The sequence below is a fragment of the Pseudomonas sp. AF03-9 genome, assembly GCF_020515815.1.
Classification (GTDB): Bacteria; Pseudomonadota; Gammaproteobacteria; order Pseudomonadales; family Pseudomonadaceae; genus Aquipseudomonas.
Genome location: NZ_JAHPJF010000020.1, coordinates 56,491 through 107,094 on the forward strand (window position 1 = coordinate 56,491; position 50,604 = coordinate 107,094).

Genomic DNA, 50,604 nt, shown 5'->3' on the forward strand with positions numbered 1-50,604 from the left:
CTTTATTGGCGGCGCTTCTCTGACGCCATTTGCGCAGGTTTCAACTATTCTCAAAGCTGACTCGTACGGTCATCAAGCTGGCTGCCAAGGCAACTACGACGACTGGGACGTCTGACTAGACTGGCCCATCACTCAAAAAAACAATAAGAAAGTGCGCCAAGGAGGTCATCACCGTGAGCTTAGCCCCGGTTCTATCGCCGCAAAATGTCCAAGGCCAGGTCAGCGCTGCCGAATGGCAGACCCGTGTCGACCTGGCAGCCTGCTATCGCCTGGTGGCGTTGCACGGTTGGGATGACCTGATCTTTACCCACATCTCGGCCAAGGTGCCGGGCACCGATGACTTCCTGATCAACCCGTATGGGCTGATGTTCCACGAGATCACTGCGTCGAGCCTGGTCAAGGTCGACCAGGCCGGCAACAAGCTGATGGACAGCCCCTACGAGATCAACCCGGCGGGCTACACCATCCACAGCGCGATCCACGAAGTCCGCCACGACGTCACCTGCGTGCTGCACACCCACACCGCGTCCGGTGTCGCAGTGGCGGCGCAGAAGCAGGGCGTGCTGCCGATCAGCCAGCAATCGATCTTCGTGCTGTCGAGCCTGGCCTACCACGCCTACGAAGGCGTGGCGCTGAACCATGAAGAGAAGGCCCGCCTGCAGGCCGACCTCGGTGATAACAATTTCCTGATGTTGCACAACCACGGCCTGCTCACCTGCGCCGCCAGCATTGCCGACACCTTCCTGATGATGTTCACCTTCCAGCGGGCCTGCGACATCCAGGTGCTGGCGCAGAACGGCGGGGCCGAGTTGATCCCTATCGGCCCGCAGATTCTTGCCGGGGCCAAGGCGATGGTGGCGGCCGTGACCAAGAGTGCACAAGGCATGGGGGGCGCGCTGGCCTGGCCGGCGTTGCTGCGTAAGTTGGACAGCCTCGACCCTGGGTATAAAACCTGATGCCACTCGCCGAGATCCCGCTCACTGCCTGGCACAAGCGCGGCCAGAGCTTCGTCTTCCGTGGCCATACCATCCGTTATTGGGTGGCGGGGCAGGGCGAACCGCTGCTGCTGATCCACGGCTTCCCCACCGCCAGCTGGGACTGGCACTACCTGTGGCAACCCCTGGCCCAGCGCAACCTGGTGATCGCCTGCGACATGCTCGGCTTTGGCGAATCGGACAAACCCCTCGACCATGAGTACTGCCTCTTGGAGCAGGCGGATTTGCAGCAAGCCTTGCTGGAGCATTTGGGTGTGGACCAGCCGGTGCACGTGCTGGCCCATGACTACGGCGACAGCGTCGCCCAGGAACTGCTCGCGCGGCATTACGAAGCGCGTTTCCAGATGGCCAGTTGCGTGTTTCTCAACGGCGGCTTGTTCCCCGAAACCCACCGGCTGGCGCTGGTGCAGAAACTCCTGCTCAGCCCCCTGGGCTGGATGATCGGTCGCGCCTTTGGGCGCAGCGCGTTGTCCGACAGCTTCGGCCAGATTTTCGGTCCGCATACACGTCCCAGCGAAAGTGCCCTGGATGATTTCTGGCAGTTGATCAGCTGCAACGATGGCACGCGGGTGCTGCATAAACTGATCGTCTACGTGCCCCAGCGCCGTCGCCTGCGCGAGCGATGGCTGGAAGCGATGCAGCGTGATGAGGTGCCCCTGCGGGTGATCGACGGCGAGGTTGATCCGATTTCCGGTGCCCATATGGTGGCGCGTTATCAGCAGTTGATACCCCATGCGGATACGGTGCTGCTGGCCAATATCGGCCACTACCCGCAGATCGAGGCGCCGGTGCAGGTGCTCAAGCATTACCTGGCGTTTCGTGAGCGGATCGCCGGCCCGATGTCCTATCTGGCTTATTCCTGACGGCACACAGTTCAACATCTGTGGGAGCGGGCTTGCTCGCGAAAGTGGTGGATCGACGAAATAGGTGTCGACTGAAACACCGCCTTCGCGAGCAAGCCCGCTCCCACACAAGCTGACGTCCACGGCGCACCGGCCATCATCCCCCAGCCTTATCGCGCACCATTCAGCCCTGGCCGACTTTATTGTGACCAGAGGCCGGGTGCCTGACACTCATGCCATTCCCATTGTCGCCAGCGGAGTTCGGTATGAGTGAGTCAGTGCAGTTCCAGGATAAGGTCGTGATCGTCACCGGAGCCGGCGGCGGGTTGGGCCGGGCCCATGCGCTGCTGTTCGCCCGCCACGGGGCCAAGGTGCTGGTCAACGACCTGGGCGGCTCAACCCAGGGCGAAGGTGCCAACGCCTCGGCGGCCGACCGCGTGGTCGCCGAAATCCGCGCCGCTGGCGGTATTGCCGAAGCCAACCACGACTCTGTCACCGACGGTGACAAGATCGTGCAGCACGCACTGGAGGTGTTTGGCCGCATCGATGTGGTGGTCAACAACGCCGGCATCCTGCGCGACAAGACCTTCCACAAAATGGACGACAGCGACTGGGACCTGGTTTACCGGGTGCATGTCGAAGGCGCCTACAAAGTCACCCGCGCTGCCTGGCCGCACATGCGTGAGCAAGGGTATGGACGGGTGATCTTCACCGCGTCCACCTCGGGCATCTACGGCAACTTCGGCCAGTCCAACTACGGCATGGCCAAGCTCGGCCTGTATGGCCTGACCCGCACCCTGGCGCTGGAAGGGCGCAAGAACAACATCCTGGTCAACGCCATCGCGCCCACCGGCGGCACACGCATGACCGAAGGCCTGATTCCGCCGCAGGTGTTCGAGCGGCTCAAGCCGGAGTTGGTCAGCCCGCTGGTGGTGTACCTGGGCAGTGCCGCGTGCGAGGAAACGGCCGGCCTGTTTGAAGTGGGCGGCGGTTGGATCGGCAAGACCCGCTGGGAGCGCAGCCTTGGCGTGGGGTTCGATCCTGAAGCCGGTTTTTCCCCGGATGACGTCGCCGCGCACTGGCAGCAGATCTGCGACTTCGAGGGCGCCGCCCACCCCAAGGACAATATCGAGGCGCTGAAGGAGATGATGGCCAACTTGCAGAAGTACAGCCTCTGATCATTGCTCCAACAGCAGTGAATCGTGCGGGGCGCCAAGGGCGCCCCGTTTTATTGCGCGCATAAAAAAGGCCGCTGCATAGGCAGCGGCCGAAGTAAGACGTTGGATCAAGGAGCTACAAATCCACGTCAGTGAACACCGGTAACAGATTGATAAAAGGCATCAATCCCATTGAATCTGGCTTTTCTCCCGGTAGCGGAAGCGGGCGTTTTGCCCTGCAAGCCCGGTAAGAATAGTCGGTTGTAACAGAATGAGTAATAGCGCTTCAGGACAAGGACTGTTACCGATACCGCAACAGTTGCCGGGGTGCTATCCATTGGCCTGATAAGCCGCCATCCATTCGATCCATACCTGCCTCCAAACCCGCTGCCTGGGCGGCCGCTAATCCTTTCGAGCGACAACACGAATCCCTCCTTGGTGCGCTTATCGCTCCTGTTGCGCGGCAGTAGGGTGGGGCCTTCTGTCACTCACCGGGGAAGACGCATGACAAAAACAACAATGCGCGCCATCTTCACGCCACAGGCGCTGGCCGCTGCGGTTGCACTGGGTTGCTGTGCGCAGGCGCAGGCTGTTTCGTTCAACATTGGCGAGATCGAAGGGCAATTCGACTCCTCGCTGTCGGTCGGCGCGAGCTGGGGCATGCGCGATGCCGATAAGAAACTGGTCGGCACCGTCAATGGCGGCACCGGGCAGGCGTCTACCGGGGATGACGGACGGCTGAACTTCAAGAAGGGCGAAACCTTTTCCAAGATCTTCAAGGGCCTGCACGACCTGGAACTCAAGTACGGTGACAGCGGCATGTTTGTGCGCGGCAAGTACTGGTACGACTTCGAGTTGCAGGACGAAGACCGCGAATTCAAACAGATCAGCAACCACCACCGCGATGAAGGCGCGCGCTCGTCCGGCTACGAGTTGCTCGATGCCTTCGTCTATCACAACTATTCGATTGGCGATCAGCCGGGCAACGTGCGCCTGGGCAAGCAGGTGGTCAGCTGGGGCGAAAGCACCTTCATCGGCAACTCCATCAACAGCATCAACCCCATCGACGTTTCCGCCTTCCGTCGCCCTGGCGCGGAGATCAAGGAAGGGCTGATCCCGGTGAACATGCTGTTCGCTTCCCAGAGCTTGACCAACCAGCTGACGGTGGAAGGCTTCTACCAGTTGAACTGGCAGAACACCGTGCTGGATAACTGCGGTACGTTTTTTGGTGGCGACGTTGCGGCCCATGGCTGTAATGGCAACTACACCGTGGGCAACCCGGCGATTGCGCCGTTGCAGCCAGTGGCCGCAGCCTTCGGGCAGGGTTTTGAAGTGACGCGCGAGGGCGTGATTGTGCAGCGCGCACGGGACCGCGATGCGCGTGACGGCGGCCAGTTCGGTGCGGCCCTGCGCTGGCTGGGGGATGACACCGAGTACGGGCTGTATTTCATGAACTATCACAGCCGTACCCCGACCGTCGGCACCATCACCAACAACACCACGCTGGCCCGGCTCGGCGCCATCGCTGGCGCCGCCAACGGTATCGCGCCCGGCACTGGCTCGGGCCTGGTCCAGAGCCTGATGCTCGGCCGTGGTCAGTACTACCTCGACTACCCCGAGGACATTCGTCTGTTCGGCGCCAGTTTCTCCACCACCTTGCCGACCGGCACGGCGTGGACCGGCGAAATCAGCTACCGCCCGAATGCCCCGGTGCAACTCAACACCACCGACCTGACCCTGGCCCTGATCAACCCGGTGGCCGGCCAGGCGGCCTCACCGATCCGCAGCAACTTCGGCGACGACAACAAAGGCTACCGCCGCAAGGAAATCACCCAGATCCAAAGCACCATGACCCAGTTCTTCGACCAGGTGCTGGGCGCCGAACGCCTGACCCTGGTGGGCGAGGCGGCCTTCGTGCACGTCGCCGGGCTGGAAGACAAATCCAAGCTGCGTTACGGCCGTGACTCGGTCTACGGCGCCTACGGTTTCCAGGGCGACACCGACGGTTTTGTCACGGCCAATTCCTGGGGCTACCGCGCCCGGGCGATCCTTGACTACAACAACGCGCTGTTCGGGGTGAACCTCAAGCCCAACCTGTCTTGGTCCCACGACGTCGCCGGCTATGGCCCCAACGGCCTGTTCAACAAAGGCGCCAAGGCCATCAGCGTCGGCGTGGATGCGGACTACCGCAGCACCTACACCGCCAGCCTGAGCTACACCGACTTTTTTGGTGGCGACTACAACACCCTCACCGACCGTGACTTCCTCGCCCTCAGCTTTGGCGTGAACTTCTGATCTGGCTTAAAGAAGGACAAGAATCCATGCGTAAGACACTTGCTGTATTGGCTCTGAGTTTGCTGGCTGCCAATGTCATGGCTGCCGTATCGCCGCAGGAAGCCGACAAACTCGGCACCAGCCTGACCCCGATCGGCGCCGAAAAAGCCGGCAACGCCGACGGCTCGATCCCGGCCTGGACCGGCGGCATCCCGAAAAACGCCGGCGCGGTGGACAGCAAAGGCTTTCTCGCCGACCCGTTCGCCAGTGAAAAACCGCTGTTCGTGATCACCGCCGCCACCGTCGACAAGTACAAGGACAAACTCTCCGAAGGCCAGGTGGCGATGTTCAAGCGCTACCCCGAGACCTACAAGATCCCGGTGTACCCGAGCCACCGCACGGTCAACCTGCCGCCGGAGATCTACGAGTCGATCAAGCGCAGCGCGCTCAACGTCAAGCCAATCAACGACGGCAACGGCCTGGAGAACTTCACCGGCAACCGCTACTACGCGTTCCCGATCCCCAAGAACGGCGTGGAAGTGCTGTGGAACCACATCACCCGCTACCACGGTGGCAACCTGCGCCGCATCATCACCCAGGCCACACCGCAGACCAATGGCAGCTACACGCCGATCCGCTTCGAAGAAGAGGTGGCGGTGCCGCAACTGATCCCCGACATGGACCCGGCCAAGGCCGCCAACGTGCTGACCTTCTTCAAGCAGTCGGTGACCGCGCCGGCACGCCTGGCGGGCAACGTGCTGCTGGTGCACGAAACCCTCGACCAGGTGAAAGAGCCGCGCCTGGCGTGGATCTACAACGCCGGCCAACGCCGCGTACGCCGCGCCCCGCAAGTGGCGTATGATGGGCCGGGCACCGCGTCCGACGGCCTGCGCACCTCCGACAACTTCGACATGTTCTCCGGTGCACCCGACCGCTACGACTGGAAACTGGTGGGCAAGAAAGAGATGTACATCCCCTATAACAGCTACAAGCTGGACCAGCCGACACTCAAGTACGACGACATCATCAAGGCCGGCCACATCAACCAGGACCTGACCCGCTACGAACTGCACCGGGTGTGGGAAGTGGTCGGCACGGTCAAGCCCAGCGAGCGGCACATCTACGCCAAGCGCCACATGTACATCGACGAAGACAGCTGGCAGGTGGCGCTGGTGGATCACTATGACGGTCGTGGCCAACTGTGGCGGGTCGCCGAAGGGCATGCGCAGTTCTACTACAACCACCAGACCCCGGCCTACACCGTGGAAACCCTGTACGACATCATCGCCGGGCGCTACATCGCCCTGGGCATGAAGAACGAGGAGAAGAGCAGCTTCGTGTTCGGCTTCAACGCCAAGGCCGCGGACTACACCCCGGCTGCGCTGCGAGCCGAAGGCGTACGCTGATTTCAGAGGTGAAATGCAATCCAACTGTGGGAGCGGGCTTGCTCGCGAATGCAGTGTGTCAGTCAAAGATGCTTCGACTGATCCACCGCCTTCGCGAGCAAGCCCGCTCCCACACAAGCCCTGCTACCACATTCGTTTGTGTACACCTTGGGTTTTATGGCCGCCAATCACGCCGCTGAATCTTTCTTCAACAACCGCCAACCACAGGACTAGGGTACGCATCAGGTTGCATAACAATAAAAAAGCAGGATGCAGCAATGACCGCCATGACACGCTGCCTGGACCGTCCTGGATTCATGCCCCGGCTGTCCGCCCACCATCTGCTGCGCCCGCGCCTGGCCGAGCCTTTGCTGGCGGCGCAGGCACGGGTCAGGTTGCTCTGCGCCCCCGGTGGCAGTGGCAAGAGCGCCTTGCTCGCCGAGTGCGCGTTGCAGGCACCGGCCGCTTGCCAGGTGTATTGGCTGCCGCTCAATGGCATCACCCTCAGCCCGCTGGAGTTGTGCCAGCGCCTGGCCCTGAACCTGGGCCTGCCGTTTACCGATGAAGCCACCTTGCTGCTCGACCTTGGTCGCTGGCAGGCCCCGGCTTGGCTGTTTCTCGACGATTTCTGCCGCCAGCCTGCGCCCGCACTGGACGCACTGCTCGACCGCCTGCTCAGCGCCGCCAGCCCGGCGTTGACCTGGTGGCTGGGCGCTCGCCGCCGGCCCATCTGCAACTGGCCGCGCCTGTTGCTCGATGACGAACTGCTGGAATGCAGCGGCAGCGAACTGGCCTTCAGCGCTGCAGACATCCAGGCGCTGGCGCCGGGGCACGAGGTCGACCGCATCCTGCAGTTCAGCGGCGGCTGGTGCGCGGGCGTGCGGATCGCCCTGCTCGGCGACGGGCACCCGGACAAAACCCTGCTCGACTACCTGCAACACGAACTGTTCAGCAGCTTGCCGGCGGAACTGGCCGAGGCCTGGCGCGTGCTTGCCCATCTGCCGCGTTTCAACCCCGGCTTGTGCGAGCACCTGTTCGGCGCCGGCGACGGTGATCAGTACCTGCGCGACTTGCAGGCCCTCGGCGCCTTTATCCAGCCGTGGGAAGACGCCGCCGACTGGCTGCAGGTGTTCCCGCCGCTCGCACAACTGCTGCGCGACGAGCCCTGGCCGGCCAAGCGCTCCTGGCATCGGCGTGCCTGCCAATGGTTCACCGCCGAGGGGGATTGGCAGGCGGCGTTCGAGCAGGCGTTGCTGGCGGAGGAATATGAGATCGCGGTCAGCCTGTTGCAGCACTTCAGTTTCGAGGACCTGTTCCGCCAGCAAAACGCCGTGCTGCTGTTGCGCCTGCACGAGCAGCATGGCGATGAGCTGATGCTCGGTTCGGCGCAACTGGTGGGGTTGGTCACGGCGGCCTTGTTGTTCGCCGGGCGCTTCGAACAGGCGGCGTTGTGCATCGATCAACTGGCGCGTTTCGCGCCGCAACCCAGCGCGGCGCAACAGTGCTATCTGCTGGCGCGCTGGCAGGCGCAATGGGGCTGGTTGCTGCATTTGCGTGGCGATGCCGAGCGTTCCCGCGAACATTTTCTTGAAGCGCTGCAAGCTTTGCCCGACAGCGCTTGGACCTCGCGCCTGATGTGCTTGTCGGGGTTGACCCAGCAAGCCTTGCTGCGCGGCGAACTGGAAGTGGCGCAAGCCTTGAGCCGCGAAGCGTTGTGCCTGGCCCGTGCCCACGGGTCATTGGTGTTGGAGGCGTTGCTGGAGTTGGACCACGCTCAATTGCTGGAACAGCGCGGCGCGCCGTACCGGGCGCAGAGCCTGTTGGAAAATGTCCAGGCGATGTTGCTCAAGCAGCGTCTCAAGGCCGGGCCGCTGGTCGGGCGCATCGCCTTGCGCCGTGGGCACCTGGCCTTGCGTCAAGGCCAGGATGCGCTGGCCGCCGAGTGTTTCGATGCCGGCTTGAAGATGTGCCTGCACAGCCAGGACAAGCGCGTGCTCTATGGTTTTCTCGGCCTGGCGTTGCTGGCGGCCAACCGTGGCGATTACGCCCAGGCCTTTGTGCAACTGCGCGAGGCCGAGCGGCTGATGCAGCAGCGTCAGGTGCCGGATTCGGTGTATCGCGCGGTGTTGCTGTTGGTCAGTGGGCACTTCTGGTTGCAACAGGGCCGGGCCGAGTTGACGCTGGAAGCGGTGCGGCGGGTGCTGCGTCACTTCCGCGGGCCACAGGCCAAGCAGGCACCGCCGGCGACGTTGGAGTTGATACCGCGCCTGGAATACCTGCTGGTGCTGGCCGAAGTGAAACTGGGTTGTGCCGAGCAACCGTTGGAGCGCTTGCGCGCCTTGCTGGCGACTATCCAGCAGCGCGGCATGTTGTGCCTGGAAACCGAACTGCACCTGGTGCTCGGCGAGGTGGCCTGGCAACTCGGCGACTCGACCCTGGCGCGACGGTCGTTGCAGGCCGGGTTGGAGCTGGCCGCACGTTGCCAGGTGCAGCAGGCCATTCGTGAGCTGCGTTTGCGCTCGCCCGGGTTGTTGAGTGAGGTGGGGCTTGAAGCGCAGGTGTCGCCCGCCGGTGCGGCGGACAATCCCCTGAGCCAGCGCGAACTGGAAGTGCTGCAATTGATCGCCCTGGGTAGCTCCAACCTGGAAATCGCCGACCGTTTGTTTATCTCCCTGCACACGGTCAAGACCCATGCACGGCGCATCCACAGCAAGCTTGGCGTGGAGCGGCGCACGCAAGCGGTGGCCAAGGCGAAGACGTTGGGCCTGATGGTCTAGGCGCTGAACGCCTGGCGGTATTCGCCGGGCGTGGCGCCCATGGCCTGGCGGAAGCGATGGGTGAAGTGGCTGGCGCTGGAAAAACCGCACATCAGGGCGATCTCACCCAGGGGCAGGGCGCTGCTGCGCAGCAGTGCCTGGGCGCGGGTCAAGCGCCGCGCCAGCAGGTATTGGTGCGGCGGCAGGCCGAAGCTTTGGCGGAACATCCGCGCGAAGTGGTATTCCGACAGCGCGCACAGCCCGGCGAGTTGCCCGAGGCTGATGGGGTCTTCCAGGTGCTGATCGATGTAGTCCACCAATAGCCTGCGCTGGTACGCCGCCAGCCCGCCTTTCAAGCGCAACCCATCGCGTGCGCCGACCTGGCTGAGCAGGGTGTGGCTGAGCATTTCGTGGGCCAGGCTGCTGGTCAGCAGGCGTTCGGCCGGTTCGTGCCAGTTGAGGGCGATCAACTGGTGGAAGCGCCGGGCCTGGCTGGCATCTTCCAGGAAGGTGCTTTCGCGCAGTTGCAACGCGCGCGGTTCGCGGTCGAGCAGGGTGACGCAGCCCAGGGCAAATTGCTCCGGGCTGAAATACACGTGGGCCAGGCGGATCTCGCCGTTGATCACCCAGGCCGACTGATGCTCGGCCGGCAGGATGCACAGCTTGTCGGGCCCGCCCTTGGTGCCCGGCTGGTCGCGGCGAAACGTGCCGGTGCCGCCGCCGACGTAGCAGGACAAGGTGTGATGGCTCGGCGCCTGATAATCCTGGGAATCGTGATGGTTGCTCCACAAGGCCGCAGACAAGCCGTCACCGAGCTCGGCGCAGGCTTCGAGGCGTGCGTTGGGCGAGCGGTTAAGGGCTTGGAAGACTTGCAGGGATTGCAGATCAGGCATGGCGAGCACTCTGTGGACGCCTTGCATCCTACTCTGCGCTGATGACGCTGTGATCCCACCGCCCGACAAAAGCGCAAGAATCTGCAAGCGGTTTGCTCGGGGCGGGGGCGACACTGGGGCTCAATCGATGGAGCCTGTCATGAACCTTTTCCTGTACTTACTCACCGTGCTGATCTGGGGCACCACCTGGATCGCCCTTAAATGGCAACTGGGCGTGGTGGCGATCCCGGTGTCCATCGTCTATCGCTTCGGTCTCGCGGCGCTGGTGCTGTTTGCGTTGTTGCTGCTCAGCCGCCGGTTGCAGGTGATGAACCGGCGCGGGCATCTGATCTGCCTGGCCCAGGGCTTGTGCCTGTTCTGCGTGAACTTCATGTGCTTCCTGACGGCCAGCCAGTGGATTCCCAGCGGGCTGGTGGCCGTGGTGTTTTCCACGGCGACCTTGTGGAACGCGCTGAACGCCCGGGTGTTTTTCGGCCAGCGCGTGGCGCGCAATGTGTTGATGGGCGGCGGCCTGGGTCTGCTGGGGTTGGGCTTTCTGTTCTGGCCGGAGCTGGTCGGGCACACCGCCAGCCCGCAGACCCTGCTTGGCCTGGGCTTGGCGCTGCTCGGGACGATGTGTTTCTCGGCGGGTAACATGCTGTCGAGCCTGCAACAGAAAGCCGGGCTCAAGCCGCTGACCACCAATGCCTGGGGCATGGCCTATGGTTCGGCGATGTTGGCGACCTATTGCGCGGTGCGCGGGATTCCGTTCGAGATGGACTGGAGCGCGCGGTATATCGGCGCATTGTGGTACCTGGTGATCCCGGGCTCGGTGATCGGGTTTACCGCGTACCTGACCCTGGTCGGACGCATGGGGCCGGAGCGGGCGGCGTACTGCACGGTGCTGTTCCCGGTGGTGGCGTTGAATGTGTCGGCGTTTGCCGAGGGCTATCAATGGACCGGGGCGGCGCTGGTGGGGTTGGTGCTGGTGATGTTGGGGAATGTGTTGGTGTTCAGAAAACCCAAGCCCGTTACCCCCATCCTCAAGGCGCAGCAAATCTGATGTGGGGCTTGTGTGGGAGCGGGCTTGCTCGCGAAGGCGGTGGGTCAGTCAACGAATTTAGCGACTGACACTGCGCCTTCGCGAGCAAGCCCGCTCCCACATTTGACCGAGTTGACCGGGTTATTTGAGACCGAGGCGCTTGGCCATGCGCCCCAGGTTGGCGCGGTCCAACCCCAGCTCACGGGCCGCACTGGCCCAGTTGTGCTGGTGACGCTCCAGGCAGGCGCTGATGATCTGGCGTTGAAAGTGCTCGGTGGCCTGGCGCAGGTCGCCCGTGACCACGGGGATCACGTCGTCTGGGGCTTCGATGGCCGGCGCGCTGACGTCAGGCAAGTCCAGGTCCTGGGCGCTCAGGCTGAGAATCTTCGGCCGCTCGCGGCAGTTGCCCAGGGCTTTGAGCGCGCTGCGGCCGATCAAGTGTTCCAACTCTCGCACATTGCCCGGCCAGTTATAGGCCAGCAGCGCCGCCTGGGCATCGCTGCTCAGGCGCAGGCTGCCCAGGCCCATGCGAGAGCGGTTCTGCTCCAGGAAGAAACCCGCCAGCAGCAACACATCGCGCCCGCGCTCGCGCAGGGCCGGGACTTGCAGCGGGTACACGCTGAGGCGGTGGTAGAAGTCGGCGCGGTAGCGGCCGTTGCGCACTTCTTCGGCGAGGTCGCGGTTGGTGGCGGCGATCAGGCGCACGTCGACCTGATGTTCCTTGTCCGAGCCCAGTCGCTGCAACTGGCCGCTTTGCAGCACGCGCAGCAGTTTGGCCTGCACGCTCAGGGACAGTTCGCCGACTTCATCGAGGAACAGCGTGCCGCCGTTGGCCAGTTCGAACTTGCCGCGTCGCTCATTCAGCGCGCCGGTAAAGGCGCCGCGCACATGGCCGAACAGCTCGCTTTCCACCAGGGTTTCCGGCAGGGCGGCGCAGTTGAGGCTGATCAGCGGTTTGTCGGCACGGGCTGACGCAGCATGGATCGCCTGGGCCACCAACTCCTTGCCCACCCCGGTTTCGCCGGTGATCAGAACGGTGAGGTCGCTGCCGCCCACCAGCTTGATCTCTTCCACCAGGCGTTTGTGGGGTTTGCTCTGGCCGATCATTTCCTTGTGCTGCTGGCCGCTGGCCTCGCGATAGATTTCGGCGCGCAGGGTCAGGCGTTCGATACGTTCGGCGACGTTGACGGTCGCGGCCGCGAGGCTGGCGAAGGCTTGCAGGGCGTCGAGTTCGACCCGTTCGAAACGCTCGGTGTCGAGGGCGTCCAGGGTCAGCAGGCCCCATGGCCTGTCGTCGACAAACAGCGGGCAGCCCATGCAGTCGTGGACTTCCAGCTGCCCGTGTATGCCAGCGACGAGACCGTCGTAGGGGTCGGGCAATTCGCTGTCGCTGTCAAAGCGCGTCGGGCCGGGGCTGGCGAGCAATACGGCGAAGCGCGGGTGTTCACTGACCTTGAAGCGCCGCCCGAGGGTATCGGGGCTCAAGCCATCCACCGCCAGTGGTACCAGCCATTCACCGTCCAGGCGCAACAACGCGGCGGCATCACACGGCAGCAGGGCACGCATGGCTTGCAACAGGCGGCGGTAGCGCTCGCCTTCGGGCAGTTCACGGGACAGGTCGGCGACCAGGGGCAGCAGGGTGGTGAGCAGCGATTGTGCAGTCATAATGACTCCTTGTAGTCCTTATGACTATAAAGTGTAGGAAGTCATACTGACTACATATTATTCAACTCATTGAAATATAAGGATTTATAAGTTGGCACGAATACTGAGTAGGTAAAGGCAATCAGTAAAAAGACCCAGGAGTCTGCCATGCTTAGTGCCCAAGACCGTGCCATCGTCAAATCCACTGTGCCCCTGCTGGAAAGCGGTGGCGAAGCGCTGATCACCCATTTCTACCGCATGATGCTCTCCGAGTACCCTGAGGTGCGCCCGCTGTTCAACCAGGCTCACCAAGCCAGTGGCGACCAGCCGCGCGCCCTGGCCAACGGCGTGCTGATGTATGCGCGACACATTGACCAGTTGGACCAGCTGGGTGACCTGGTGGCGAAGATCATCAACAAGCACGTGGCCTTGCAGATCCTGCCGGAGCATTACCCGATCGTGGGGGCCTGCCTGCTGCGGGCGATTTCCGAAGTGCTGGGCAGCGAGATCGCCACCCCTGAAGTGATGAATGCCTGGGGCGCGGCCTACGGCCAACTGGCGGATATTCTGATCGGTGCCGAAAGCGCCATCTACGCTGAAAAGGCCCAGGCCCCCGGCGGTTGGCGCGGTGCGCGGGCGTTCACGCTGGTCAAGCGTGTGGAAGAAAGCGCCGAGATCACGTCCTTCTACTTTGCACCTGTGGATAACGGCCCGATCCTCGCGGCTGCGCCCGGCCAGTACATCGGTATGAAGCTGGTGCTGGACGGCGAAGAAGTGCGCCGCAACTATTCTCTGTCGGCCCTGAGCGATGCCGGCCAGTACCGCATCAGCGTCAAGCGCGAAGCCGGTGGGCGAGTGTCCAACTACCTGCATGATCAACTGCAGGTTGGCGCGACCATCGACCTGTTCCCGCCGGCGGGCGAGTTCACCTTGGTGGCCAGTGATAAACCGCTGGTGCTGATCAGCGGCGGGGTGGGTATCACACCGACCCTGCCAATGCTCGAAGCCGCGCTGGCGACCGAGCGCCCGGTGCACTTTATCCACTGCGCGCGCAATGGCGGGGTGCATGCGTTCCGCGATTGGGTGGATGCCCTGGCGGCCAAGCACCCGCAACTCAAGCGCTTCTATTGCTACGCCGAGGATGACGGGGTGAGCCCGGCGGCAGACAAGGTGGGCTTGTTGAGCCAGGCGCAACTGGCGGCGTGGTTGCCCGAGCAGCGTGATGTGGATGCGTATTTCCTCGGGCCCAAGGGCTTCATGGCGGCGGTCAAGCGTCACCTCAAGGCGTTGGGGGTTCCAGAGAAACAAAGCCGGTATGAGTTCTTCGGTCCGGCTGCGGCATTGGAGTAACACACTGTCCGAATTGTGGGAGCGGGCAAGCCTGCTCCCACATGGGGTCGCTATTGCGACTGATTAATCTCCTGTTAACCCCTTTCTGTTTAAACCTCTCTCTGTGTGTAAACTTGCGGCCATTGGCATGACCAGACAAAGGGAAACAGAGATGAGTGACGAATTGCGTTTAGGCAGGGAGCGGCGCTTTCTGGTGTTGCTGGGCATCATCTGCCTGGCGCTGATCGGTGGTGCACTTTATATGCAGGTCGTGCTGGGCGAGGCGCCGTGCCCGCTGTGCATCCTGCAACGCTATGCGCTGCTGCTGATTGCGGTCTTCGCCTTCCTCGGCGCGGCCATGCGCCGCAAAGGCGCGGTGACGCTGTTCGAAGGCCTGGTGGTGCTCAGCGCCCTCGGCGGCGTGGCAGCAGCCGGCCATCATGTGTACACCCAGTTCTTCCCCCAGGTCAGTTGCGGCATCGATGTGCTGCAACCGATCGTCGACGACCTGCCCCTGGCCAAGGTGTTCCCCCTGGGCTTCCAGGTCGACGGTTTCTGCAGCACGCCGTATCCGCCGATACTGGGCCTGTCCCTGGCGCAATGGGCGCTGGTGGCGTTCGTGCTGACGGTGATCCTGGTGCCGCTGGGTATTTACCGTAACCGCCAACGCCGCACCTGAGTGTTGACTGAAACGCCCCGGTCCTCCTTGAGGGAAGTCCGGGGCGTTTTTGTTTGTAGGGTTTTGTGAACAGAGCGTGACGCGGGACAATTCCGGGTGCGCGCAGCGTGCGACATGTTGTCACACGGAAGCTGCCGCAGGACGTTTCCGACTCGCTCATTGCCTCGTTAAATTTGCCTAAAACGCGCAAATTGTGCTGTCAGTTCGTGGTTTGGACGAGGCGGCGCAGCTCACGCCGCCCGTGCCTTTGAGTGATGTCCGAATGCCTTGTTTTCTGGGGGGTTGGGTACGTTTAACGTGCCCTTACACTGGGTAAGGGCTGTGACGCTTTGTGCAATAACACGGCAATTTTTGTGGTTTTTGTTGAGAATCGAACACGATAAGATCGCGAACCTTTGCGGTTTTGGTGAAGGATTGTTGCTGTAATCGATAAAAATTATTTCTTTATAAGACATGGTTTATACATCGCTAGCTAACTACAATCGCCCGCACTGAATGTCCGGTGCTGTTCAATATTTGAGCACTGGAGCGGTCGAGGGGCAGATGGATGGCTCTGTGCGACCCCAAGGTTCCGGCAGCCTTTCAACTATCCGCACCAAATGGAATTGGTCTGTAACAAGGCCTTTAACCACGAAATCGAATAAGAACTCACCGCAGGTCCGCGAAACGCGCCGTTAAATGGCGTGATGGGCAGGCTCTTATTCAATCGAAGAGAAATGCCAACCCTTGGCAGGGTGAAGTGTTGGCGATCAAAACCCAACTGCATTGCGCAAGCTGCTTTAGAGGTCGTGAGATGAGTAAAAACAGGTACCCCCGATTACTAGGCTTTTTGCCGCTGCTTGGCATGATGTTAATGCTGGGAGGCTGCAAGTGGACCTTGCTCGACCCGAAAGGACAGGTCGGCCTGGATGAACGAAACCTGATCATCACCGCTACCCTGCTGATGCTGCTGGTCGTGGTCCCTGTGATCATCATGACCTTCGCGTTCGCCTGGAAATATCGCGCGTCGAACACCAGCGCGACCTACGCGCCGAAGTGGTCGCACTCCACCAAGATCGAAATCGCGGTGTGGCTGGTCCCGATCCTCATCATCATTGCCCTGGGTTATGTGACCTACAAGTCCACCCACGCTCTGGACCCGTACCGTCCGCTGGAATCCGACGTCAAGCCGATCAACATCGAAGTCGTCGCGCTGGACTGGAAGTGGCTGTTCATCTACCCAGACCTGGGTATCGCCACTGTTAACCAGATCCGCTTCCCGGAACACACTCCGCTGAACTTCAAGATCACCTCCGACGCCGTGATGAACTCGTTCTTCATCCCAGCCCTGGGCGGCCAGATCTACGCGATGGCAGGCATGCAGACCAAGCTGCACCTGATCGCCAACCAGAAAGCTGAAATGGAAGGCATCTCCGCCAACTACAGCGGCGCTGGCTTCACCGGCATGAAATTCAAAGCGATCTCGACAAGCCAGGAAGAATTCGACGCCTGGGTAGCCGAAGTCAAGGCCGCACCTAAACAGCTTGATCAAGCTGAATACGACGCCCTGGCCAAACCAAGCCAGAACAACCCAGTCGCCCTGTACTCCACGTACGAGCCGAACCTGTTTCAGAAAATCGTCGACAAGTACGAAGGTATGAAGCCAGGCAAGCCGGTCAAGCACGAGAAGAAAGAAGTGGCCGCGGTTGAAGGTTCTGACACGGGCTCGCATTCAACTGCTGGGGCAGAGGAGTAAACGATGTTTGGTAAATTAAGTTGGGATGCGATCCCGTTCCACGAGCCGATTGTGATGATTACCATCGCCATGATCGCGCTGGGTGGTCTGGCACTGTTCGCGGCAATCACTTATTTCAAGAAGTGGACCTACCTGTGGACCGAGTGGCTGACTTCGGTTGACCACAAGAAAATCGGCGTCATGTACATCATCGTGGCCATGGTCATGCTGCTGCGTGGTTTTGCCGACGCCATCATGATGCGTACCCAGTTGGCCATGGCCACCGAGGGTTCGCCTGGCTACCTGCCACCTGAACACTATGACCAGATCTTCACCGCCCACGGTGTGATCATGATCATCTTCATGGCGATGCCATTCTTCACCGGCCTGATGAACCTTGCAGTGCCGCTGCAGATCGGCGCGCGTGACGTTGCCTACCCGTTCCTGAACTCCCTGAGCTTCTGGCTGCTGGTTTCCGGCGTGGTGCTGATCAACGTATCCCTGGGCGTCGGCGAATTCGCCAAGACCGGTTGGGTTGCGTATCCGCCGCTGTCGGGCATTCAGTACAGCCCTGGCGTGGGTGTGGACTACTACATCTGGGCCCTACAGTTATCAGGACTCGGGACGACGCTGACGGGGGTCAACTTCCTGGCCACCGTGCTGAAAATGCGCGCCCCTGGCATGAAACTGATGGACATGCCGATCTTCACCTGGACCTGCACCTGGGCCAACGTCCTGATCGTGGCTTCGTTCCCGATCCTGGCCGCCACCATGGCGCTGCTGTCGCTTGACCGTTACCTGGATTTCCACATTTTCACCAATGAACTTGGTGGCAATCCAATGATGTACGTGAACCTGTTCTGGGCATGGGGTCACCCTGAGGTGTACATCCTGATCCTGCCAGCGTTCGGTATCTTCTCCGAAGTGATCTCGACCTTTACCGGCAAGCGCCTGTTCGGTCACCACTCGATGGTTTACGCATCGGGCGCAATCTCTGTACTGGGCTTCATGGTTTGGCTGCACCACTTCTTCACCATGGGTTCGGGGGCCAGCGTCAACGCCTTCTTCGGCCTGGCGACGATGCTGATTTCCATCCCGACGGGGGTGAAGCTATTCAACTGGCTGTTCACCATCTACCACGGTCGTCTGCGCATGACCAGCCAGGTCCTGTGGACCCTGGGCTTCATGGTGACCTTCGCCATCGGCGGCATGACTGGCGTACTGCTGGCCATCCCGGGTGCTGACTTCGTCCTGCACAACAGCCTGTTCGTGATCGCGCACTTCCATAACGTGATCATCGGTGGTGCGGTATTCGGTTACATCGCTGGCTTCAGCTTCTACTTCCCGAAAGCGTTCGGCTTCAAGCTGCACGAAGGCTGGGGCAAGGCTGCATTCTGGTTCTGGATCTCGGGCTTCTTCGTCGCGTTCATGCCGCTCTACGCGCTGGGCTTCATGGGCATGACCCGTCGTCTGAACGCCACTACCAACCCTGAGTGGGTGCCGTACCTGTACGTCGCCATGTTCGGTGCGGTGATGATCGCTGTGGGTATCGCCTGCCAGCTGATCCAGTTGTACGTGAGTATCCGTGATCGCAAGCAGAACATGTGCGAGTCCGGCGACCCATGGAATGGCCACACCCTGGAATGGTCGACTTCGTCGCCACCACCGTTCTACAACTTCGCCGTGATCCCGACTGCGAACACCATTGATGCGTTCACCGAAGCCAAGGAAGACGGTACTGCGTACCAGAAACCGGCCAAATATGAACCGATCCACATGCCAAGCAACACCGCCACTGGCGTGGTGATGGGTGCGCTGTTGACCGTGTTCGGTTTCGCGATGATCTGGCACATCTGGTGGCTGGCAATCGTGAGCCTGGTTGGCACTATCGGTTACTTCATCGTTCACGCAGCCCGTGACGATCAAGGCTACATGGTGCCGGTCGAAGAGATCGAACGCATCGAAGCCGAGCAGCACGCTCGCCTGGTAGCCGAGAAGAAAATCCCGGCCAACCGTGTTGAAACCTCGTTGGAACAGGCTTAAACCATGTCGAACTTAGTGACCAATGCTGGACACGCCCATGTCGATGACCATGGGCACGATGACCATCACCACGACTCGGGGCCGATGACCGTTTTCGGTTTCTGGCTCTACCTGATGACCGACTGCATCTTGTTTGCGTCGATCTTCGCGGTGTACGCGGTACTGGTAAACAACACTGCCGGTGGCCCGTCGGGCCACGACATCTTCGAACTGCCCTACGTGCTCGGCGAAACCGCCTTGCTGTTGTTCAGTTCGATCACCTACGGCTTCGCCATGTTGGCCTTCTACAAGGGCAACAAGAAAGGCGTACTGAGCTGGTTGGCACTGACCTTCCTGTTCGGCCTGGGCTTCATCGGCATGGAGATCAACGAGTTCCACCTGCTGATCTCCGAAGGTTACGGCCCGCACCGTTCCGGCTTCCTGTCCGCGTTCTTCACGCTGGTAGGCACCCACGGTCTGCACGTATCCGCCGGCCTGCTGTGGATGGCGGTGATGATGTATCAGGTCAATAAACACGGCCTGACCAACACCAACAAGACTCGCCTGAGCTGCCTGAGCCTGTTCTGGCACTTCCTGGACGTGGTCTGGATCTGCGTATTCACCGTTGTCTACCTGATGGGGACTCTGTAATGGCTAATGCACACTCCCATGACAGCCACGATGCAAGCCACGGCAGCGTCAAGTCGTACGCTATCGGCTTCATCCTGTCGGTCATCCTGACCCTGATCCCGTTCGGCCTGGTGATGTACCCGACCCTGCCGAAATCGATCACCTTGATGATCGTGTTGGCATTCGCGGTAATCCAGGTTCTGGTTCACCTGGTGTACTTCCTGCACCTGGACCGTTCCGAGGCCCAGCGTGAGAACGTGATTGCGTTCGTGTTCGCAGGCCTGGTGATCGTTCTGCTGGTTGGTCTGTCGCTGTGGATCATGTTCAGCATCCACACCTACATGATGGCGAAGTGAGGTAAGACCCGATGTCGCTTAAGCACTTTATCCAAATCACCAAACCGGGGATCATTTTCGGTAACGTGCTTTCTGTGGCGGGCGGTTTCTTCCTGGCCTCCAAGGGACATGTCGATCTGGCCATCTTCCTGGCTGCGATGATCGGTACGTCCCTGGTGGTGGCTTCCGGTTGCGTGTTCAACAACTGCATCGACCGTGACATCGACATCAAGATGGAGCGCACCAAGAATCGCGTGCTGGTCCAGGGCCTCATCTCCCTGAAGCTGGCACTGATCTATGCGACCGTCCTCGGTGTTGCCGGTGTGGCGTTGTTGTACAAGGTGGCCAACCCGCTGGCGGCGCTGTTCGCCGTGATCGGTTTTGTCATCTACGTCGGCCTCTACAGCCTGTACCTCAAGCGCAAGTCGGTGCACGGCACGCTGGTGGGCAGTCTGTCGGGGGCGATGCCGCCGGTGATTGGTTATGTGGCTGTGACCAATAGCTTCGACATGGCCGCGCTGACGCTACTGGTGATGTTCAGCCTGTGGCAGATGCCGCACTCCTACGCCATTGCGATTTTCCGCTTCAATGACTACCTGGCTGCGTCGATTCCGGTTCTGCCGGTCAAGCGTGGCATCCAGGTGGCCAAGAAACACATCCTGCTCTACATCCTGGCCTTCCTCGTGGCGACCTTGATGTTGACCTTCAGTGGCTATGCCGGCATGAGCTACCTTGCCGTCGCCGCCGCCATGGGCATGTACTGGTTGTACATGGCCTGGACCGGCTACAAGGCGGTGGATGACACCGTCTGGGCGCGCAAGCTGTTCGTGTTCTCGATCTTCACCATCACCGCGCTCAGCGTGATGATGTCCCTGGATTTCCAAGTGCCGAAAGAGCTTCTGCTGACCTACGCTCACTGAGTGGTCGCGCAGTGAAAGAGCCCCGCCTTCGAGAGAAGCGCGGGGCTTTTTCTTGGGCGGGCGGTTAAATCGGACTAGGCTTTTCTCGTCTTACCCTCAAGTACGAGCTGTGCGAATCCATCCCCCGCCTTACAAGGAGTTGTCACATGGTCAGCGTTAGTCGTCGGTCCCTTCTCGCCGTGGGCGCAGCCCTGCCGCTGTTAGGGCGTCTGGACTGGGCGGTAGCGGCCCCGAAGCCGGCAAAGTCTGACAAGGTGCGGCTCAACTACAACGAAAGCCCCTACGGCCCCTCGGGCGCTGCGCGTGAGGCGATGCAGCGCGGCATCGCCAGCGCCGGGTTGTACCCCTACGGCCACATGTACGCACTGGCCGGGCTGTTCGCCCAGCAGCAAGGGCTTGCCGAGGACCAGGTGGCGGTGTTTTCCGGCTCCATGGCCGCGCTGCGGTTTGCGGTCCTGGCGTTTACCAGTGAAACCCGCGGGCTGGTGATGGCCACGCCGTCCTATGAAGTCCCGCGCCAGGCGGCCGAATCGCGCAAGGCGCCGGTGAAAGAGGTCGACCTCAACGCCGAACACGCCCACGACGTGCCCGCCATGCTCGCCGCCGCCCCCCAGGCCGGCATGCTCTACCTGTGCAACCCCAACAACCCCACCGGCACCATGACTCCCACCGAGGCGATCCGCCACGCACTGGCGAACAAACCCAAGGGCAGCGTGCTGGTGGTGGACGAGGCTTACATCGACTTTTCCGACGCTCCCAGCGTGATCAGTTGGGTCAAGGAACACGATGACCTGCTGGTGCTGCGCACCTTCTCGAAAATCTACGGCATGGCCGGTGCCCGCGTCGGCCTGGCGGTGGGGCACCCGAAGTTGCTGGAACAACTGGCGGTGTTCGGCGGCGACAATGTCCCGGCCGGTTCGGCGCTGCTCGGTGCCAAGGCCAGCCTGGAAGACATCAAGCTACTGCCCCAGCGCAAGGCGCTCAACGCACAACTGCGCGACGAGACCGTGGCATGGCTGAAGGGGCGTGGGTTTACCTGCACGGTGTCCCAGAGCAACTGCTTCATGATCGACGTGAAGCAGCCGGCCGAGCAGGTTATCGAGCGCCTGGCAGAGCAGGGTGTGTTGATCGGGCGGGTGTGGAAGAACTGGCCGCAGTGGGTGCGGGTGACGGTGGGGAACAAGCAGGATATGCAGCGCTTTCGTGAGGCGTTTGCGGCGCAGGATGTGCGGGCTGTCTGACCCTGGAGGAAACAGATGTGGGAGCGGGCTTGCTCCCACATTCAGTTCGGCGGTGTCGCTGGCGACGTGTTATTGCTGGACGATGCTGTAACCGTCAAACGCACGCTGCTGCTGCAACGCGGTGATCACACTCTTGCGGCTCAGCGGTTGCTCAGCGCCGGTGTTGTCCACGAAGCTTTCCACTTCCAACTCAGCCTCATCCCCTTCACCTACAAAGCTGAAGCCCAGGAATTCAAACGCCTCGCGGTCAACGTTCAGCTTCGAGCGCGGTGTGCGCAATGGCAGGGTGACGCTGATCCCATCCTTGCTGATCACAAACACTTCGGCTTCTTTTTTCGGGCGCGAGGCCTTGCTCTTGCCGGCGCTTGGGTTGCTGATGGCCTGGTGGCTCTGGTTCAGCACCTTCAACGCCAGGCCGTAGACCAACTCCTGGAACTCGGGGTCGTCCTTGAAGCTGGACAGGATGCGGCTGATGGAGAACTTGCTGCTCAGGTCTTCCAGGGCAATGTTGTCGGCGGCCTCGGCGTCCTTGAGTTGCTTGAGCTGGCCCATCAGGTCGTAGGCCTTGTCATCGTCGAAAGCGTCGTGAGCCTGGCGGATCGCCACGCGCAGTTCGCGGATCTGATCGCTTTCCTTGGAGGTGTGAAACGCGTCCAGCACCATTTCGCTGATGATCTTGGCCGCTGGCACATGCTGTGAAAGATTGATGGCGTTTTCGTATTCAGCTTTGGATTGCAAGGCGACTACGGATTCTTCGTGGTGGGAATCAGACATTGAAATTTCACTACTTCAGTAAACGGGAGACAAAAAAGCGTCGCGCATTTTCAAGGCGTGGGGGGATCAGGTCAAGGCAGCACATTGCCCCTGACCCATATCAAAACCCCCTGCCCGCATATCCGTTACAACAACCCTGCCTGATGAACCTATAAAAACGACCACTGACCTGCGCCAAGGGGACCTCCCCACGCCAGGTGATTAAAGGACTAACACGATGGCGCTTTCTCTTGCACGCCTGGCCATGCTGGGGGCGACGCTGAGCGTGGCGCTTCCCCTGCACGCCAGCGCCCCCGACACCCCACTGATCGAGCATGGCAAGTACGTCGCGCAACTGGGCGACTGCATCGCTTGCCACACTGCCAAGCAAGGCCAAGTGATGGCGGGCGGGCTGGAGCTGAGCACGCCGATGGGCACGATCTTTTCCAGCAATATCACGCCCGACCGTGACACCGGCATCGGCAACTACACCTACGAGCAATTCGACCGGGTCATGCGCGAAGGTGTCACGCCCAGCGGTATGAACCTGTACCCGGCTATGCCATATCCGTCCTACGCCAAGATGAGCGAAGACGATATGCGCGCCTTGTACGCCTACCTGATGCAAGACGTAGCGCCTGTGCAGCAAGCCAACCGTGAAGCCGACATGGGTTTCCCGTTCAACCAGCGCTGGGGCCTGGCGCTGTGGAATTTCGCCTTTCTCGACAAGCGGCCCTTCCAGCCGGACCCGGCGCGGGATGCACAGCTCAACCGCGGCGCCTACCTCGTCCAGGGCCTGGGCCATTGCGGTTCCTGCCACACGCCGCGTGGCATCGCCTTCCAGGAAAAAGCCCTGAGTGATGAAGGCCGCAGTGGCCAGCATTACCTGGCTGGCGAAACCGTAGAGCATTGGCGCGCCCTGAGCCTGCGCAACCTGTGGACCGTGGAAGACACCGTGCAATTGCTCAAGACCGGGCAAAACCGCTTCGCCACGGTCGCCGGCAACATGGCCGATGTGATCCACCACAGCACTCAGCATTTCAGCGATGACGACCTCACGGCCATCGCCCGCTACCTCAAGTCCCTGCCACCGGGCAAAGACGATTTGCCAATGCCGTCCGTGGCCCAGGCACCCGCTGCGCCGCCGGCGGATCTGTTCACCAGCCGGGGCGGCCTGGGTTACATGCAGTTCTGCAGCGACTGCCATCGCAGCGACGGCGCCGGTGTCAAAGGCCTGTTCCCGCCGCTGGCGGGCAATCCGGGCATTGCCTCCAGCAACCCGACGTCACTGCTGCACATCACCCTGACGGGTTGGGAAACCGCGCAAACGGCCGCTCACCCACGGGTCTACACCATGCCCGGTTTCGCCCGCCTGGCCGATCAGGAAATCGCCGAGATCCTCAGCTTTGTGCGCACGAGCTGGGGCAATGGGGGCACGCCCATCAGCGCGGCGCAGGTCAAAACGCTGCGTGACCAGCTCAACCCGGTGACCACCGATTCAACGGCATTTGAAACCCCGCGCCTGGCCGACCTGCTCGCCGCGCCCAACGCCGACCAAGTGGTGCGCGGCATGCGCCTGCATCTGCAAACCAAGGCATTGTTGCCGGACAACGTCGGCAACGCGCTCAATTGCACCAGTTGCCATCTCAACGCCGGTACCGTGGCGGACGGTTCGCCCTTTGTCGGCGTGTCGGCATTCTTCCCCAGCTACGCGCCGCGTGCGGGCAAGGTGGTGAGCCTGGAAGAACGCATCAACGGCTGTTTCCGTCGCTCGATGAACGGCAAGCCGTTGCCGCCGCAATCGGCAGATATGCAAGCGATGGTCGCCTACTTCGACTGGATGAAAAATAACACCGGCCCCGCAGACAAAGTCGCCGGGCGCGGCGTGGGCAAGGTCGACCCGGCGATCAAGCCGGACCTGCTCAATGGTCAAGCGGTCTACGCCAAGCAATGTGCGGTGTGCCATGGTGACAACGGCCAGGGCCTGGCGCGCGCCGACGGCGAACTGATCTACCCGCCGCTGTGGGGCGAGCAATCGTTCAATATCGGCGCCGGCATGGCCCGCACCTATACGGCGGCGGCATTCGTCAAACGCAACATGCCAATAGGCTTTCACGAGAAATTTCCGCTAGGGCAGGGTGGTTTGTCCGACCAGGACGCGGTGGATGTCGCGGCGTTTTTCTCGGGGCAACCGCGCCCGGACTTCCCGGACAAGGTCAAGGATTGGCCCAATGGCGGCAAGCCCGCCGATGCACGTTATTGATGGGCTGAAAACGGGGAGCCGCCGGGCTCCCCGCGCAGGCGCCTAGGGGTAGGTGACCGCTCCCACCGAGCAGCTTTGCTTGTTGCTTTCATAACTGTTGGCCCGCACCGTCCACGTGCCGCCCTGGGTGGTGCCCAGCCAGATGGCGATGGTGGTGATCAGCGTCGCGTCATGGACGTGCTTGTCCTGGCGCCAGCAGACTTTCAGTTCGGTCATGGTTCCGTCTTTCGTGAATTTTTCCTGGCAATAGCTGGCCATGGTTGGGTTCTCCCTGAGTGGATGGCGGTACAACGCTTAATGACCCGTGGCGCTTGGGATGCTGATCACCCCGAGCAACACCGGTATGTCGATGTCGGTGGAATCAAGCTCAATATCGAACTGGTCCGAGCCCGCGCTCGTCACCGCGCCGGCCTGCACCGAGAACGGGCCGATGCGGCTCACATTGCTGGCCAATTGCTGGGCCGATTGCAGGGTGCTGGCGCGCAGTTTCAGGCACGGGCGAAAGCCCAGCACTGCCTTGAGCGGCAGCAGGCCAAGCGGGCCGTCGAGCGCCAGAAAGGGCGGTGCGCCAGCGGGCAATGGGTAACGGGTGGCGTCGAAGAAGCTCGGGTCGAGCCACTCGGCGGGGCTCAGGCTGAAGGTGCCGAAGGCCTGCATCGACACGCTCAAGCTCAGCGTCGTGGTGTCTTCCAGGGCGGCGAGGCTGGCCGTATCCACTTGGATAAAGGCAGGCGCGCTTTCCGGCACGTTGACGCTGACGGCATCGAGCACTGCCACGGGTGCAACGCGTGCTTGCCACTGTGCAAACGTGGCGCTCCAGTTTTCCAGGGCATAGCCGGGATACAGGTACTGAGGAGCGCCCGCCGCCAGTTGCACCCACATGTTGGTCGCGACCTTCTCCGGCTGCATGGCCAGCCAGCATTGATTGAGTGCCGCGCAAATCTCGGGGACGCTCGGCCCCAGCGTTGCCATCAGGTGTTGATGGGTCTGGGACAGCGGTGTGCTGTTCAGTTGTTGGGCCTGCAAGGGATTGGGCGGCGTCGAGGTGCTCACCAGTTGCCGATACCGATCAAAGTCGACCGGGCTGGCGTTTACGTTCGCCAGAGATGCCGGTTGTGCGGCTTCCAGCAAGTAGCTGAGGTAAATCCAGTAAGCGGTGAACACACCGCTGTGGATCGAATAAGTCCCCGTGGGCACGGGAATGCCATTGCCCAACTGGTAGATGCTGGCGTTGCATATGGCCGGAATCGGGCTACCCAGGTCGGTGTAGGTGTTGAGCGCGGTAATCGAAAACACTTCGCCGGGTGCTACTTGGGCCAGGTTGGCCAAGGTTTGGTCGTATAGCTGCCAAAGCGTTGGGTCTGCCACGCGCGATGCTCCTGTGCCATGAAGCCGGGAGCCGCGAAGGCCCCCGGCCGGGCTGTCACTGGCCCAGTTGTTGGCTGACCACACCCAACAGAATCGGCAGGCTGCTGTGGATCGGACCGATGGTCACGGTGGCCGAGGCGTCATCCCAACGGATGTCTTGTTTGCTGCCATAGGCGGACGTGGTCGCCGACCCGATGCGGAACGGGCCGATGCCGATGGACGCGGTGGCCTGGGATTGCCAGCTGCTTTTCACGTTGCTGTAGTCGCTGGCCTTCATTTTCAGTTTCACCGTTGGCTCAAAGCCGACCACCAGTTGCGTCGGCACGGCCGCCAGGGAGCCGTTTTCGCCGAAGAAGGCCGGCGAGCCCGGTTTGAGTTTGTTCTGGAAGGTGTTCACCAGTGAACCGTTATCCCACCAGGCGCCCGGAGCGATGATAAAGCTGCCCAGACCAGTGAAGTCGACGGTCAGCGAGAAGTCGCTGCTTGAGGTGTCGATGCTGGTTTTCTGGCCACTGGCGGAACCGCTGGCGGTGAAGTTGAAAAAATCACCGAACAGGCTGGCATTCGCCGAAGCACTCCAGCCGGATTGGCTGAAACTGTAACTGGCGGTGCTGGAGCTGACCGAGATCGAGGCCCCGACCTGCCCGGCGACGCTGGCGGCTTGCCAGGCTGCATACGCGGTGGAAAATCCTTGCAGGGTGTAGGACGGAGCAAAGGACGATACCAACGCACTGGCTGGTGGTGGAGTGGTGCCACCGACGACCACCGGCTGTGAACCCGGCGCTGCGATCGACCCGGAGGTCACGGCCATGTTGAACGGGTTTTGCGCGGTGAGGCTCTGCGCACCGTTGATCCCGACCTTGCTGCGTGCTTGCTGCAACGGCACATACCCGGCGCCATACGCCTGCACCATCAACGAATCGAGGGCGTTGGCGGCGCCAATCAGGTTGTTGTTGGCGGTGACGTAGCTTGGGTAGCTTTGTACGACCCACGTCGAGAACGGCACAAACGGTGGAGAGTTGATGGCTTTGTAGTTGACGTACTGCTGGATCGCCTGGGTGGTGACGTTGTTGAACGCGGTTTGCGCGGTGTTCAACGCCGACGTGGCAAGGTTCACCTGGCTGGCCAGGTTCGGGTTGGGGATCGCGCCCAGGTCGATGCAGTCCAGAAACACCGCGTAGCTGGTCAGCAGGCCGCCGGCCGGCGAGTACGACGGGCTGTTGGCGGGCACCACATCGCCCAGGCCGTGGATGTAGTAATTGACGATCGTCGGGTCGACGTTGCCCAGGTCGACGTTCAGCGTGGTGGAACCTGCGCTGAAGCGCTGACCGCCGCCCAGCCCACCGCTCAATGCTTGATTTTGTACAGCCCCCATCCATTTTGCCCACAGGTCCAGCGTATCAACGTTAGCCATGACATTAAGCTCCAAATCGGTTGAGTAAACCGAGCACCGGGCAACCGCCGCGGTCTCCGAAGGCCATCAATACAAAAGGTGAAGGGCACTGATAGCCGGAGGCCATATTCGTCATCGCGGGCGTTCGAGGCACTGTGCCGGATGCTGATTTACGTGTTCCGCAATGCTGATTTTCGGATCGGTACAAGTACCGATGCTCGCCGTCAGACCAGGCCTTCGCGTAGCGCATAACGGGTCAGTTGGGCGATGCCTTTGACGTTGAGCTTGCTCATGATGTGCTCGCGGTGGGTGCTCACGGTCTTGCTGCTGATGTGCATGCGTTCGGCAATCACCCGCGTGGTGCAGCCTTCCACCAGCAACTGCAGGATCTGTTTTTCGCGCGGGCTCAAGGGGGCTCCGGCGACCCCGGTGCGTTGGCTGGGGTGTTGATGGGCGACCATCTCGGTGGCCACCTCCGGTGACAGGTAGATGCGCCCGCCGGCCACACTGCGCAAGGCCTTGAGCAGTTCTTCGGCGGCGCAGTCCTTGAGCAGGTAACCGCAGGCTCCCGACTCCAGCGCCAGGGCAATCTTGCGCAGTTCACCATGGGCGGAAACGCACAGACAACGTACCGCGGGGTAGGCCTGGCGGGCGCGAAGCAACGTGTCGATACCGTTGAGCAGCGGCATCTCCATATCCAGCACCACCAACTCGGGGCGCAGCAGGTCAATCTGCGACAACGCCTGCAGGCCATTTTCTGCCTGGCCGACGACGTGCATGTCCGCCTCGGCGGCGAGCAAGGCGGCCAGGCCCTGGCGAAACAGTTGGTGATCGTCAACCAGCAGCACCCGCAATGGGGCACCGCTCACGGCGCAGGTACCCTGAAACGCCGATGATGTGCTGGGGCCACTGGGATCACCACACGGGCGCATGTGCCAAAGCCAGGGCGCGAGTCGATCATTAGCCTGGCACCGACCGCTTCCAGGCGTTGGCGGATGCTCGCCAAGCCGCGGGAAGGGTCTATCAGCGTCGGGTCAAAGCCACGGCCACAATCGGCCAGCACCACTTCAACGCAGCGCTGAAGGCACGAAGAACTCAGGAACGCCTGGCTCGCCTCGCTGTGTTTGCGCAGGTTGGCCAGCAACTCCTGGACGGCACGCAACACGGCGGCCATCAGCGGTGGCGCAAGCGGCAGGCGTGGCCCCTGAAGGTTGAGCAGAATCGATGGCGAACCGGTGAAGCGCTGGTGCATTTCGCGCACGCTGGTACGCAGCGCATCATCCAGGCGCAAGCCGCCCGCGGGGGGGCGCACGAGGCCGTCGATCACTTGGCGCAGTTGTTGGCTCACGTCACGAATCAGGCGCCGTATGTCCTCGATCATCGGTCGGATATGGGCGCTGCCCTCGTGGCGATTCAACTCCGCCAGGCGCAGTTGCGCCCATGCCAGGGTTTGCAGCGGTTGGTCGTGCAGTTCGTGGGAAATGCGTCGGCGCTCTTGTTCAAGCGGCGACAGTTCAAGCACAGGCGTTGCTGGCGAGGCGTGCGGGGCAAAGGTCTGTGGCCCGGCACGCAGGGTTTTTTGACGTGACATTCCTTGTCTCCGTGATAGATCGGGATAGTGCGTCACAAAAAGGGCGGTGCTGAAGGTTGCTGTGTCACTTGCCCGATGTTCCTTGCAAAGGGGGATGAATCACAACATTGGAGTCCAGCCGCGTGCAGCGCAATACTGCCGATGGCGTAGGTTTTACGCGGGCATGGCGGTCTAGAGCGGGTGTTGCAGGCAGTAGAGGACCAGTTGCGCCATGCGCTGGATGCCGAGTTTACGGTAGAGGTTTTCCCGGTGTTTGCGCACGGTGAGGTCACTGATGCCCAGGTTTTTTGCAATTTGCTTGCTGGTTTGCCCGGCGGCGATGTATTCGGCAATTTCCCGTTCACGGCGTGTCAACGGTGGTGCAAGGGCCAGCCGCCGACGGCCGGGGTGGAATTCCCATTCGACGGCAAAGGTGGCGAGTTGAACCGCAGACTTGAGCCCGGTTTTCGCCAGGATATTGCTGCGGTGTTTACGCGCGGTCAGTGGGCTGATGGCCAGGTGCAGGGCTACCGCCTGGCAATCCATGCCCATGCTGATCAATCGCAATACCGCTTGTTCGCGGGCCGTCAGGGCACCCGTATTCAAGGCCCGCTCCGGTTCCATATGGGGATGACTGCGCAAAATGTGACCCTGGAGTTCTCTGCTGAGAACAACGGTATAGCACTTTGACAGCAGTTCGGAGGGGCGACCCGCTCAGAGGTGACGCAATCAGACCAACTGCGCCAGGCAGCGCTGCAAAATATCCAGGCCTTCCTCCAGCACCGCAGGCTCGATCGTCAGCGGTGCGAGCAAGCGGATGATGTGCCGCGACTTGCCGCTGGGCATCAGCAGCAAGCCTGAATCCCGCGCCAGACCGAGCAATTGCGTGAGTTGCTGGGGCGCCGGGGTGCCGTCGGCGTGGGCCAACTCGATGCCGCGCATGGCGCCGACGCCGGTCAGGCGGCCGAGGTAGGGCGACAGGCCTTGTGCACGCCAGGCGTTGTAGCGGCTGACGATGGCTTCTTCCTGCTGCGCGCCCCACGTGTTCAAGTGCGCATCGCTCATCGCATCCAGCGTGGCCAACGCTGCTGCGCAGGCAATCGGGTTGCCGGAATAGGTGCCGCCCAATCCGCCTTTGGGCAGGTTGTCGAGCAGCGCCTTGCGCCCGACCACCGCACCCAGCGGTACGCCACCGGCGATGCTTTTGCCCAGCAGGATCAGGTCCGGCTCAATACCCAGGCGCGAAAAGGCGAAGCGCTGGCCGGTGCGGCCGAAGCCGGACTGGATTTCATCGGCGATCAGCAGGATGTTCTTTTCATCGCAAAACTGCCGCAAGGCTTGGGCGAACTCACTGTCCAGGGCCAGGAAACCGCCTTCGCCCTGCACCGGCTCGATGATGAAGCAGGCCACGTCGTTGACGTCGATTTCCACGCTGAACAGGCGGTCCATGGCCTTCAAGGCCTCGGCGCAGGACACGTCGTTATCGGGGCTTGGATAAGGCAAGTGGTACACAGGGCCGGGTAGTACGCCGACCTTTTGCTTGTAGGGCGCTACCTTGCCATTGAGGTTGAGCGTGGCCAGGGTACGGCCGTGGAACGCGCCGTCAAACGCGATCACCGCCGTGCGGCCAGTGGCGCCGCGCACGATCTTCAAGGCGTTTTCCGCAGCTTCCGCGCCACTGTTGGTGAGCATGCCGCTGACCGGGTAATCCACTGGGATAAACGCGCTCAGACGCGTCATCAGTTCAATGTAGGGCGCGTGGGGCGCGGCGTTGAACGCGTAGTGGGTCAACTTTGTCGCCTGTTCGCGAATCGCTGCGACCACACCGGGGTGGCAATGGCCGAGGTTGAGTACGCCGATGCCGCCGACAAAATCGATATACCGTTTGCCCGTGGTGTCCCAGACCTCGGCGTTCCTGCCGTGGCTGAGGCTGATGGGGTGAACGATGGAAATCGACTGGCTGATGGTTTCGCGGCTCATGAATCTGGGACTCGGCAATGGAGGGCACCTTTTTATCTAAGCCGTGCGCCGGGCCTTGTCGCAAACGAAATAAAGTCGCCGGGTCATTATTAAAATTCGGGATGTGCCGTGGCGAGGGCGCTTGCTGCCGCGGGGCGTGCAGCCGTCCCTATCCAGTTGGAGCACGTTGCTTTGCTACCTCGACTATCCAGCTGAGAAAGGCCTTTACCTTGGGAATCTCCCCGGCATGTTCGGCGTGGGCGATAAAGTGCGCGCCAGCGCTGGGCATCGCGTACTGCCACGCAATCATCAAACTGCCATTGGCCAGCTCTTCGGCCACCAAATACTGTGGCACCAGCGCTACGCCGTAGCCCGACTGCGCAGCACGGATGCACATGTAGAAGGTGTCGAAACGCGGCCCGTGGTAGCTGTTCTGCGAGTGCAGGCCCTGTTCCAGGAACCATTCGTGCCAGGCCTCCGGGCGCGAGGTGCATTGCAGCAAGGTATGGCGCGACGAGGCGTCGCTGCCCTCGGCGACGAACCCCGGTGCACACACCGGTACCACCGCTTCACGAAACAACTCGATGCAGGTCGCCCCCGGCCACGAGCCCTGGCCGAAGAAAAACGCGATGTCGGCCTTGGCCTGCAGCACATCGAAGGGTTCTAGTTCGTTGCGCACGTCAAGGTGGATATTGGGGTGGCGCGCCGCGAAGTCCTTGAGCTTGGGCACCAGCCAGCGGTCACCGAAGGTCGGTTGGGTGGCGATGCGCAGCACTTCGGTCTCGCCACCGTAGGTGAGGATGTAGCGGCTGGAAATGTCCACCTGCGTGAGGATCTTGCGCACTTCGGCCAGGTACAGCGAGCCCGCCGGCGACAGGTACAAGCGCTGGCGCACCCGTTCGAAGAGGTTGTGGCAGAGCATTTCCTCCAACTGCGCCACTTGCTTGCTCACGGCACTCTGGGTCAGGTGCAGCTCTTCGGCGGCGCGGGTGAAACTCAGGTGGCGGGCAGCGGCTTCGAAGCACTGCAGGGCGGTCATCGAGGGGGTCAAGCGTTTTGAAATCATGCAGTTCATTCCAAATCGGAAGGAGCCTTTGCCTAAAGGTCGTTTGTGGCAGCGGCGCAAAGCCGTTGATACTGCCCGCCAGCACTATAAACCGGCGCGGGATATGCGGCGCCGAATAAAAAAAACGACAGGGAGAGCCTTGCATGACCCCATTCAAAACCACCTTGGCCGCACTTGTTGCCGGCGCTGTACTGGGCCTGGCCGGCACCGCCCAGGCGGGCGTGACCCTTGATGCGATCCAGAAGAAAGGCTTTATCCAGTGCGGTGTCAGCGACGGCTTGCCAGGCTTTGGTGTGCCGGACAGCAACGGCAAGATGACCGGCATCGATGTGGACGTGTGCCACGCCGTCGCGGCGGCGGTGTTTGGTGATGCGTCGAAAGTGAAGTTCAGCCAGTTGACCGCCAAGGAGCGTTTCACTGCGTTGCAGTCCGGCGAAATCGACCTGATCTCGCGCAACACCACCTGGACCAGTTCGCGGGATTCGGGCATGGGCCTGGTGTTCACCGGCGTGACCTACTACGACGGCATCGGCTTTCTGGTGAACAACAAGCTGGGCGTCACCAGCGCCAAGCAACTGGACGGCGCGACGGTGTGTATCCAGGCCGGCACCACCACCGAACTCAATGTCTCCGACTACTTTCGCACCCACGGCCTGAAGTACACGCCGATCACCTTCGACACCGCCGATGAAAGCGCCAAGGGCCTGGAAGCCGGCCGTTGCGACGTGCTGACCACTGACCAGTCGGGCCTGTACGCCCAGCGCATCAAGATGGCCCACCCGGACGAATTTGTGGTGCTGCCGGAAATCATCTCCAAGGAACCCCTGGGCCCGCTGGTGCGCAAGGGCGATGACGAGTGGTTCAGCATCGTCAAGTGGACCCTGTTTGCCATGCTCAATGCCGAGGAAATGGGCATCACCTCGCAGAACGTCGAAGAGCAGGCCAAGACCACCAAGAACCCGGATGTGGCGCGTTTGCTCGGCGTAGACGGTGAGTACGGCAAGGACCTGAAACTGCGCAAGGATTGGGTGGTGCAGATCGTCAAGCAGGTGGGCAACTACGGCGAGGTGTTTGAGCGCAACATTGGCCAGGGCAGCGTGCTGAAGATCAAGCGTGGGTTGAATGCGTTGTGGAACAACGGCGGGATTCAATACGCGCCGCCAGTCAGGTAGGCAATAACCTGTGGCGAGGGAGCAAGCTCCCCCGCCACTGCCAGCGGGGAGCCAGTCGCAGCGCTTTTCCCACCTCAGCTCCCCGGCGCCTGTTCACCGGTTTCGCTGGAACATTTGCGCAGATGAATATCACGGTGCGCCCCCACCATGCGCGCCACCGAGCCGTCAGGGTTACGCGCGATCACGTAGCCACGATCCTCGACCCAAAGGTAGCTGCCGTCTTCTTTGCGGCAGCGGTATTCGGTTTGGTAAAGGGCTGTGCGCTGGCTGATGTAGTCATCAAACGCCGCCATCACGCGAGGGAAGTCCTCGGGGTGGATCACGGTTTCCCAGGTGAGCACGCTGTTCTCCAGGGAGTGGCGGGGGTAGCCGAGCATCTCGTACCAGCCAGGGCTGCGGTACACGAAACCGGTATTGGCGTTCCAATCCCAGACCCCGTCGCTGACCAGTTCCATGACCGCATGCAGCATGTCGGTGGTGAGGTCGGAAAAGTCGTTCTTTAACGGCTTGTTGCTGGATCTATCGTCCATTTGCGCGCTTCCTGCATGGGCTGGCTGGGAGCTACTGTACATCGCAGGTTGTGGGCTTTGAATAGGCGGCTGCAGTCGCGTGGCGTTAGGGGATTACTGCGGCGCCACCATCCGCGTCTGCGGCGTCCCATCGGCGTTGTGCTGGTAGATTGCTTCAGGCTGGCCCTGTTCGTTGAAAAACACCTGGCCGATCCCTGCCGAATTCCATAGCCGTTCGCCCGCTTCGGCGTGTTCGGGGATGTGCGGCACCACTTGCATGGTGCGTCGACGGGTAAACCAGTTGAGCGGGGAGCGCGGTGAGTAGAGCCAGCGGTTGAGGCGGTCGAACCATTCCAGCAGGCGCGGCGGGAATTCGTTCTTGATGCCGCTGCTGGTGATCTGCCAGATTTTCGGGCCGGCGTTGCGGTGGCGGATCAGCACTTCGTAGACGAACGAGTAATGCACGTCGCCGGAGAGGATCACGTAGTTACCCGGCGTGCGGGAGTGACGGAAGATATTGAGGATCACCTGGGCGGCGCCGCGATGGGCCATCCAGTTTTCCGCGTCCACCAGCAGCGGGTAACCGCACCAGCTGAAGACCTTTTGCACGGTTTCGATCAGCTTGACGCCGAAGATCGGTGCGGGCGAGACGATGATGGCCGAGGGGTGGTCGAGCAGTGCCTGTTGCAGTTCGCTCAAGGCTTCCCAGTCCAGCAGGCCGGAGGGTTGCTTGAGGGTGAACTCGCTGCGCCAGCGCCGGGTGCGGGTGTCGAGCACCACCAGGGCCGGAGTGGTGGGCAGCACGTAGTGCCAGTGCTGGAATGTCAGCAGGGTTTCGAGCAATTCATCCTGTTTGGTCGCATCCAGACAATTGTCCAGGGCGTGGGCGGTGAGCGTTTGGGTCTGGCTCAGCAGATCACCGAACACCTGCGGCTGGTTACCCCATCCCTGACAGAGCAGATAGGCGAGCAGCGCGTTGCCGATGATGCGTTTGGAAAACGGGTGGCCGTAGGCGGTTTCTTCCCATTGGGCGCTGAGGTTCCAGTCGTCGGTGATGTCATGGTCGTCAAAGATCATCAGTGTGGACAGGTGCGCAAACACCCGCGCGACACCCGGCAGGCCATCGCGGAACCGTTCGATCTGCACCTGTTCCCGGGCGTACCGCCGTTGTTCGTCCGCACTCAACTGCGGCGGTTGCGGCGCGATCAGTGTCCACGGCGTCGGCGACCATACCAGCAGGTACATCGCGATCACTTCGGCAAAGGTCACCAAGTGATTGTCGGCGGTGCTGCTGGTGAAAATCGGTTTCTTCGCCCCACCAAAAAAGCGTTCGCGCAGGGTTTCGTTGCTCTCCAGCGCGGGCAGCAGGTCGGCACGATGGTAATAGCTGGCGCGATGCCCATAGAGGCTGGCGCTGTCGTCCACCACCGCGCCTTCAAGGGATTCGTCGAACAGGCCCAGGCGCTCGACCAAGGCATGAATCGCCCGCAGCATCGGCCCGGCGACATCGTCTGCGTAGATCTGGTCGCCGCTCATCATCAGCAAGGCCGGACGTTCTGTCGGGGTGGGTGCACCCGCCAGCAGGCGGTCGACACACAACAAGCCTTCGTCGGCACGGTGATGGGGTTTGCGGCAGGAGCCGTGCACCAGTTGCCGGATGCGACTGTGCAACACGAACGTCGGGCCGTGGGCATTGGCATAGAGCAGGTGCGGCGCCCAATCGGCGATGCCGTGACCGTCGATCAGCAGGTCATAACCAATCTCTACATCCTCGGGCAGCGCGTCATCCAGCGGCACGTCGATCAGGTGGATGAACGCGTGGCGCCCGACCGGCACGACCTGGCACTGGCGCTGGTCCAGGGTGACCAGACGGGCCTGCCCGGCAATGTGCAGTTTGAGGGTCAGCGCCAGTTCGCGACTGCCCACCAGCCAGAACACCAGGCGGTGGGGTTCCAGCCGCCGTAGAAGCGGGCCAGCGAGGACAGCAGGTTGACGCATGGGTATGACGGCTCTGTTCAAGGACGATATTCAGATTAACGCAGTGGATGTCAGCATTTTGTCGAAGCGACCCAGAGGACGGTATTTAAACCGCCCCCTGACTCAACGCGTCAGATGATTCTTCCGCCGCCCAGGCTGTCGATGCTGCCAGAGCTCCGGTTGTCTTGCCGGTTTCTGCTACCGCTGAAATCAACGCTGGCGTCCGGAGTGGGCGGCGGTTGTCGGGGGGCTGTGGTTTTTGCCTGTGTGGAAGTGGCCGGCAGAATGTTGTGTATGAACGTTGCGCTAGAACCGAAAAAAATATCCATGGCGTTTTCCTCTGAATGGTTGGGGCACGCCGCGCTGCATCATGGGCACTGCGACGCGAGCCGACCTTACAGAGCGTGTGACGGGAAACCTATAAACGCCTCATCTCAAAACGTTGCGAGATTCAGGTATGCGAATCGCCAAGTACCTTGGGCACCGTAAAGCGGAACTCGCTGCCACGCCCCACCTCGCTTTCAGCAACAATTTTGCCGCCGTGGGCCTGGATGATGCCTTGGGTGATGTACAGCCCCAGCCCGCTGCCGGTGGGATTGTTTTCAGTCTTTGTCCAATAGCGATCAAACACGTGGGGCAGTTGCTCCGGCGCAATGCCTTCACCGCTGTCACGTACCGAAAACACGATCTCTTCACCGTTGCTCATGGCGCTGATACCGATATTGCCCTGGCGCGGGGTGAACTTGATGGCATTGCCGATCAGGTTCGACAGCACCTGGAACAGGCGCTCCGGGTCCGCATTGATCTGCAGGCCGGGCTCGGCATTGAACGACAGGTCGATGCCTTTCTCCATCGCCAGCGGCGCCAGCAGCGAATAGGCCTCCTCAAAGATCTGGCTGACGTCCAGCGACACCGGCTTGACCACATAACGCCCGGCCTCGATTTTAGAGGTGTCGAGCAGGTCCTCCAGCAACACGTTCATGCGCCCGGCGGCCTGTTGCATGGTGTCGATGGCCGAGGAAATCCGCCGCGAGGTGTGTGGGCCATCGGAGCTGAAGGCCTTTTGCATCATGCCGCAGAGCATCGAAATGACAGTCATCGGGTTGCGCAGGTCGTGGGACACCACCGCCACCAGTTCATCACGTGCGCGCACCGCTTGTTGCTCGCGCAGCACCTGGCGCGCCAGGTCGTTTTCCAGGGCGGACCGGCGCAGGTCGTTGGCGGCGAAGCGGTCGCCATGGCTCCATTTGGTGGAGATGCCGGCCATTTCCACTTTCCAGATTTCAAACGAGGTGCGTGGGCGAAGGCGCAGGCCTGCGTCGGAGTTTTCCAGGGCCAGCGGCTTTTTCGGGTCGCCACTCCAATTGATGTTCTCTTTCACTTCCGGGCGGAACCACAGCACGCCGTTGTCCACCGGCTTAGGCAGGCTCATGGCCAACACGCCGCTGGCGACTTGTTGGAAGTCGACGGCCGGTGGGTACACCGAGGCCAGGTTGTGGCTGGAAAACACCGGCTCGCCGCCTTGTTGCAGCCACTTGTGCAGCGCACGGATCTGCCCCGGTTCCGGGCAATTGCCGTAGCGGTGCAGTTGCTTGTCTTCGATGATCGCCACGCCGCCGGACAGGGTCAGGTTCATCAGCACCTGGGCTTGCTGGGCCAGGCCGTCGAAGACGTTTTCGTGGGACGCCTTCATCGCTTGATCCAGCAGGGCCAGGGCCTCGACCTTTTCTTCGCGTTGGCGGTTCAGGTCGAGGGCTTCCATGGCGCTGATCTGCAACGACAGCACCTGGCCGATGGTCTGGCAGGCGGTGCGCAGGTCGTTCGGCACCAGCAGCGGCGCGCGGTTGCCGCAACTGATCAGGCCCCAGAGCTTGTCGCCCTTCATCAGCGAGATGCTCATGGACGACAACACACCCATGTTCTGCATGTATTGGCAGTGAATCGGCGACACGCTGCGCAGGGTGGCGAAGCTCAGATCCAGCGGTTGGCCGGTGTCCGGGCGCAGCTTGGGCAGCAGTGGCACGGGTTCGTAGGCTGCGTTCGGGATGATGCGTAGCCAGTTGGTGCGATACAGCTCACGGGCCTGCTCTGGGATGTCGGACGCGGGGAAGAACAACCCGTTGAAAAGCTCCATGGACGGCGCTGATGCTTCGGCGATGACCTGGCCATGGCCTTCTTCTTCGAAACGGTAGATCAGCACACGGTCGTAACCGGTCATGGCCTGAATTTCATTCACGCTGATTTCGTACAGCGCCTGCAGGGTTTTCGCCGACTGCAAACGCTGCAGCATCTTGCCCAGGTCACTGGTGCGACCGTTCAGCGCCCGTGGGTGGAAATCCCTGAGCAGCGGTTCGAACTCCAGCACCAACACGTTCTGATGGCGATGCAACAAGCCCTCGAATTCCGCACCGTTGAACGTGACGTGCAGCGGTGGCGCATCGAAAAACGTGTTGTTTGCGGCCATGGCTGCAACAGCCTGGGCTTGCTCGCTGCCAATCAGCGTGTGCAGCGGCTGGCCCAGCAGCGCCTCGGGCGCATGGCCGAACAACGTGCCGATGTTGGCGCTGACCTGGATGATTTCCAGGCCCGGTTCGGACAAGGTCAGCAGCACGCCGTGGGGCTGGATCGCCCCCGGGAAGCGAATGGGCTCGTCGGCACAGTTGGCAAGCAGCTTTTCAAAATCGTCGGGTTTCATAGCAGTACCTCCTGGCTGTCGAGCCATTGCTCAAAGCAGCTGAATGTCGAACGGGCTGCATCCACCGCGCGCTGTTTGGCGTCAGCGTCCAGCGGCAGGCGGCCCAGGTAATCGAGGAAATCTTTCCAGCGTCGACCGGTCTCGGCGCCGTACACATTGAGAAACGCGCCACCGTTGTCGGCATCCAGGCCCAGGCGCTGGGCCATTTCCCGGCGCAGTACCTGGCCGCCCAAGGTTGCGCCTTCGAGCACATACAAGGCGCCTAGACAGGCGGCGGCGGTATCGCAGACCGGGAGTTCGGCGCAGCGGGGCAGGGCGTCGATGGCGAGGTTGTCCAGGCCCAGCGCGTGCAGGTCGTCCACCAGCGTCGGTGTTTTCAGACGCATTGCCGAGTCGAAGCCTTCAGGAATCAAGGCGTTGTCATACAGTGAGGCTTCGATGGGCCGATAAAAACCGTAGTACGCCTGGAGCAAGCGCCCATACCAATGGGCATCCAGGCGTTCAGAGAAAAACGGCAGGCGCTGTTCCAGCGCTACGTGCAGCTGGGCAGTGCCTGTGCGCAACGCTTCCAGCAAGGTGGGCGGACCAACGTCATGGGCCTTTGAGTGCATTCAGCTAGCTCGAACTGTGGGCCTGTCGGCCATGAATGACGCGTGGAAATGGGCGACGATTCTACACACCTCAGAGCCGATAACTGTCCGCACAAGGCGAATAGGCTGACCAGCGGATCAGAAAAGTCGCTCCATGCCTCATTAATGACTGCACTATTTGCCGCGAAGTTCGGTTTAAGTAATGTCGTGAAGCTATCAGTGCACGGACGATCCGTGCCCGGTCAGTGCGGTTTGCACCGACTCCAGCAGGTGTTCAGTGCTCCATGGTTTGGGCAAGAAACGCACCGAGCCCCCCAATTGCGCCGCCAGTTTGGTATTACCGGACGTCAGCAGCACCGGCACGTTCGGCCAGCGGTGGGCCACCACCCGGCTCAAGTCATAGCCATTGAGCAACCCCGGCATCTGAACATCACTGACAATCAGGTCCACCGGTTCGTCGCCTCGTTCCAGGTAAATCATTCCTTCATCCGCCGAAGGAAACGACGTCACCAGCGCCCCGAATTCCTCTAGCACATCCACCATTAACGAGCGAATGATCTCGTCGTCTTCCAACACTAAAATCGATGGCTGAGCCATGATCCTTACTCCACCATCAGGGTTCATTAACGTGGAGTAGAGCACGACTGGATAGGTTCGATTGGATGTGTTCGAAGTGATGGGTGGTCATGAGAATGCCGTTGCAGGATACTCGCGCACCTCAAGGCCACTCGCGCAAGGCAGTCAACCGTGAATGATCCGGATCTGGGCAACCGCATGATCAAAGTCGACCATGCCGGTGAGCATGGCGCGATTTGCATCTACAGCGGCCAACTGTTCATGGCCCGGTTGTTGGTCCCGGGCATGGTGGCCGAGTTGCAAGAATTCCTGTCCCACGAACGGCGTCATCGCGAGGTGTTCAGGGCTGAACTGCAACGCCGCGGTTACCGCCGCTGCCGCAGCTATTGGTTGTGCGGGCTGGGTGGCCTGGTGCTGGGGTTGATCACTGGCCTGTGCGGACGCAAGGCGATCGTTGCCACCACCGTTGCCGTGGAAAGCGTGGTGTTGCGCCACCTGGCCCATCAACTGCACAGCTTGCACGACATCGACCCGCAGGCCGTAGCGGCGATTGCCTCGATTGTCGAGGAAGAACAGCACCACCACGACCACTCGGCGGCGCAGATTGATCAGCGTGACCCGTGGTTCCGTGGGTTGACGCCGGTGGTCACGGCGTGGACCGAAGCCGTGATCTGGATGGGCATGCGTTCCTGACAAACAGGCATAATCGCCCGCTACACCTGATGGAGCCTGCCATGAAGTACGCCTTGATCACCCTCGCCCTGACCCTCAGCGCCAGCCCCGCCTTCGCGGCCGGCGATGCCGAGGCGGGCGGCAAGCTGTTCACCAAGACCTGCGGCGGTTGCCACAGCGTTGGCGAAGGCGCGCGGGGCGGGTTTGGGCCGCAGCTCAATGGCATCATTGGCCGTCCCGCCGGTACCACGGACGACTACCAGTACTCCGACGCGATGAAAAACTCCGGCGTGGTCTGGACCCGCGACAAACTCGCCGCCTATATCGAGGCGCCGAAGAAGGTGGTGAGCGGCACACGGATGATCTTCTGGGGCATCAGCGACCAGGAGAAGATCGACAACATCCTGGCCTACCTCGAAACCTTCCAGCCCCGATAATCACTCGCGCACATTCCGGAACAGCATCCACCGCGCACTCTCATGCAGCCCGCGCGTGAGCCCCTGCAAGCGCTGGAATTCCTGCGGATGCTGCGCGGCCACGTCGTCTCGCGGGGTTTGTGAGGCCAGGTCATGCAGGGTCGGCGAGCTGCCGTCGTGCTGCATCTGCAACAGGAAATGTTGGGTTACGCCGCCGATAATCGGGAAGCTGCCTTCACGCAACACCAGCGGCACCACGCGTTCGCCTTCGGGCGCCGGCTGCTGGATGTCGCGGCCCAGGGCACCATTGCGAAACGGCATGCCCGCCATACCCGCCACGGTCGGCAACAGGTCCGCCAGCCCCACCGCGTCTTCGATCACCCGTGGCGCCAGGCCGGGGGCGTGGATCAGCAGCGGCACGTTATTGCTCTCCAAGCCGAGCTGTTCGAAGGCCGGCGCCATGTGTGGGATCTGGCTGATGCGCGTGTTGTGGTCGCCGAAGAACACAAAGATGCTGTTGTCGTACCAGCCGCCGGCCTTGGCGATCTCCATCAGGCGGCCGATGTTGTAGTCCAGCAGGCGCACCGCGTTGTATTGCTCGACGCTGCGCGACCCGGCGGCCTGGACTTGCTCCAGAGTCACCTCGGCGACCTGGAACCCATCGTTGTGTTTGGGGATGGTGAATGGCCGATGGTTGCCGGAAGTTTGCAGGTAGGCGAAGAACGGTTGTGCCTCCGGTACGGCGCGCAGCAGTTGGTCGCTTTCCTTGAACAGGTCCAGGTCGGAAATGCCCCACACATCCACCCGTGGCGAGCGCCAGTGGCTTTCGTCATAGAGCTGCACGCCGTCGATGCTTTGGCGGATCAGGGCGTTGATATTCGCCCAGCCGGCATTGCCGCCGATCATGTAGAACTTCTGGTAACCCGCGAACGCATTGATCAACGTGTGTTGCCGGGTGATCAGCGGGTTGCGTGTGGCGGTCTCCTGGCGGGTCACGTCCGGCACGCCGCTGATGCTGGCCCACACGGTCTTGGCGGTGCCGGTGACAGGTACGTAGAAGTGTTTGAAGAACCAGCTCTGCGTGGCCAGCTTGTCGAGGTGCGGCGTGGGGTTCAGCGGGTTGCCGTAGGCGCCGACAGCACTGGTGCCGAGGGATTCAAGCATCACGAACACCACATTGGGCGGGCGCTTGCCGGCCAGTCGATAGGGCTGCACGCCTTGTTCGCGGATGAAATTCAGTTGCTGGGTGTCGGGCTGATCGACCCCCAGGTAATCGGCGATTTGCGGATAGTGTTCGCGCACCTTTTTTTCATCGAATTGCGACTGCCCGACCTTGAAGGTGTCGTACAAAAACAGCACCGGGTTCAGGCCCACGGCGGCGACTTGGCTGTTGCCGGAAAAGAACGCATCGCTCCAGCGCAGGGGCACCGGGTTTTCCAGGTTGAGATTGGCGACGCGACCGAGTAGGGCCAAGAGTACGGCGACCACGCCGATCACCGAGACTGACGCCACTGCCCATTTGCCCATCGGCTGGGCTGGACGCTCCAGGGTCAGGCGTTCCAGGCACACCAACGCCCATACCCACAACGCCACGGCGGCCAGCCAGCAGGCAGTTATCCACAGCACGGGGTAGGTTTCCCACACCATCTGTTGTGAAATCTGCGCGTCTTGTAGGTAGCGCAACACGGTTGCGTTGATACGTACACCCAGGTAGGCGTAGTGGCCGAAGTCGATGATGTAGACCAGGCCGACCGCGGCCAGGGCCATCACCAGATAACCGCGCGCGAGCCAGCGCAGGGCGGGCAGGGTGATGAGGTTCCAGCGCGGCAACCACGCCAGCACCGCCAGCGGCAGTAGCAGCAACACCGCCAGGCGCAGGTCGAAACGCAGGCCGATGCCGAGGGTTTCCAGTAACTGCGGAGTGTTTAACGGCAGGCCGGAAAAACCCAGCACAAACACCAGCCGCAACGCCGCCAGCAACACAAACACCAAGCCGATCGCGCCTACGCCGTAGCGCAGGCGGCGTGATTGCAACGCACTCATCATCTCTCTCTACTCAATCTAATAAACACCACAAGACAAATGTGGGAGCGGGCTTGCTCGCGAAAGCGGTGGGTCAGTTAGAGCTGCTGTGACTGACACTGCGCATTCGCGAGCAAGCCCGCTCCCACAGTTTGAATTGCATTAACCCGGCGATGACGCAGTAGGTCGCCAGGAGTGGGTCCACCAGATAATCCCAGTAGTTCTCCGACGCTTTCAGCCGCAGTGCAAACGCTAAAGTGCCCAGCACCAGCATCCACACGGCCAACGCATTACGCAGCCACAACATCAACAGCGCCGCCACGGCCACCAGCACAATCATCGGCCGCGGGTTGAACCCCCAACGGTACGGATCGACATACGTCAGCCCCAGCGTCGCCGGGTACAGCACCAAGCTCAACACACAGAACACCAGCAACATTTGCACCCGCTGCGGGCGAGCAAGCGGCTGCACCAAGCCCAATCGGCTCGAGGCAACCCACGCCAGCAACACCAGCGTGCTGATCGCCAGATCATCGGTAAAACTGCGCACATACGCTGCCAACGGCAGTTCATTGACCGGGATAAAACTTGTCGCCACCAACACTGGCAGCAACCACGGCCGCCACGGCTGGGTGAAGCGCAGCGCGCACAGCGCCACAAACCCCAGCAACACAAAACTCAAATGGGCCTGCCACAGGGAAACCATCACAGACGCTCCGCCAGCCAGGCTTCGTTGAAGCTGACGTGTTTGATAAAGGTGTTATTCCACGAGTACACCAAGTGGTAGGTGCCGTCCGGGCTGCGGCTGAAATACGGGTACTCGTATTCGAAATCGCAGCCACGGGGTTTGCACACGCGGTAATCCAGGTTGCTCAGGAAACGTTGTTCCAGGGGCAGGCGTTTTGCGCCGCTGGAGGCGCGGAAGCCTTCGCCGATGATTTCTTTATAGGCGTCGGGGGAGAACGGCTGGCCCAGCGGGTCCGGCGACTGGTCCAGTTGCACCACGGTGCGCCACTGACTGAGCTGGGCGTCGGTGCCGTAGAGGCTGAGCTTGAAGCGGCCGTCCTTCAGGTCGTTGAGTGCCACTAGCAAACCATCATCTTCGGTGCCCACCGCCGCTAGCGAGGAATTCGGGTTGGCCGGCTCCAGCGGGTATGGCTCGCTCCAGGTCTGCCCGGCGTTGGTGGTGCGGCTGGCCAGCACACGGTGGTGAGTGTCGCCGGCGTAACGCAACATCGCCACGGCGCGCTGGCCGTCCAGCGGCACGATGGTCGGCTGCAGCGAGTGCTTGCCCCGGCTGATGCGGAATTTGTCGATCACGGCACCGTCGGCGCTCAAGTACAGGTACTCGGCGAACTTGCCCATGAACTCGTGGTACACCGGCAGGCCAATGGAACCGTCGGCGTGGAACACCGGCGCGGCACGCACCAAGGTGCTGATATTGAAAAACGGCGAGGTCACCAGTTGCCTCGGTGCCGACCAGCTGGCGCCGAGGTCATCCGAGACCATCACATTGATCGCACTGGCGGCCCAGCCACCGACTGACACCGACACGTAAAACATCCACAGACGATTGTCCGGCGCGAGGGCGATCACCGGGTTGCCGAGTTTGCGGATATAGCGCTGGGTGCCGTCGCGGGTGCTTTCCCGCGTGGCCAGTACCTGCTCGGCGCCCCATTCGCCACTGTGGGCGTCGAAGCGCGCGGTACGCACCTGCACATCGGCGGCGCCTTCGCGGGAACCGGCGAACCACACCGCCATCAAGTCGCCGCCGGGCAGGGCAGTGACGGAGGAGGAGTGCACAAAATCCGTCAACTGTGTCGACACGAACCGGCTGGTGTACTGCGGGGCCGCCGCGACTTTCGCGGTCGTCGGGCTGGCCTGGGCAAACGGCGCCAGCACATGGGGCGGATGGCTTTGCCAGGCGGCGAGAAACACCGCGAGCAGGCCGCAAATCATTAAGACGCAGCGCATAGGAGACCTGTGGATAAAAGGATTACTGCGCACGTTCATCCGGCAGGCGCTTCCTGCGACCGGTGAGCATGGATAACGGTAAGTTGTCGCGTACCAGTGCACTTTCAAACAGCGCGGCCAACACATGCATACACACCAGGCCCAGCAGCCCATTCGCCGCGGTCTCGTGGATTTGTTGCGGCCAGTCGGCGCCCCACAGCGCATCGACTTCCTGCATCAAGAAGCCGCTGACGCCAAGGGTGAGCAAGGCAAGCAACATCAACAGCATCACCAGCGCGCCAATCGGTGAATGACCCAGGCGATGTTGCGGTCGGCGGTTGAGCAGCGAACGCAGGTGGGCATTCAGCCGTTTGGGTGTTGGCCAAAAGTCCGCCCAGCGTGCGCTGCGCGGCCCGACGAAGCCCCACACCAAACGCACCAGCAACCAGGCCATGGCGTAGTAGCCCAGCCAGACGTGCCAGTCGTCGCCCGCTTCGTTAAAGAAGTAATTGGCGACAAAGACCCCGGCGATCGACAGGTGAAACAGCCGCACCAACGGGTCCCACAGGCGCAAGGATTCGCCTGGCATCAGCCTTTGATCTCAGTCTTCACGGCCTTGCCGGTCACCGGGTCGTGGTAGATCTCGACCTTGCGCTTGTCCTTGTCGAAACCGTAGATCTCGTAGCAATTGCCGTCGGTGACCTTGAATTTGCTGATCTGGTAGCCGTCGGCCTTGAGCTTGTCCTGGAAGGCTTGCTGGTCTTGCCATTGCGAGCGTTCGGCGGTGGTGCACTGCGGGCCGGCGAGGGCCAGGGGGCTGGTGAGGATCAGGGACAACAACAGAATTTTGCGCATGGAAAAGCTCTCAGCAGAGGTGGGAGATTTCACAGTGCAAAACCAACCTTAGTGCAACCTTAGTTGGCAACGAGCCGTAACATCTTTGCCAAGGGTGTGCCTGGAAAACCCGGCATGATTTCGCCGTTTCCTACAGAGAATTAGTAATGCGTCTACTCCTTGTCGAAGATGATCGTGCCCTCGGCCAGGGGATTCGCGTGGCCTTGGGTGCCGAAGGCTACACCCTCGATTGGCTGCAAGACGGCGTCGCGGCCCTGCATGCGCTGCGTACGGAGTCGTTTGATCTATTGCTGCTCGACCTCGGCCTGCCGCGCCTCGACGGCCTTGATCTGTTGCAGCAACTGCGCGCCGAGCAACACGACTTGCCGGTGCTGATCCTCACCGCCCGCGACGGCACCGCCGAACGCATCGCCGGCCTGGACGCCGGCGCCGACGACTACCTGGTCAAACCTTTCGACGTCGAAGAACTCAAGGCCCGCGTACGCGCCTTGTTGCGCCGCAGCCTGGGGCGCGCGCAGCCGTTGCTGGAACACGCCGGCGTCAGCCTCGACCCGGCCACCCAGCAAGTGCGCTATCAAGATGGGGAGGTCATCGTGACGCCGATGGAATACCAACTGCTGCACCAACTGATGGTGCGCCCCGGCAAAGTGGTGACCCGCGAGCGCCTGTCCCGCGCGTTGTACGGCTGGCAGGACCGGGTCGAGAGCAATACCCTGGAAGTGCTGATCCATAATCTGCGCAAGAAGTTATCCACAGAGCTGATCCGCACCGTGCGCGGTGTCGGTTATGTGCTGGCGCTTAAACCATGACCTCGGTTCGTGCGCGCATCCTCATCCCCGTGCTGGTGCTGATCCTGCTCGGCGACGCGTTGATCAGCTGGCTGGTGCTGCGCGACAGCCACCACGAAATCGAAGAAGTCTACGACGCCCAACTCGCCCAAAGCGCGCGCCTGCTGCAAGGCGTGTTGCGCCAGCGCGACCCCGGCGAAGCCGACTGGCAGCGCTTGTACGAGGCGTTTGACCAGGCCATGAGCCGCGTGGGTGAGGAGGGCGTGGCCCATCCCTATGAAACCCGCCTGACCTTCCAGATCTGGCGCACCGACGGCCAACTGCTGGTGCGCTCCGCCGAAGCGCCGGTGTTGGCCGCACCGCCTGCGACCCTCGGCTCCCATGACCTGATGGACAACGGCAACGACTGGTGCGCCTTCCTCCTCGCCGACCCGCAGCAAGGGCTGTTGATCTGGGTGGGCGAGCGTGACGACATTCGCCAGGACGTAATCCAGCGCATCATGCGCCACACCCTCTGGCCTACGTTGATCGGTGTACCACTGCTGGCGGTGTTGATCTGGCTGGTTATCGGTTGGGGCTTCAAACCGCTGCGCGCCATGGCCCTGTCGATTCGCGGACGCAGTACCGATACCTTGCAACCGCTGCATTTAGCGCCACTGCCCAGCGACCTGGAACCCATGCAAACCGCGCTGAACCGGTTGCTGGTCCAGGTGGACGAGCTATTGGAGCGCGAGCGCCGCTTCATCGCCGACGCCGCCCACGAACTGCGCACGCCCCTGGCGATCCTGCGCATCCACGCACAAAACGCGCAAGGCGCCGAAACCCCGGAGCAACGCCGTGAAGCCCTGGAGTTTCTGGTCAATGGCGTCGACCGCGCCACCCGCATCGGCAGCCAACTGCTGACCATGGCGCGCATCGAACCGCAACTGAACAACCCGGTGCGCAGCCGTGTGCAACTGACCGAGTTGGTGCGCGAAGAACTGGCCGAACTGACGCCGTTGGCCATGGAGAAAGGCGTGGAACTGGTGCTGGAAGGCGAAGAAGAGGTTTGGGTGGAAACCGAGCCTGTCGCGCTGGCGATTGCATTGCAAAACCTGGTCACCAATGCGCTGAATTTTTCCCCGGCCGGCAGCGAAGTGAAGGTGGTGATTGGCGCCAATTGCCTGAGCGTCGAGGACCAGGGGCCGGGGATTGATGAGGCGGAATTAGGGCGATTGTTCGAGCGGTTCTACAGCCGCGGGAACGCCAACGGCGCTGGGTTGGGGTTGGCGATTGTGGAGATGATCGTTGGCAAGATTGGCAGTCGGTTGGCGTTGCGGAATTTGGAGCAGGGTGGGTTGTGTGCCCGCCTGGAATTCTGAACCAGCACTAATCCCCTGTGGGAGCGGGCTTGCCCGCAAAGACGGCGTGTCAGCTGATATAAGTGCTGGCTGAGCCCCCGCTTTCGCAGGCAAGCCAGCTCCCACACTTTGACCTGTGCCACGCTCGGGAAATGATTGCACCGCCAATCATCTGTGGGAGCTGTCGAGGCCCGGCGAAGTGGGCGATAGCGGATTGATCTACTTTGGTGTTTGGCTTTGGGGTTTCGTCGCAAGAGTGTGCGCATATACCACACCGTTGAAGGTATGGGTTCTGCAGTCATAAAAGGTTGGTAAACGAGTAGGACCGATCTGTTTTCCGTCTGCGTCCCTCTTTGAATGCAAGGTGTTTGTTACGGCCGCGCGAAAAAACGCGATGGAAATACCAAATGCTGACGTTCAACACCCTATGGAAAAACCATCCCGAACTTTTCGGCGATGCAGCCCCGTGCAGAACCAACGGCACCAAAAATTTCAGCGATCAATGCGCGATCAATTTAGGCGTGGCGCTGCGTAGATCTGGCGTCGATCTGAGCCGCTTAGTCGGCGTGCGCTATTGTTGGCAGCACCCCAAAATCGTAGTGGTGACCATATCGACCTGTGGAATGGGCGACGGTTGACGGATTGGCTGAGCTACCCGCGTATTCAGATGGGTTTTTCGATTGAGGGGACTTTTCCGAGTTATCACGATTCCACGGAGATTTGGTTTTGGAGGGTTTTATGACGGTGGTTAAGGGGATTGGGTTTGTGGTGTTGGTGGTTGCGGTAGCGCTTGTGGTGTTTAACGGGTTAGTGGGGGCGGTGTCTGCGTATTTTGGGCCGTTTTATGACAGTGATGCGGATCAGAGTCGGAATTTTGGGCTTTGGTTGGTGGGGAATGGGGTGGTGGTTGTGGGAGCGGTGGTGGGCGGGGTGGTCTGGTATTGCAGCTGTTTAAAGAGGGGCGCGGAGTCTCGGGAGAGTAGAACGGGGCGGAAATAGTTAGCTTTGTTTCAAATACTGCGATTTTCGTTTATTTCGTCTGGCGTTGGCCTCAACTGAATTACGCAACATTGGAGCTGCATTATGATCACCAAGTTGCTCCCACATTTTGATCCGGTACAGCCGTTTAACGATGTAGGCAGCAAAAAGACCTTGGAGCGCCGAGGTCTTTTTTTACCCACCGATCAGGTCAGCAGATGCCTGGAAATCAACCGGGAAATTTCAACAATCGAAGTCTTCCCCGTGAATTCAAACTTCACTTTCCCCAACGACGAAAAGTAAATCTCCAACTCCGAATCCAGATCAAACGTCCCGGATGTTTCCACCGAGTAGGCGACAATATTTTTGTACGGCAGCGACGTGAAGTCTTTTTTGCTGCCGGTAATCCCCTGCACGTTCACGGCGATGATGCGTTTGTTGGTGAAGACCACGCCGTCGCGCATGGACTTGTACGCGTCGATTACTGTTTCGCCGTCCAGCACCAAGGCCGATGCGCGTTCGGCATATTCGTTGTTTTGTTTGAGTTTGAAGAAGCCTTTGTTATTGAAGTCGATCACTGGGCGTTCCTTAGTGGCGAAACCTGGAGTGCTTTCGCGAGTTTGATCAGGGTGTGTACAGAGGGATCTTGGGAGGCGCCTGCGGCCAGGCCGTAGAGGTAGGTTCGGGAAATGCCGGATTCTCTGGCTAATGTGGTTATGTTTCGAAGCGAATCGGTTTTGAGTTCACACGGAGCGACTTTTTCGCGGCTGTGGATACCTTTGAACGACAGATCAGCGAGTTGGCTCAAGAGTTGATGGACGGCATCTGCGGTGAGTTTGGAGTCTCACCACGCGGTCCTTGCGCCTCAAAGGCCGGTCTCCAGAGGCTCGCTAATCTACTTTGCCAACCCGAATCCAGAGCAAGTCCTAACCAGCTTTTTCCGCAAGCAGCCAATTGACTTGAATAGCGCCGTAAACGCCCGACACACCGGGTTTGGTAATCAGCCTATTCGCCTGGCTCGATACCGTCGTGCTTATCGGCTCCATCGGCGCTGCAAAGCCCTTGAACCAACAAGCACTCTTCGCGACCGGTGCCATGACCGCATCACTGCTGTGGTTCGTATTCTTGGCGTTGGGATGCCAGCTTTTGACCAACCTGTTTCGCACTCCTGTGGTGTGGCGCTGGCTGGACGCCGGTGTGGCGGTGTTGATGGTGTATCTGGCCGGTATGTTGATCACCGATTCACTGGATGTCTTTAAGGTAATCCTTGAGGGTGGATAGGGGCGGGGGTAGTTCCTCGAGCTGATGAACGCTTTGCACGTCAGTCGCTAATCTTTTCAGCTCCCGCCCCAATACTGTCTCAGCCCCACCCACCGCAACCAGCGCCTGCCCCACACATACATCCACCTTCAGCAAAATCCCCGCCAAATCCCCCTGGCGCAGCAACAATCCAAACACCTCCCTGTCATAGCCAACCATCACCGGGTCGTCGCGCAAAACCGGGCTGCCGCCGTCTTCCTCATGCACCAGTTTCAGTGCAAAAAGCGCCACAGCTTCCAGCGTCAATTCCATGGTCTCAGCTCCTTCACATACGGGGGAGGGCGATGATCACTGTTCTTGCGCGCCAAAAACAACCCCGCGCCTCAGCACTCCACTATCAACTCCGCGCGACGATTGCGGGGGCGGCCCTCGGCGCTGTTGTTGTCCGCCAGCGGTCGGGGTCTCGACATAACCAGTGGCTGCGAGGCGCCTTGGCTGGATGCCGTTGGCTTGCAGGTAGTCCTCCACGCTGCCAGCGCGGGCGATTCCTTCTATATAGAGAGGGAAGGGCAGTTTTGGGTTGTTTGATAGA

47 protein-coding genes and 2 pseudogenes (1 of these 49 only partly in view) are annotated in these 50,604 nt (G+C 61.3%); 24 read left to right on the plus strand and 25 right to left on the minus strand.

The genetic code is table 11. The features are described from left to right. The 7 genes from LIY36_RS22920 to LIY36_RS22950 form a co-directional block, all read left to right on the plus strand. Positions 1-23, plus strand: the end of a protein-coding gene (locus tag LIY36_RS22920; protein ID WP_226457268.1) for an LrgB family protein. It extends 664 nt beyond the left edge of the window; only the last 23 of its 687 coding nucleotides appear in the window; its start codon lies off the left edge, out of view; its stop codon occupies positions 21-23. A gap of 150 nt (positions 24-173) precedes the next feature. Further along, the gene (locus LIY36_RS22925; RefSeq protein ID WP_192300592.1) at positions 174-956 is read left to right on the plus strand and encodes a class II aldolase/adducin family protein; all 783 of its coding nucleotides are present in this window, start codon (positions 174-176) and stop codon (positions 954-956) included. Beyond that, on the plus strand, positions 956-1,858 hold the full coding sequence (locus tag LIY36_RS22930; protein ID WP_226457269.1) for an alpha/beta fold hydrolase: 903 nt from the start codon (positions 956-958) through the stop codon (positions 1,856-1,858). The genes LIY36_RS22925 and LIY36_RS22930 overlap by 1 nt, the downstream gene beginning before the upstream one ends. 245 nt (positions 1,859-2,103) lie before the next feature. Further along, positions 2,104-3,015 carry an SDR family oxidoreductase gene (locus LIY36_RS22935; RefSeq protein WP_192300590.1) on the plus strand — a complete coding sequence of 304 codons (912 nt, stop codon included), beginning with the start codon at positions 2,104-2,106 and terminating at the stop codon, positions 3,013-3,015. 483 nt (positions 3,016-3,498) lie between these two features. Continuing rightward, positions 3,499-5,289 carry a DUF1302 domain-containing protein gene (locus LIY36_RS22940; protein WP_192300589.1) on the plus strand — a complete coding sequence of 597 codons (1,791 nt, stop codon included), beginning with the start codon at positions 3,499-3,501 and terminating at the stop codon, positions 5,287-5,289. A gap of 26 nt (positions 5,290-5,315) precedes the next feature. Next, complete coding sequence (locus LIY36_RS22945) at positions 5,316-6,674, plus strand: DUF1329 domain-containing protein (RefSeq protein ID WP_226457270.1); 1,359 nt, start codon at positions 5,316-5,318, stop codon at positions 6,672-6,674. A gap of 257 nt (positions 6,675-6,931) precedes the next feature. Continuing rightward, complete coding sequence (locus LIY36_RS22950) at positions 6,932-9,430, plus strand: LuxR C-terminal-related transcriptional regulator (RefSeq protein WP_226457271.1); 2,499 nt, start codon at positions 6,932-6,934, stop codon at positions 9,428-9,430. Here LIY36_RS22950 and LIY36_RS22955 read toward each other — a convergent pair. Next, positions 9,427-10,302: a helix-turn-helix domain-containing protein gene (locus LIY36_RS22955; protein ID WP_226457272.1), complete on the minus strand. Its 876-nt coding sequence runs from the start codon at positions 10,300-10,302 to the stop codon at positions 9,427-9,429. The genes LIY36_RS22950 and LIY36_RS22955 overlap by 4 nt on opposite strands. Before the next feature lie 139 nt (positions 10,303-10,441). Here LIY36_RS22955 and LIY36_RS22960 point away from each other — a divergent pair, with 139 nt between their 5' ends. After that, entirely contained in the window at positions 10,442-11,344 is a 903-nt protein-coding gene (locus LIY36_RS22960) for a DMT family transporter (protein WP_226457273.1), read from the plus strand. A gap of 120 nt (positions 11,345-11,464) precedes the next feature. Here LIY36_RS22960 and norR read toward each other — a convergent pair whose 3' ends face one another. After that, positions 11,465-12,988, minus strand: a complete 1,524-nt coding sequence (gene norR, locus LIY36_RS22965; protein ID WP_226457274.1) for a nitric oxide reductase transcriptional regulator NorR — start codon at positions 12,986-12,988, stop codon at positions 11,465-11,467. Between the two features lie 147 nt (positions 12,989-13,135). On the opposite strand from norR, the gene hmpA reads away from it, so the two are divergent. The 8 genes from hmpA (at position 13,136) to ptaA (ending at position 21,837) form a co-directional block, all read left to right on the plus strand. Next, positions 13,136-14,317, plus strand: a complete 1,182-nt coding sequence (gene hmpA / locus LIY36_RS22970) for an NO-inducible flavohemoprotein (protein ID WP_226457275.1) — start codon at positions 13,136-13,138, stop codon at positions 14,315-14,317. Between the two features lie 151 nt (positions 14,318-14,468). After that, positions 14,469-14,975 (plus strand): disulfide bond formation protein B, encoded by a 507-nt coding sequence (locus tag LIY36_RS22975; RefSeq protein ID WP_192300582.1) that lies wholly within the window; start codon positions 14,469-14,471, stop codon positions 14,973-14,975. A gap of 793 nt (positions 14,976-15,768) precedes the next feature. Further along, positions 15,769-16,710: a ubiquinol oxidase subunit II gene (cyoA, locus tag LIY36_RS22980; RefSeq protein WP_192300581.1), complete on the plus strand. Its 942-nt coding sequence runs from the start codon at positions 15,769-15,771 to the stop codon at positions 16,708-16,710. Between the two features lie 3 nt (positions 16,711-16,713). Continuing rightward, a complete protein-coding gene (gene cyoB / locus LIY36_RS22985) occupies positions 16,714-18,732 on the plus strand; it encodes a cytochrome o ubiquinol oxidase subunit I (protein ID WP_192300580.1) in 2,019 nt (672 codons plus the stop codon). 3 nt (positions 18,733-18,735) lie between these two features. After that, positions 18,736-19,362 carry a cytochrome o ubiquinol oxidase subunit III gene (locus LIY36_RS22990; RefSeq protein WP_060754365.1) on the plus strand — a complete coding sequence of 209 codons (627 nt, stop codon included), beginning with the start codon at positions 18,736-18,738 and terminating at the stop codon, positions 19,360-19,362. Continuing rightward, positions 19,362-19,697 carry a cytochrome o ubiquinol oxidase subunit IV gene (gene cyoD, locus LIY36_RS22995; RefSeq protein ID WP_003176003.1) on the plus strand — a complete coding sequence of 112 codons (336 nt, stop codon included), beginning with the start codon at positions 19,362-19,364 and terminating at the stop codon, positions 19,695-19,697. The genes LIY36_RS22990 and cyoD overlap by 1 nt, the downstream gene beginning before the upstream one ends. Before the next feature lie 11 nt (positions 19,698-19,708). Beyond that, positions 19,709-20,596 carry a heme o synthase gene (cyoE, locus tag LIY36_RS23000; RefSeq protein ID WP_003194050.1) on the plus strand — a complete coding sequence of 296 codons (888 nt, stop codon included), beginning with the start codon at positions 19,709-19,711 and terminating at the stop codon, positions 20,594-20,596. Positions 20,597-20,742: 146 nt separating this feature from the next. Continuing rightward, on the plus strand, positions 20,743-21,837 hold the full coding sequence (gene ptaA, locus LIY36_RS23005; protein WP_226457276.1) for a pyoverdine biosynthesis transaminase PtaA: 1,095 nt from the start codon (positions 20,743-20,745) through the stop codon (positions 21,835-21,837). A gap of 69 nt (positions 21,838-21,906) precedes the next feature. On the opposite strand, the gene LIY36_RS23010 is transcribed toward ptaA, so the two are convergent. Continuing rightward, positions 21,907-22,611, minus strand: coding sequence for a hypothetical protein (locus LIY36_RS23010; RefSeq protein ID WP_192300578.1), 705 nt, complete (start codon positions 22,609-22,611; stop codon positions 21,907-21,909). Positions 22,612-22,828: 217 nt separating this feature from the next. On the opposite strand from LIY36_RS23010, the gene LIY36_RS23015 reads away from it, so the two are divergent. Beyond that, positions 22,829-24,853 carry a c-type cytochrome gene (locus LIY36_RS23015; protein ID WP_226457277.1) on the plus strand — a complete coding sequence of 675 codons (2,025 nt, stop codon included), beginning with the start codon at positions 22,829-22,831 and terminating at the stop codon, positions 24,851-24,853. 42 nt (positions 24,854-24,895) lie between these two features. On the opposite strand, the gene LIY36_RS23020 is transcribed toward LIY36_RS23015, so the two are convergent. The 8 genes from LIY36_RS23020 to LIY36_RS23055 all read right to left on the minus strand — a co-directional run bounded on the left by LIY36_RS23020 (position 24,896) and on the right by LIY36_RS23055 (position 32,209). Then, positions 24,896-25,069 carry a hypothetical protein gene (locus LIY36_RS23020; protein ID WP_225595684.1) on the minus strand — a complete coding sequence of 58 codons (174 nt, stop codon included), beginning with the start codon at positions 25,067-25,069 and terminating at the stop codon, positions 24,896-24,898. A 78-nt stretch (positions 25,070-25,147) separates the two neighbouring features. Further along, positions 25,148-26,221, minus strand: coding sequence for a hypothetical protein (locus LIY36_RS23025; protein WP_226457278.1), 1,074 nt, complete (start codon positions 26,219-26,221; stop codon positions 25,148-25,150). Positions 26,222-26,276: 55 nt separating this feature from the next. After that, entirely contained in the window at positions 26,277-27,635 is a 1,359-nt protein-coding gene (locus tag LIY36_RS23030) for a hypothetical protein (protein ID WP_226457279.1), read from the minus strand. A 203-nt stretch (positions 27,636-27,838) separates the two neighbouring features. Next, positions 27,839-28,483: a response regulator gene (locus tag LIY36_RS23035; RefSeq protein ID WP_226457280.1), complete on the minus strand. Its 645-nt coding sequence runs from the start codon at positions 28,481-28,483 to the stop codon at positions 27,839-27,841. Further along, positions 28,480-29,205, minus strand: coding sequence for a sensor histidine kinase (locus LIY36_RS23040; protein WP_226457281.1), 726 nt, complete (start codon positions 29,203-29,205; stop codon positions 28,480-28,482). The genes LIY36_RS23035 and LIY36_RS23040 overlap by 4 nt, the downstream gene beginning before the upstream one ends. 171 nt (positions 29,206-29,376) lie before the next feature. Continuing rightward, the gene (locus LIY36_RS23045; RefSeq protein WP_192300571.1) at positions 29,377-29,790 is read right to left on the minus strand and encodes a helix-turn-helix transcriptional regulator; all 414 of its coding nucleotides are present in this window, start codon (positions 29,788-29,790) and stop codon (positions 29,377-29,379) included. 123 nt (positions 29,791-29,913) lie between these two features. After that, on the minus strand, positions 29,914-31,164 hold the full coding sequence (locus tag LIY36_RS23050) for a 2-aminoadipate transaminase (protein ID WP_226457282.1): 1,251 nt from the start codon (positions 31,162-31,164) through the stop codon (positions 29,914-29,916). Positions 31,165-31,312: 148 nt separating this feature from the next. Further along, positions 31,313-32,209 carry a LysR substrate-binding domain-containing protein gene (locus LIY36_RS23055; RefSeq protein WP_226457283.1) on the minus strand — a complete coding sequence of 299 codons (897 nt, stop codon included), beginning with the start codon at positions 32,207-32,209 and terminating at the stop codon, positions 31,313-31,315. A 143-nt stretch (positions 32,210-32,352) separates the two neighbouring features. Between LIY36_RS23055 and LIY36_RS23060 the strand changes: the two genes are divergently transcribed. After that, complete coding sequence (locus LIY36_RS23060; protein WP_192300568.1) at positions 32,353-33,381, plus strand: amino acid ABC transporter substrate-binding protein; 1,029 nt, start codon at positions 32,353-32,355, stop codon at positions 33,379-33,381. Between the two features lie 101 nt (positions 33,382-33,482). Here the strand turns inward: LIY36_RS23060 and LIY36_RS23065 are convergent. From LIY36_RS23065 to LIY36_RS23085, 5 genes and pseudogenes are all read right to left on the minus strand, one after another. After that, positions 33,483-33,911: pseudogene (locus LIY36_RS23065) on the minus strand (PAS domain-containing protein); the annotation flags it as partial. A 93-nt stretch (positions 33,912-34,004) separates the two neighbouring features. Then, the gene (locus LIY36_RS23070; protein WP_226457284.1) at positions 34,005-35,888 is read right to left on the minus strand and encodes an alkaline phosphatase D family protein; all 1,884 of its coding nucleotides are present in this window, start codon (positions 35,886-35,888) and stop codon (positions 34,005-34,007) included. 430 nt (positions 35,889-36,318) lie between these two features. Further along, positions 36,319-38,562: an ATP-binding protein gene (locus LIY36_RS23075; protein WP_226457285.1), complete on the minus strand. Its 2,244-nt coding sequence runs from the start codon at positions 38,560-38,562 to the stop codon at positions 36,319-36,321. Continuing rightward, positions 38,559-39,173, minus strand: a complete 615-nt coding sequence (locus LIY36_RS23080) for a biliverdin-producing heme oxygenase (RefSeq protein ID WP_226457286.1) — start codon at positions 39,171-39,173, stop codon at positions 38,559-38,561. Before LIY36_RS23080 ends, LIY36_RS23075 begins: the two co-directional genes overlap by 4 nt. A 195-nt stretch (positions 39,174-39,368) precedes the next feature. After that, the gene (locus LIY36_RS23085) at positions 39,369-39,749 is read right to left on the minus strand and encodes a response regulator (RefSeq protein ID WP_226457287.1); all 381 of its coding nucleotides are present in this window, start codon (positions 39,747-39,749) and stop codon (positions 39,369-39,371) included. A 150-nt stretch (positions 39,750-39,899) separates the two neighbouring features. Between LIY36_RS23085 and LIY36_RS23090 the strand changes: the two genes are divergently transcribed. Further along, positions 39,900-40,421 (plus strand): demethoxyubiquinone hydroxylase family protein, encoded by a 522-nt coding sequence (locus LIY36_RS23090; protein WP_226457288.1) that lies wholly within the window; start codon positions 39,900-39,902, stop codon positions 40,419-40,421. 41 nt (positions 40,422-40,462) lie between these two features. Next, positions 40,463-40,837, plus strand: coding sequence for a c-type cytochrome (locus LIY36_RS23095; RefSeq protein WP_192300560.1), 375 nt, complete (start codon positions 40,463-40,465; stop codon positions 40,835-40,837). Here the strand turns inward: LIY36_RS23095 and LIY36_RS23100 are convergent, their stop codons facing one another. From LIY36_RS23100 to LIY36_RS23120, 5 genes are all read right to left on the minus strand, one after another. Continuing rightward, positions 40,838-42,859, minus strand: coding sequence for an LTA synthase family protein (locus LIY36_RS23100; protein ID WP_226457289.1), 2,022 nt, complete (start codon positions 42,857-42,859; stop codon positions 40,838-40,840). It lies immediately after the preceding gene. 73 nt (positions 42,860-42,932) lie between these two features. Then, positions 42,933-43,544 carry a hypothetical protein gene (locus LIY36_RS23105; protein ID WP_226457290.1) on the minus strand — a complete coding sequence of 204 codons (612 nt, stop codon included), beginning with the start codon at positions 43,542-43,544 and terminating at the stop codon, positions 42,933-42,935. Next, positions 43,544-44,812 (minus strand): sialidase family protein, encoded by a 1,269-nt coding sequence (locus tag LIY36_RS23110; protein ID WP_226457291.1) that lies wholly within the window; start codon positions 44,810-44,812, stop codon positions 43,544-43,546. The genes LIY36_RS23105 and LIY36_RS23110 overlap by 1 nt, the downstream gene beginning before the upstream one ends. 22 nt (positions 44,813-44,834) lie before the next feature. Then, the gene (locus LIY36_RS23115) at positions 44,835-45,380 is read right to left on the minus strand and encodes a cytochrome b/b6 domain-containing protein (RefSeq protein WP_226457292.1); all 546 of its coding nucleotides are present in this window, start codon (positions 45,378-45,380) and stop codon (positions 44,835-44,837) included. After that, positions 45,380-45,646 carry a PepSY domain-containing protein gene (locus LIY36_RS23120; RefSeq protein ID WP_192300555.1) on the minus strand — a complete coding sequence of 89 codons (267 nt, stop codon included), beginning with the start codon at positions 45,644-45,646 and terminating at the stop codon, positions 45,380-45,382. Before LIY36_RS23120 ends, LIY36_RS23115 begins: the two co-directional genes overlap by 1 nt. Positions 45,647-45,792: 146 nt before the next feature. Between LIY36_RS23120 and LIY36_RS23125 the strand changes: the two genes are divergently transcribed. From LIY36_RS23125 to LIY36_RS23135, 3 genes are all read left to right on the plus strand, one after another. Then, positions 45,793-46,455, plus strand: a complete 663-nt coding sequence (locus tag LIY36_RS23125; RefSeq protein ID WP_226457293.1) for a response regulator — start codon at positions 45,793-45,795, stop codon at positions 46,453-46,455. Continuing rightward, positions 46,452-47,795, plus strand: coding sequence for a sensor histidine kinase (locus tag LIY36_RS23130; RefSeq protein ID WP_226457294.1), 1,344 nt, complete (start codon positions 46,452-46,454; stop codon positions 47,793-47,795). The genes LIY36_RS23125 and LIY36_RS23130 overlap by 4 nt, the downstream gene beginning before the upstream one ends. A gap of 386 nt (positions 47,796-48,181) precedes the next feature. Then, on the plus strand, positions 48,182-48,412 hold the full coding sequence (locus LIY36_RS23135; RefSeq protein ID WP_226457295.1) for a type VI secretion system amidase effector protein Tae4: 231 nt from the start codon (positions 48,182-48,184) through the stop codon (positions 48,410-48,412). 546 nt (positions 48,413-48,958) lie between these two features. Here the strand turns inward: LIY36_RS23135 and LIY36_RS23145 are convergent. Continuing rightward, complete coding sequence (locus LIY36_RS23145; protein WP_226457297.1) at positions 48,959-49,330, minus strand: PH domain-containing protein; 372 nt, start codon at positions 49,328-49,330, stop codon at positions 48,959-48,961. Continuing rightward, positions 49,327-49,560: a helix-turn-helix domain-containing protein gene (locus LIY36_RS23150; protein WP_226457298.1), complete on the minus strand. Its 234-nt coding sequence runs from the start codon at positions 49,558-49,560 to the stop codon at positions 49,327-49,329. Before LIY36_RS23150 ends, LIY36_RS23145 begins: the two co-directional genes overlap by 4 nt. A gap of 185 nt (positions 49,561-49,745) precedes the next feature. Here LIY36_RS23150 and LIY36_RS23155 point away from each other — a divergent pair, with 185 nt between their 5' ends. Then, positions 49,746-50,033 carry a LysE family transporter gene (locus LIY36_RS23155; protein WP_226457299.1) on the plus strand — a complete coding sequence of 96 codons (288 nt, stop codon included), beginning with the start codon at positions 49,746-49,748 and terminating at the stop codon, positions 50,031-50,033. On the opposite strand, the gene LIY36_RS23160 is transcribed toward LIY36_RS23155, so the two are convergent. Both LIY36_RS23160 and LIY36_RS23165 read right to left on the minus strand, forming a co-directional pair. Further along, the gene (locus LIY36_RS23160) at positions 49,995-50,324 is read right to left on the minus strand and encodes a hypothetical protein (RefSeq protein ID WP_192300546.1); all 330 of its coding nucleotides are present in this window, start codon (positions 50,322-50,324) and stop codon (positions 49,995-49,997) included. The genes LIY36_RS23155 and LIY36_RS23160 overlap by 39 nt on opposite strands. Positions 50,325-50,360: 36 nt before the next feature. Beyond that, positions 50,361-50,604, minus strand: a pseudogene (locus LIY36_RS23165) (hypothetical protein); the annotation flags it as partial.

Coding starts and splice junctions, on each gene's coding strand:
- LIY36_RS22930 (WP_226457269.1), top strand. CDS start 956: ATGCCACTCGCCGAGATCCCGCTCACTGCCTGGCACAAGCGCGGCCAG.
- LIY36_RS22935 (WP_192300590.1), top strand. CDS start 2,104: ATGAGTGAGTCAGTGCAGTTCCAGGATAAGGTCGTGATCGTCACCGGA.
- LIY36_RS22940 (WP_192300589.1), top strand. CDS start 3,499: ATGACAAAAACAACAATGCGCGCCATCTTCACGCCACAGGCGCTGGCC.
- LIY36_RS22945 (WP_226457270.1), top strand. CDS start 5,316: ATGCGTAAGACACTTGCTGTATTGGCTCTGAGTTTGCTGGCTGCCAAT.
- LIY36_RS22950 (WP_226457271.1), top strand. CDS start 6,932: ATGACCGCCATGACACGCTGCCTGGACCGTCCTGGATTCATGCCCCGG.
- LIY36_RS22955 (WP_226457272.1), bottom strand. CDS start 10,302: ATGCCTGATCTGCAATCCCTGCAAGTCTTCCAAGCCCTTAACCGCTCG.
- LIY36_RS22960 (WP_226457273.1), top strand. CDS start 10,442: ATGAACCTTTTCCTGTACTTACTCACCGTGCTGATCTGGGGCACCACC.
- norR (WP_226457274.1), bottom strand. CDS start 12,988: ATGACTGCACAATCGCTGCTCACCACCCTGCTGCCCCTGGTCGCCGAC.
- hmpA (WP_226457275.1), top strand. CDS start 13,136: ATGCTTAGTGCCCAAGACCGTGCCATCGTCAAATCCACTGTGCCCCTG.
- LIY36_RS22975 (WP_192300582.1), top strand. CDS start 14,469: ATGAGTGACGAATTGCGTTTAGGCAGGGAGCGGCGCTTTCTGGTGTTG.
- cyoA (WP_192300581.1), top strand. CDS start 15,769: ATGAGTAAAAACAGGTACCCCCGATTACTAGGCTTTTTGCCGCTGCTT.
- cyoB (WP_192300580.1), top strand. CDS start 16,714: ATGTTTGGTAAATTAAGTTGGGATGCGATCCCGTTCCACGAGCCGATT.
- LIY36_RS22990 (WP_060754365.1), top strand. CDS start 18,736: ATGTCGAACTTAGTGACCAATGCTGGACACGCCCATGTCGATGACCAT.
- cyoD (WP_003176003.1), top strand. CDS start 19,362: ATGGCTAATGCACACTCCCATGACAGCCACGATGCAAGCCACGGCAGC.
- cyoE (WP_003194050.1), top strand. CDS start 19,709: ATGTCGCTTAAGCACTTTATCCAAATCACCAAACCGGGGATCATTTTC.
- ptaA (WP_226457276.1), top strand. CDS start 20,743: ATGGTCAGCGTTAGTCGTCGGTCCCTTCTCGCCGTGGGCGCAGCCCTG.
- LIY36_RS23010 (WP_192300578.1), bottom strand. CDS start 22,611: ATGTCTGATTCCCACCACGAAGAATCCGTAGTCGCCTTGCAATCCAAA.
- LIY36_RS23015 (WP_226457277.1), top strand. CDS start 22,829: ATGGCGCTTTCTCTTGCACGCCTGGCCATGCTGGGGGCGACGCTGAGC.
- LIY36_RS23020 (WP_225595684.1), bottom strand. CDS start 25,069: ATGACCGAACTGAAAGTCTGCTGGCGCCAGGACAAGCACGTCCATGAC.
- LIY36_RS23030 (WP_226457279.1), bottom strand. CDS start 27,635: ATGGCTAACGTTGATACGCTGGACCTGTGGGCAAAATGGATGGGGGCT.
- LIY36_RS23040 (WP_226457281.1), bottom strand. CDS start 29,205: ATGTCACGTCAAAAAACCCTGCGTGCCGGGCCACAGACCTTTGCCCCG.
- LIY36_RS23050 (WP_226457282.1), bottom strand. CDS start 31,164: ATGAGCCGCGAAACCATCAGCCAGTCGATTTCCATCGTTCACCCCATC.
- LIY36_RS23055 (WP_226457283.1), bottom strand. CDS start 32,209: ATGATTTCAAAACGCTTGACCCCCTCGATGACCGCCCTGCAGTGCTTC.
- LIY36_RS23060 (WP_192300568.1), top strand. CDS start 32,353: ATGACCCCATTCAAAACCACCTTGGCCGCACTTGTTGCCGGCGCTGTA.
- LIY36_RS23070 (WP_226457284.1), bottom strand. CDS start 35,888: ATGCGTCAACCTGCTGTCCTCGCTGGCCCGCTTCTACGGCGGCTGGAA.
- LIY36_RS23075 (WP_226457285.1), bottom strand. CDS start 38,562: ATGAAACCCGACGATTTTGAAAAGCTGCTTGCCAACTGTGCCGACGAG.
- LIY36_RS23080 (WP_226457286.1), bottom strand. CDS start 39,173: ATGCACTCAAAGGCCCATGACGTTGGTCCGCCCACCTTGCTGGAAGCG.
- LIY36_RS23085 (WP_226457287.1), bottom strand. CDS start 39,749: ATGGCTCAGCCATCGATTTTAGTGTTGGAAGACGACGAGATCATTCGC.
- LIY36_RS23095 (WP_192300560.1), top strand. CDS start 40,463: ATGAAGTACGCCTTGATCACCCTCGCCCTGACCCTCAGCGCCAGCCCC.
- LIY36_RS23100 (WP_226457289.1), bottom strand. CDS start 42,859: ATGAGTGCGTTGCAATCACGCCGCCTGCGCTACGGCGTAGGCGCGATC.
- LIY36_RS23105 (WP_226457290.1), bottom strand. CDS start 43,544: ATGGTTTCCCTGTGGCAGGCCCATTTGAGTTTTGTGTTGCTGGGGTTT.
- LIY36_RS23110 (WP_226457291.1), bottom strand. CDS start 44,812: ATGCGCTGCGTCTTAATGATTTGCGGCCTGCTCGCGGTGTTTCTCGCC.
- LIY36_RS23115 (WP_226457292.1), bottom strand. CDS start 45,380: ATGCCAGGCGAATCCTTGCGCCTGTGGGACCCGTTGGTGCGGCTGTTT.
- LIY36_RS23120 (WP_192300555.1), bottom strand. CDS start 45,646: ATGCGCAAAATTCTGTTGTTGTCCCTGATCCTCACCAGCCCCCTGGCC.
- LIY36_RS23125 (WP_226457293.1), top strand. CDS start 45,793: ATGCGTCTACTCCTTGTCGAAGATGATCGTGCCCTCGGCCAGGGGATT.
- LIY36_RS23130 (WP_226457294.1), top strand. CDS start 46,452: ATGACCTCGGTTCGTGCGCGCATCCTCATCCCCGTGCTGGTGCTGATC.
- LIY36_RS23135 (WP_226457295.1), top strand. CDS start 48,182: ATGCTGACGTTCAACACCCTATGGAAAAACCATCCCGAACTTTTCGGC.
- LIY36_RS23160 (WP_192300546.1), bottom strand. CDS start 50,324: ATGGAATTGACGCTGGAAGCTGTGGCGCTTTTTGCACTGAAACTGGTG.